The sequence below is a fragment of the Mycobacterium sp. E2327 genome (genome assembly GCF_001672675.1).
In the GTDB taxonomy this organism is placed as follows: Bacteria; Actinomycetota; Actinomycetes; order Mycobacteriales; family Mycobacteriaceae; genus Mycobacterium.
Genome location: NZ_LZKE01000155.1, coordinates 1 through 43,267, shown reverse-complemented (window position 1 = coordinate 43,267; position 43,267 = coordinate 1). Strand labels below are relative to the sequence as shown.

Below are 43,267 nucleotides of genomic sequence, written 5' to 3'. Positions count from 1 at the left end.
CTGGACGAGCTTTCCAACGATCTTTCCGGCGACGAACTGGTGGGAATCGTCGACGAGCTGTTCCGGCAGTTCGATTCGGCCGCGGAAACCCTTGGCGTCGAACGGATCCGCACCTTCCACAACGGCTACCTCGCCACCTGCGGGGTGATCACGCCACGATTGGACAGCATTCACCGAACCGTTGACTTCGCCGTCGAGATGCGCCGCATCATCGAGCGGTTCAACAGCCAGACCGGCCACGACCTGGGCCTTCGGGTCGGCATCAACACCGGAAACGTCATCAGCGGGCTGGTGGGCCGATCGAGCCTCGTCTACGACATGTGGGGCGCCGCGGTGAGCCTCGCCTCCCAAATGCACAGGGGCGCACCGCAGCCCGGCATCTACGTCAGCACCCCGGTGTACGAGGCGATGCGCGACGTGCGGCAGTTCACGCCCGCGGGCACGATTTCGGTGGGCGGCACCGAGCAGGCGATGTACCGGTTGGCGGAGCGATGATGAACGCCTGGAACTCCTCATGGTTCTACTGGGCGATCGGCATCTCGATCGGGTTCCCGATCGGTCTGATCTTCCTTACTGAGGTGCACCACGCGCTGGTCCGCCGGAACAGCCGCGTCGCCAGGCAGGTTGGCCTGCTGCGCAACTACCTGCTGCCGCTCGTCGCCCTCTTGCTGCTGCTCGTCAAGGCGTCGCAGATTCCCGCCGGCGAGGTCCCGGTGCGGCTCCTCACCACGGTATTCGGCTTCCTGGTGCTGGTGCTGATGCTGTCCGGGCTCAACGCCACCGTGTTCGAAGGCGCGCCGGAGGAGAGCTGGCGGGCGCGGATGCCCGCCATCTTTCTCGACGTCGCGCGTTTCGCGCTGATCGGCGTCGGGCTGGTTCTGATCCTGTCGTACATCTGGGGCGTCCGGGTCGGCGGCCTCTTTACCGCGCTGGGTGTCACATCGGTCGTCATCGGCCTGATGCTGCAGAACTCCGTCGGCCAGATCGTTTCGGGCCTGTTCATGCTCTTCGAGCAGCCGTTCCGGATCAACGATTGGCTGGACACCGGCACGGCGAAGGGACGCGTCGTCGAGGTGAACTGGCGGGCCGTCCACATCGACACCGGCAGCGGAATGCGCGTCACGCCCAACTCGGTGCTGGCCACCACGGCGTTCACCAACCTGAGCCGGCCGGCGGGCACCCACAAACTGGCCATGACGACCACGTTTTCGTCCGCCGACCCGCCCGACCGGGTCTGCGCCATGCTGACGCGCGTGGCCCTCGGGCTGCCGCAGCTGAAGGCCGACACGGTGCCCCGCTCGGTACCCGTCGGCGGCGGCGAATACCGCACCTCCATCGGGCTGACCTCGCCCGCGGACGACGGCGCCGCGAAAGCGACCTTTCTGCGCTGGGTCTGGTACGCCGCACGGCGTGAAGACCTGCACCTGGACAACAGCGACGACGACTACTCGACCCCCGAACGCGTGGAGAAGGCGCTGCGCACGGTGGTGGCGCCGGCGTTGCGGCTGAACGCCGACGAACAACGCTCGCTGCATTCGTGCGCGAAACTCGTCCGCTACGGTGCGGACGAAACCGTCGAATACGCCGGTCAGATTCCGGGCGGGATGACGTTTTTGGTCGAGGGCCGCGTGCAGCTGACCGCGATGGCCGACGACGGGTCGATCGTCCCGATCAGCACGCTGCTCGAGGGCTCGTTTTTGGGTCTGACCGCGCTGACCCGGCAGCCGAACATGGCGAGCGCGTATGCGCTCGACGAAGTGACCGCGCTGGAGATCGACCGCGAACACATCGAGCACCTGGTGATGCGTGAACCGTTGCTGCTACAGAACTTCGGCCACATCCTCGAAGAGCGGCAAAGCAAAGTGCGCCAGGCGCGGCGCGGCGAGCGGGTCGCGTGAGCCGCCCGCTCTGACCTGGCCCGCTAAGGACCGTTACCCTGGATAAATGAGTCTGCAAGCTCCGACGCGCCCCGACTTGCGCCGGGAGGTCCACGACGCCGCGCGCCGCGCCCGGGTCGCCGCCCGCGCGCTGGCGTTGTTGCCGACCGTCGCCAAGGACGCGGCGCTGCAGTCGGCCGCCGACGCGATAGGCGCCCACACCGAGCGGATCCTGGCGGCCAACGCCGAAGACCTCGACGCCGCCCGGGCCGCCGGGACGCCGGCCGCGATGCTCGACCGGTTGGCCCTGGACCGCAAGCGCGTCGACGGAATCGCCGCCGGCCTGCGCCAGGTCGCCGGGTTGCCCGACCCCGTCGGCGAGGTGCTGCGGGGCTACACCCTGCCCAACGGGCTGCACCTGCGCCAGCAGCGGGTCCCGCTCGGGGTGGTCGGCATGATCTACGAGGGCCGGCCGAACGTCACGGTCGACGCGTTCGGGTTGGCGCTCAAGTCGGGCAACGCGGTGCTGCTGCGCGGCAGCTCGTCGGCGGCGAAGTCCAACCAGGCCCTCGTCGACGTGCTGCGCGGATCGCTGGTCAGCGAGGACCTGCCCGCCGACGCGGTCCAGCTGCTCTCGGCCGCCGATCGATCCACGGTGACCCACCTGATCCAGGCGCGCGGACTGGTCGACGTGGTCATCCCGCGCGGCGGGGCGAGCCTGATCGACGCGGTGGTGCGCGACGCCCGGGTGCCCACCATCGAGACCGGTGTCGGCAACTGCCACGTGTACGTGCACGAGTCCGCCGACCTCGACGTGGCCGAACGGATCCTGCTGAACTCCAAGACCCGTCGGCCCAGCGTCTGCAACGCCGCCGAGACGCTGCTGGTCGACGCCGCGATCGCGGGGACGGCCATGCCCAGGCTGGTCGGCGCCCTGCAGGACGCGGGGGTGACGGTTCACCTGGACGCGGGTGAGGACGACCTGCGCCGCGAGTACCTGTCGATGGACATCGCGGTGGCCGTCGTCGACGGCGTCGACGCCGCGATCGCCCACATCAACGAATACGGCACCGGGCACACCGAGGCCATCGTGACGACGAATATGGCTGCGGCTCAACGGTTCAGCGACGGAGTCGACGCGGCCGCGGTGATGGTCAACGCTTCGACGGCCTTCACCGACGGCGAGCAGTTCGGGTTTGGCGCGGAGATCGGCATCTCCACGCAGAAGCTGCATGCGCGCGGCCCGATGGGGTTGCCGGAACTGACCTCGACCAAGTGGATCGCGTGGGGAGACGGGCAGACCCGCCCGGCCTGACGTCCAAAGCCTTAGGAGACCTGACATCGTGAGTGTGCCCGCCCGGCCGGCGCCGCTGTTCGCCGATATCGACGACGTCTCGCGGCGGTTGGCCGAGACCGGCTACCTACCCGACACCGCCACCGCGACGGCCGTATTCCTGGCCGACCGGCTCGGTAAGCCCCTGCTGGTGGAGGGTCCCGCCGGAGTCGGCAAGACCGAGCTGGCCCGCGCGGTCGCCCAGGCCACCGGCTCGGGCCTGGTGCGCCTGCAGTGCTACGAGGGCGTCGACGAGGCCCGCGCGCTCTACGAGTGGAACCACGCCAAGCAAATCCTGCGCATCCAGGCCGGCTCCGGGGACTGGGACCAGACCAAGGACGACGTGTTCAGCGAGGAGTTCTTGCTGTCGCGGCCGCTGCTGACCGCCATCCGGCGCAGCGAGCCGACGGTGCTGCTGATCGACGAGACGGACAAGGCCGACATCGAGATCGAGGGCCTGCTGCTCGAGGTGCTCTCCGACTTCGCCGTGACGGTGCCCGAACTGGGCACGATCGTCGCGGAGCGGGCGCCGTTCGTGGTGCTGACCTCCAACGCCACCCGCGAACTGTCCGAGGCGCTCAAGCGGCGCTGCCTGTTCCTGCACATCGACTTCCCGAGCCCGGACCTGGAGCGGCGCATCCTGTTGTCCCGGGTTCCCGACCTGCCGGCGCACCTGGCCGAGGAATTGGTGCGCATCATCGGGGTGCTGCGCGGAATGCAGCTGAAGAAGGTGCCGTCCATCGCCGAGACCATCGACTGGGGCCGCACGCTGCTTGCGTTGGGCCTGGACACCATCGACGACGCGGTGGTCGCCGCCACGCTCGGCGTGGTGCTCAAGCATCAATCCGACCAGCAACGCGCCGCGGGAGAACTGAGGCTCAACTGATGGCCGCCCGCCGCATCCGCCCCAGCCGCCCGCTCGCCCCGCACGGACTGCCGGGCCACCTGGTCGGTTTCGTGGAAGCGCTTCGCGCGCAAGGCATTTCGGTGGGTCCGTCGGAGACGGTGGACGCCGGGCGAGTGATGGCCACCCTCGGCCTGGCCGATCGTGAGGTGTTGCGGGAGGGGATCGCCTGCGCCGTGCTGCGCCGTCCCGACCACCGCGAAACCTACGACGCCATGTTCGACCTGTGGTTCCCCGCCGCGCTGGGCGCCCGCGCGGTGGTCACCGAGGAGGAGGCCGGCGAGGCCAAGGACGGCGCCCTGCCGCCCGACGACGTCGAGGCGATGCGCCAGATGCTGCTGGACCTGCTCACCGAAAACCCCGAACTGGCCGACATGGACGAGCGTCTCGTCGCGATGATCGCCCGGATCGTGGAGGCCTACGGCAAATACAGTTCCAGCCGCGGCCCGTCGTTCTCGTCGTATCAGGCGCTCAAGGCGATGGCGCTGGACGAATTGGAGGGCAAGCTGCTGGCGGGGCTGCTCGCGCCGTACGGCGACGAGCCCACGCCCACCCAGGAGCAGATCGCCAAAGCGCTGGCGGCCCAGCGGATCACGCAGCTGCGCAAGATGGTCGACGCCGAGACCAAGCGGCGCACCGCCGAGCAGTTGGGTCGCGACCACGTCCAGATGTACGGCATCCCACAGCTTTCGGAGAACGTCGAGTTCCTGCGCGCCTCCGGCGAGCAGCTGCGCCAGATGCAACGGGTGGTGGCGCCGCTGGCCCGCACCCTGGCGACCCGGTTGGCCGCGCGCCGGCGGCGCTCCCGCGCCGGGACCATCGACCTGCGTAAGACGCTGCGCAAGTCCATGTCCACCGGCGGGGTGCCCATCGACGTGGTGCTGGCCAAGCCCCGCCCGGCCCGGCCGGAACTGGTTGTGCTGTGCGATGTCTCGGGCTCGGTCGCCGGGTTCAGCCACTTCACGCTGCTGCTGGTGCATGCCCTGCGGCAGCAGTTTTCCCGGGTTCGGGTCTTTGCGTTCATCGACACGACCGACGAGGTGACCCACATGTTCGGCCCGGAAGCCGACCTGGCCGTGGCGATTCAGCGGATCACCCGTGAGGCCGGCGTGTACAGCCGCGACGGGCACTCCGACTACGGCAACGCGTTCGTCTCGTTCCTGCAGGCGCACCCGAACGCGCTGTCGCCGCGCAGCTCGCTGCTGGTGCTCGGCGACGGGCGCACCAACTACCGCGACCCGGCCATCGACGTGCTCGTCGACATGGTGACCGCCAGCCGCCATGCGCACTGGCTCAACCCCGAACCCAAGCACCTGTGGGGCAGCGGCGACTCGGCGGTGCCGCGCTACCAAGAGGTCATCACGATGCACGAATGCCGGTCCGCCAAGCAGTTGGCGGCGGTGATCGACCAGCTGCTGCCGGTGTGACGTCGCGGATCCACTGGCCTCCCCGAAGGCCTGCTCAGTGCCTTCGGCGTTAACAATTTGTGGCGAGCGCGTTAGGCAGGTTTCAGCACAGCGGATATTGGTCACCACTTAACCGCGTTGCTCGATGATTAGTTGGTGATCTCGGCGGGGGATGATCGATGTCGTTCGTAAGCGTGGTCCCGGCCAGTGCCTCTGAGGCTGCCAGGACTCTGGCGGGTATTGGCTCGGAGCTTGACGCGGCCAGAAATTCGGCGGCGCTGCCCACGACTGGCGTCGTGGCTGCGGCTCAGGACGAGGTATCCATCGCGGTCGCGCGGGTGTTCGGCGACTTCGGTCAGGAATTTCAGGCTCTCAGCGCCGAGGCGCAGGCGTTTCATGAGCAGTTCGTCGGCAAGTTAGCCGGCGGTTTGGGTCAGTATCTGAGCGCCGAGGCCGCCAACGTCCAGCAGACCTTGCTCGGTGCTGGGAAGGTCCCGGCCCAGGCGTTGCTGGGGAATCCGTTGAGCGGGATCGGAACCATGCCGTTCAGCGCTACCGTCTTCGATTACCCGACTCCGTTCGGTCCCATATTGCTGACGGTGGACGGAGAGGCGTCGTTACTGGGAACGGTCACCGTGACCGGGGGAACGCTGCAGGTGCCCACCCCGCTTGCGCTCGGCCTTGACGCGTTGGGTCCCGAGGCCAACGTGCTACTCACGCTCGGAAATGGCGGTGCGGCGTTCGCCAACGCAGTGCAAACCGGGAATCCAGTCGCCGCCGCCCAAGTGCTCCTCGAAACTCCCACTAATGCCGCGAGCAGTTTCTTCTTTGGCCAACAGACCATCTCGGCGTCGTATCCGGTGCCTCCGGGCACGCAATACACGTCGGCGGAAATCAGCGTTCCCGTCGGAGGGCTTCTCGCCCCTCTTCAGCCGGTTACGCTCACGCTGTCCTCCTCCGACGGCACGGTGACGTCAATTCCGCTGGGTGGTACGGAATTCGGTGGCCTTATTTCCGCTGTCGAGGGTTCTCTCACCGGCGCCTAGTCGTCTTGTGGTGGTCGGACGACACCGCGCCCGCGTCGCCGCGGAGATTTGCGTGGCGCCCGGCGCCCAGAGCGATGTGGCGTCGGTTACCACTGAAGGGCCGGGCCAGGCCGCCTAGCTGGGGAATCGGTGCCGCCCCTGAGCTCAAGTAAGCTGGCAAATCGTGCAAAAGCAGCTTCGCCGGCTCGGGGTGATGGGTGGGACGTTCGACCCCATCCATTACGGCCACCTGGTGGCCGCCAGCGAGGTCGCCGACCTGTTCGACCTGGACCAGGTGGTCTTCGTGCCCAGCGGCCAGCCCTGGCAGAAGAGCCGGCACGTCTCGGCCGCCGAGGACCGTTATCTGATGACGGTGATCGCCACGGCGTCCAACCCGCGGTTTTCGGTGAGCCGGGTCGACATCGACCGCGCCGGGCCCACCTACACCCGGGACACGCTCGCTGACCTGCACGCGCTCAACCCCGAATCGCAGCTGTACTTCATCACCGGCGCGGACGCGCTCGAGTCGATCCTGTCGTGGCAGGGCTGGGAGGAGCTGTTCGGGTTGGCGCGCTTCATCGGCGTCAGCCGTCCCGGATATGAGCTGCGCCGCGAACACGTCACCGGCGTCCTCGGCGAGCTGACCGAGGACGCGCTGACCCTCGTGGAGATTCCGGCGCTGGCGATCTCGTCGACCGACTGCCGCCGGCGCGCCGAGGAGGGCCGCCCGCTGTGGTACCTGATGCCCGACGGTGTCGTGCAATACGTGTCGAAGCGTCGCCTGTACCGAACGGCCGAACCCAATACGCGCCCAACGACATTCGCGGCGGGAAACAACACGTGACCGCCACCCAGGAAGCCATCGACATGGCCACCGTGGCGGCCGGCGCGGCCGCCTCGAAACTGGCCAACGACGTGCTCGTCATCGACGTCTCGAGCCAGCTGGTGATCACGGACTGCTTCGTCATCGCCTCGGCGTCCAACGAGCGGCAGGTCAACGCCATCGTCGACGAGGTCGAGGAGAAGATGCGCAAGGCGGGCTACCGCCCGGCGCGGCGCGAGGGCGCCCGGGAGGGCCGCTGGACGCTGCTGGACTACCGCGACATCGTCGTGCACATCCAGCACCAGGACGACCGCAACTTCTACGCGCTGGACCGGCTGTGGGGCGACTGCCCGGTGATCTCGGTCGACCTCGACGACCCGGAAGGTCCTGCAGACTCGGCGAGCGCGCGATGAGGATCCGGCGCCTGGTGATGCTCCGGCACGGCCAAACCGACTTCAACGCCGGCAGCCGGATGCAGGGGCAGCTGGACTCCGCGCTCACCGAACTCGGTCGCGCCCAGGCGGTCGCCGCCGCCGAAGTGCTGGGCAAGCTGCCGCCGTTGCTGATCGTTTCGTCGGACCTGCATCGCGCCTACGACACCGCGGTCACGCTCGGGGAGCGGACCGGGTTGACGGTCCGGGTGGACCCCCGGTTGCGCGAGACCCATTTGGGCGACTGGCAGGGGCTGACGCACACCGAGGTCGACGCGCACGCCCCCGGCGCGCGGCTGGCCTGGCGCGACGACGCCAGGTGGGCGCCGCACGGCGGGGAAAGCAGGGTCGACGTGGCCGCGCGAAGCGTGCCGGTGGTCGCCGAGCTGGTGGCCGGCGAGCCGGAATGGGGTGACCCCGACGGGCCGGACCGACCGGTGGTGCTGGTGGCGCACGGGGGTCTGATCGCAGCCCTGTCCGCCGCGTTGCTCAAGCTGCCGGTCGACAACTGGCCGATGCTGGGCGGCATGGGCAACGCCAGTTGGGCTCAACTGAGTGGGCATGCCGGTGACTCGGATGTCGATTTCGGCAGCATCCGGTGGCGCCTGGATGTGTGGAACGCTTCTGCTCAGGTCGCCAACGATGTCCTCTGACGCGCGCGCGAGGCCCACCCTGTTGGTGTTCGCCGATTCCTTGTCCTATTACGGGCCCACCGGGGGACTGCCCGCGGACGACCCGCGCATCTGGCCGAATATCGTTGCCACCCAACTGGGTTGGGATGTGGAGCTGATCGGGCGCATCGGCTGGACTTGCCGCGATGTCTGGTGGGCGGCGACGCAGGACCCGCGGGCCTGGGCGGCGCTGCCCCGGGCGGGTGCGGTGATCTTCGCGACCGGCGGGATGGATTCGCTGCCCTCGGTGCTGCCGACCGCGGTGCGCGAGCTGATCCGCTACGTGCGGCCGCCGTGGCTGCGGCGCTGGGTCCGCGACGGCTACGCGTGGCTGCAGCCCCGGCTCTCGCCGGTGGCCCGACCGGCGTTGCCGCCGCACCTGAGCGCCGAATACCTCGAACAGACCCGCGGCGCAATCGATTTCAACCGCCCGGGCATTCCGATCGTGGCGTCGCTGCCGTCGGTGCACATCGCCGAGACGTACGGCAAGGCCCACCACGGCCGCGCGGGGACGGTGGCCGCGATCACGGAATGGGCGCAACAACACGACATTCCCCTGGTGGATCTCAAAGCCGCTGTGGCCGAACAGGTTATGAGTGGGCGCGGCAATCCCGACGGCATCCACTGGAATTTCGAAGCCCACCAGGCGGTCGCGGAGCTGATGCTCAAGGCACTGGCGGAAGCCGGCGTTGCCAACGAGAAGCCGCGCGGGTAGCGGCCATGGCCCGCGCCGGCGACGATGCAGAGCGAAGCGATGAGGAGGAGCGGCGCCCATGGCTGTCGTGGTGGTGACCGATGCGTCGTCGCGCCTGCCCGCCGATCTGCTCGAAAAGTGGGCCATCCGCGTGGTTCCGTTGCACATCCTGCTCGATGGCCGCGACCTACGCGACGGCGTGGACGACATCCCCGACGACATCTACCAGCAGCACGCGACCACCGCGGCGGCCACCCCGGCCGAACTGGCCAACGCCTATCAGCAGGCGCTGGCCGACAGCGACGGCGACGGCGTGGTCGCCGTGCATCTTTCCTCGGCGCTGTCCGGAACCTACGGCGCCGCCCAACGGACCGCGGCCGACCTCGACGCGAACGTGCGCGTCGTCGACTCGCGCTCGGCCGCAATGGGAACCGGGTTCGTGGCGCTGGCCGCCGCCCGCGCCGCGGCCGACGGCGGCGACCTGGGCGCCGTCGCGGGCGCAGCCACTTCGGCGGTGTCGCGCGGCCACGCGTTCGTGGTGGTGCACCGGCTGGACAACCTGCGTCGCAGCGGACGCATCGGCGGGGCCACGGCGTGGCTGGGGACCGCGCTGGCGCTCAAGCCGCTGCTGCGCATCGATGACGGCAAACTCGTTCTCGCCCAACGGGTGCGGACCGTGACCGCCGCGACCGCGGCGATGATCGACCGGGTTTGCGAGGTCGTCGGCGAGAACTCCGCGGCCCTGGCGGTGCAACATGTAACCAACCCGGAGGGCGCGAGCGAGGTGGCGGCCGAGCTGGCGCGGCGGCTGCCCGCCTGCGAGCCGGCGATCGTCAGCCCGTTGGGGCCGGTGCTCGGGCTGCACGTCGGCCCGGGGGCCGTCGCGGTGTGCCTTGACTTAGCTCCTGGCGCCTGACGCCACCGGTGCCGCCACGGCCGGGGGACGGCCGTAGTCGCCGCGCGGGTGCACGACGAGCGGCCACCAGAACCAGCGACCGAGCAGGGTGGCGATCGACGGCATCAGCAGCGTGCGCACGATCAGGGTGTCGAGCAGCAGGCCGATGCATACCGTGGACCCGAACTGCCCCAGCACCCGAAGCTCGCTGCCCAGCATCGCGGCCATGGTGAACGCGAACACCAGGCCCGCCGCGGTCACCACCCCGCCGGTGCCGGCCATCGAGCGGATGATCCCCGTCTTGAGCCCGTGGTGGATCTCCTCTTTGAACCGCGACACCAGTAGCAGGTTGTAGTCGGATCCGACCGCCAGCAGGATGATGACCGACAGCGCCATCACGATCCAGTGGATTCTGATGCCGAACAGGTCCTGCCAAATCAGCACCGACAGCCCGAATGATGCGGCGATCGAACTGGCCGCCGTGCCGACGATCACCAGAGCGGCAACCACGCTGCGGGTGAGCAGCAGCATGATCATGAAGATCAGCGTCAGGGCCGACACCACCGCGATCATCAGGTCGTACTTTTCGCCGTCGGCCATGTCCCGGAACGTCGCGGCGGTTCCGCCGAGATACACCTGGGCATCCGACAGCGAGGACTGTTTCAACGCCTCCTGCGCGGCGGTGCGTTCGGCGTCGACCCGTGCGATGCCCTCGGGACTCATCGGATCACCCTGATGGGTGATGAAGAACCGGGCCGACTTACCGTCGGGCGACAGGAACATGCGTAGGCCCGTCTGGAAATCGGGGTTGTCGAAGGCCTCCGGCGGGAGATAGAAGAAGTCGTCGTTCTTGGACTGATCGAAGCTCTGCCCCATCACGATGGCGGTGTTGCTCATCGCCTCCATCTGATCGATCATCGCCTTGAACGTCTGGTAGAGCGTCAGCGTGATGCCCCTGGTGTTCTTCAGGGTCGAGATCAGCACGGGGAATAGCGCATTCAGGTCGTGGGTGGCCTTGGCGGTGTGCGCGATATCGGCGGTGAGGTAGTGGAACTGCTCGGCGAGCTGGTCGAAGCCGTCGAACGTGTCGAAGAGGGACCGTATGCCGATGCACAACGGGATGTCGTAGCAGTGCCTCTCCCAGTAGAAGTAGCTACGTACCGGCCGGAAGGTGTCGTCGAAATCCGCGATGTGGTCGCGCAACTTGTCGGTGATCTGCGACGTCACCTCGGTGGTCTTCGCGCTGTCGTCGGCGGCATTGGCCAAATCCAGCGACACCTCGTACTGGCGTTGCGTGGTGTCGATCTGGGTCTGTAGATCGTCGGCCATCCGCAGGATGTCGGCAATGCGGTCCTTGAGGAAGCTCATGTTCTGCATCGTCGTCTGGCTCTGGATGCTGTTCTGGAACGGAATCGAGCTGTGCTGGATCGGGATTCCCAGCGGCCGGGTGATGTCCTGGACCATGGCGATGCCCTGCGTGCGCATCTCGTTCTTGGCCACCCGGTCCAACACCAGCATGTCGGCCGGGTTTCGCATGTCGTGGTCGGACTCGACCATCAACAGGTCGGGGTTCATTCGCGCCTCGGAGAAATGCCGGTTCGCGGCCTCTTGCCCTTGATTCGAGGGGGCTGACAACGGCAGGTAATGGCGGTCGTTGTAGCTCGTGTGGTAGCTCGGCAGTGCGATCATGCCGACCAGCACGACCGCGCCACTGACGGCCAAAATCGGTGCGGGCCAACGCACTACCGCGGTGCCCACCCGCCGCCACAGCCGACCGCGCTTGGCCTGCCTTTCGAAGAAGTGGAAGCGGCTGCCGACGAAGACCACGGCCGGCCCCAGGCTCAGTCCCGCCGCGACCACGACCAGCATGCCGATCGCCACGGGTGCGCCCATGGTGTTGAACCAGGGCAACCGCGAAAAGCTCAGGCAATAGGTCGCCCCGGCGATCGTCAGGCCCGAACCCAGGACGACGGGAGCGACGCCCTTGAATGTGGTGTAGTACGCGCTTTCTCGATCCTCACCGGCGGCGAGCGCTTCTTGGTAGCGGCCGACGAGGAAGATGCCGTAGTCGGTCCCGGCGGCGATCGCCAGCATGGTGAGGATGTTCGCAGCGAAGGTGGTGAGCCCGAATGCGTTGTGATACGCGAGAACCGCGACGACCCCCCGCGCACACGCCAGGGCGACAAAGGTCATGAACAGCTGGAGCAGCGTGGTGACGATGGACCGGTAGACCAGCAGCAACATGATCGCGATGGCGCCCAGCGTGAACAGGGTGATCTTGGCGAGGCTGGCGTTGCCGATGATGTGCATGTCGTCGGACAGCGCGGCGGGACCGGTGACGTAGGCCTTCACACCGGGTGGCGCCTTGTTCTCCTCGATTACCTTGCGGACCGCGTCCACGGACTCGTTGGCCTGCGTGGTGCCCTGATTACCGGCGAGGTTTATCTGCACATAGGCGGCCTTGGCGTCGGCGCTCTGCGCCCCGGCCGCGGTCAGCCGGTCTCCCCAGAAGTCCTGGATGTGCTGGATGTGCTTGGAATCCTGGCGCAGTTGGCGAATGACGTTGTCGTAGTAGTGGTGCGCGTCGGGGCCGAGGGGTTGTTGGCCTTCCAGCACGATCATGACGGTGCTATTGGAGTCGAATTCGCGGAAGTTGTGGCCCATCCGCATCATGGCCTTCATCGACGGCGCGTCCAGCGGGGCCATCGGCGCCGAATGCGCCTCGCCGACTTTTTCCAGCGTGGGGACGATGACGTTCACCAACACGGTGATGGCCACCCAGCCCAAAATGATTGGTATCGCGAAGATTCGGATCGCGTGGGGCAGATACGGACGATGGCCGCGGTCCGCCATGCTGGGCCGCTGGGTGGTGATCGGACCGGTGTCCGCCGTGCTGGCGTCGCGCTCCGACCTGTCGATGTCGGTCATGCGGACTTCACCAGGCAGAAGGTCTGGGCGTTATGGCCGTCGGAGTTCTGGCTGTCGCGGACCACGCCGTCCACGCTGATCTTGCAGCTGATTCGGCTGCCGTCGCTTTGCGCCATGATGTTGGCGCTCACCGAGGGAAGCGTGGTGGAGATGGTGGTCGACCAGGGCAGTGGCGCGTTGTTGATCTGGTGGGTGTTGGCGTTCTCGTCCCAGTAGTTGATGTTCGCGGTGGATCCGGGCGGCCCGGAGATGTCGTAGACGACGACCTTCGGATTGAACTGCACGATCTCGATCCCCTTGCCCGCATTCGCGTTGAGGTCCTGGGACCCGAAAATTTTGTGTAGCCGCGAGACCACCAAGGCCGAGACGGCGAGCACGACCACCAACACCAGAGGAATCCACGCTCGCCTGAGCGCCCGGGTTAGGGCCTTCATCTTGACCGCCTTCCGCTCGCCCCTTGCGGATCACCGCCGTCGCCGACAACACCCGTTGCCGATACATTGCTCAGCTAAGCATCGTAGACCTAGTGCACGGAACCGTTCCTCTGGGTCCGCGCTTGCGGGGCGGCCGACGCTGGGTTAGTGCGTCACCCGGCCGGTGACCGGCGGTAGATCGGCAAGCGTGACGATCCCGGGCCTGGCTGCGACGACGGCCGGGACGGCATTGGTGACCGGCATCGCGGTGTAGATCATTCCCAGTCCCATGAAGCCGGGTTCCGTCCAATCCTTCGGCGGCAGGCAGTGCAGCACGGTGCGCATGTTGGGTAGGCCGAACACCTGGATGACGTGGCCGTGCTCGAGCGGTTTGGGCGGGACCACATGGCTGCCCATGGTCCAGTTGAATCCGACGCTGACCACGTTGCGGTCGCCCTCCCAGCCGCGGTGGTAGCCGTAGACGCTGCCTACCGTTCCCTCGGGGATTTTCATGAAGCCCAGATCGGAGTCGGCAGTGGCCGCGGTGAACGTGACGTCGAACGTCATTTTGTCCAGTTTGGCGCCGATCGCGTCGGCCATCATCGCGGCCGATTCCGCGAAGACCTCGCTTTCCCGGCGGACGCTCTCCGCCAGTCCCGGCGTGTCGGGGTCTTGCGAGAACCCCATCGCCGTTTGCGTTTCCGCCGACTCATACGTCGAGCAGTCCACCGACTCGGTGATGCGGATCTCGTCGACGCGCTCGCACGATGCGGACAGCACCATCCCGACCATGTTCGTCATCCCGGGGTGCGCTCCGCTGCCGAAGATCGTCGCACCGCCCCGTTCGCAAGCGTCCTGGATGCGCTTGCGGTCCTGGGGTGTCTGCTTGCCGCCGGTGATCCAGGCGGCGCTGGTGCACACGTTGACGCCCGACTCCAGCAGCCGCACCAGTTCGTCGACGTTCGGCCACAAGGGGTTGTAGCAGCACGCGTCGGGTCGCAGCGCCAGCAGCGCATCGATGTCGTTAGTGGCCTTGATCCCGGTCGGCTCCGGCCACCCGGACAGCTCGGCGGCGTCCACCCCGACTTTTTCGGCTCCGTGGGCGTACACCCCGACCAGTTCCATGTCCGGGCGGCCGATGATGGCGTGCAGCGACCGCCGCCCGATGTTGCCGGTCGTCCACTGGATCACGCGATAGGGACGGTCTGCGCTGGTCGGGCTCATTGAGGGCTCCTTTGCCGGTGCGATTGGACCCATTATGAGTGAACCCGGCCCGCGAGAATGCGGGCCGGTCGTCCCGATCGACGGGAGGCCGGCCGAGTCCCCACGCGGGTTCGGCTTAGCCGTCCAACCGGGTGAATTGGTCGCGGCGGTACTGCTCGACGCACGCGGCGCGGCGGATCTTGCCGCTCGTCGTCGTGGGAATCGACCCCGGCGGCACCAGAACGAGGTCCCCGACATTCACGCCGTGCGCGTTGGATATCGCGGAGGTGACGTCGCGCTTGATGCAGGTGAGCCAGTGCCCGATGTCCTGGGCGTCCTCGTGGGAATGGCCTCGCTTCTTGAGCTCGACGACGGCGACCAGCTCCTCGGTGCTGCTGACCGGAACCGAGATCGCCGCGACTCGGCCGCCCGTGATCTGCTGAACGGTCGCCTCGATGTCCTCGGGGTAGTGATTGCGCCCACGGATGATCAGCAGGTCCTTGATGCGGCCGACGATAAACAGGTCACCCTCGAAGATGAAACCCAGGTCCCCGGTCTTCAGCCAGGGGCCTTCGGGTGTGCCCGGTGACGGGTCGGCGAGGGTCGCGCCGAAGCAGCGCTGCTCCTGAAGCGGTTTGCCCCAGTAGCCGTCGGCGACATTGGGCCCGTGCACCCAGATCTCGCCCACCAGGCCCTGCGCGCACTCGCGGTTGGTGTTCGAGTCGACGATCCGCAGCGTGGGTGATTGCGGCACTTTGTATTTGACCAGCGCGGTGCCGGTCCCTTCCCCGCATCGCACCGCGCGGCCCGCGGACAGCTCGTCGATGTCGAAGGCGACCGCGCTCGACGACTCATGCCAGGTGCCCGCCGTGACGAAGACGGTCGCCTCCGCCAACCCATACGAGGGGCGCATCATGTGGTCGCGAAAGTTGAAGTGGGCGAACCGGTCAACGAAACGGTGCAGCGTGGCCGGCTCGACGCGCTCGGCACCGCTGATGATGCCCAGCACCCCGCCGAGGTCGAGCCCGGCCAGGTCGGCATCGGTCGTCTTGCGGGCGGCCAAATCGAAGGCGAAGTTGGGTGCCGCCGACCAGGCATGAGGATTCTCGGCCAATGCTCGCATCCATCTGGCCGGCCTCTCCAGGAACGCAACCGGACTGGTCAGCTCGCCGCGATAGCCACCCAGGATCGGCGCGCAGATTCCCAGCACCAAGCCCATGTCGTGGTAGAAGGGCAACCACGACACGATCGTGGTATCCGCGGGGGCTTTGACGTGGGAGTCCGCGAAGAAGCTGCGCATCAGCTGCTCGAAATTCACCTGGAGATTGCGGTGCGAGACGATTACTCCCGTCGGCGCCCGCGTCGAACCCGAGCTGTACTGCAGATAGGCGATGCTGGGCATGTCGGCTGCCCGAACGCTCGTTCCGCCCTCCGCGTCGAGATTGAGCGAATCCATCTCGATGATCTTGGGAACGGTGTCCAGGCGCGCCTCGTCGACGTATTTGACGATGTCTTCGGCGACCGACGACGTCGTGAGAACCACCGAGGGCGCCGTATCGGAAAGGACCGCACTCACCCGCTCATGGCTCGAGCCCTTGTGCGGCAACAGCAGCGGAACCGCGATCAGCCCGGCCTGCATGGCTCCGAGAAACGCCTCGACGTAGTCGAGGGATTGGGGGGCCAGGATCACCGCCCTGTCTCCGACCGACCCGTGCTGGCTGAGCTCGCGTGCCGCGTTCAGCGTCCGGCGGGACACCTGTGACCACGTGAGGCTGTGGGGAACTCCGGCCCAATCGTCGGTGTAGTCGGTGAACGTGTACGCCACGTCATCGGGCCGCAGGCTGGCACGTCCGTGCAGCATGGACAGGATTGTTGACTGAGCCATCGGGGTTACATCACGTCCGTAGTAGTTCGTCGACTCCGATGGAGTCAGTGGTCGGTTTGCAGTGCGCTGTGCGACAACACGGACATGGCGCCGGCGAGGATCTGGGAGAACGGGTCCGCGCCGCCGCCGAAGGTCGCCTGGTTGGCCGGCGCGGTGACCTCCGCCGGATCGAAGCCGTGCACCGGGTCCACCTGAACCGGGGCGGTCGACGGGTCGTCGTTTCGCGAGTAGCCCGCGTTCACCCGGGGGATCAAGATGGCGTCCAGTTTGTTCAGCGTGTCCTCCGGCATCCCGATGTATTTCAGCGGCATCACCAGCGGAAGGTGCTTCTCCGGCACCATGATCGTCGTGTCTTTCGCGCCCCGGGAGTTGATCGTGGTTCGGATGTTCTGCGGCGGCACCATGCTCCGGTTCGTGAAGGCCACCGCGGTGTGACCGGTGGCCAGACCCATCAGCGTGTTGGCGAAGGCGAACAAGTTGTCGGGCCGATCGGGGAAGTCCGCGATGGAGTCGTACGCGGCCACGAACCTGTCGGTGTCGTACTGGCTCTCGTAGGTCGGCGGCATGGTGTAGTCGAGCGCGGGAACGGTGCTGCCGACGGGGAACACGGCGGTCAGGAAACTCTGACCGAAGGCGTGATGCCCGATCGGGTCACCGAATGTGGCGAAGTTCAGCGTGTTTGGCGGCGGGGCGGTCGGGTCAGTCGCCAGCCGCGCCTGCGCGCCGTCGACCACGAACCCGCCCTCGGACAGGCCGATCGCCGTACCCGGGCGGCCGTTTTTGATCGCGGCAACAAGGTTGTCCACTCCCGTGTCGACCGACTCGCCGACGCTGGGGCCGTCCAGACCCAGACCCGGGATGATCTCGTCGCCGGCCTTGCCGATTCCGGGGAAGAGCCGCCCCAGCACGTGGCCCTGAACCTGCCCCGCCGGGTAGTCGATGATTTTGCGCTGCTGGCCGGGAAACCATTGGGCGCCCTCTTGGCGGATGTACTCGTCGTAGGGGATGCCGAGAACGTGAGCGCCGCCGAGGGCGTACGCCGTCTGGTCGCCCGGGGCCCCCGGTGTTGGCGGTCCGCCGATGGGCGTGTCGTCGGCCGATGCCGCCCCGACGCCGAAATACACTGTGGCGCCAACAGTTACCAGCGCGGTAGCTCTTGCGAGTGTTTTGTTCATCCCTGCCCCCGACCGCTCTGCTTGTCTAGTTTCACATACATGAGGTGTGCCTGCTAACCGGTTTGCGGCTCGGCGCGTCCGAGTTGCGACCGTCGCGGGAAGCGCCGCGCGTTCGGTAGCGACGGCCACCAGTTTGCCCGCCCCAACAGCGCCGCGATGGCCGGCACCGTGATGGTGCGCACCAGGAAGGTGTCCAGCAAAATCCCGACACCGATCACGAAACCGCCCTGAACCACGGTGCCGATGCTGGAGAACAGCAGGCCGGCCATCGAGGCCGCGAAGATCAGGCCTGCGGCGGTGATCACACCGCCCGTCGAGCTCAGCGTGCGGATGATGCCGTAGCGCACGCTGTTCGGGGACTCGTCACGCATTCGCGAGACGAGCAGCATGTTGTAGTCGGCGCCGACCGCGACCAGGACCACGAATGCCAGCGGGGGCACGCTCCAATGCAAGTGCTGGCCCAGCATGAACTGGAAGAACACCACGCCGATGCCCACCGCCGACAAGTACGAAACGACCACGGACGCAACCAGATAGAGCGGCGCGACAATCGCACGCAGCAGCGCGATCAGGGTCAGGAGCACGACGATGAGGGTCACCGCGATGATGAACCGGATGTCGTGCTGGTAGTAGTCGCGCGTGTCCTTCAGGCCGACGGTGTAGCCCGCCATCGAAATCTTGGCGTCCGCCAGGCTGGTGTTCGGTTGGGCACCCCGAGCGGTCGCGGTGATCGCGTTGACCTGATCCATGGCTTCGGTGCTGAACGGATTCAGCTTGGTCTGAACCAAATACCGCACCGAGTGGCCGTCCGGCGAGATGAAGACCTTGGCGGCCTCCTGGAACTCTTTGAGATGCAACAGCTGCGCCGGGATATTGAACCCGGCCATCGCCGGTTGCGCCGCATCGTGTTTGAGCGACAGCAAAAACGTTGCCGACTCACTCAGCCCGGCACCCAGCTTCTTGACCTGCTCGACGAGTTGGGCCACCGCGTCGGCCACCTGCCGGCTCCCACCCGCGAACCGGTCCGCGCCGTTTTGCAGGCTGTTCAGGTTGGACTGCAGGCCACCGGGCTGATCCATCCCCATGGTGCGCAGCACGTTGGTGAGCTTGCCGACCGCGGTGCGCAGGCGGTCCGTCGACGCCTTCAGGGTCTGTCTGTCCGGATAGGCCTGCAGCTGGTGGGACAGGTCGTTGATGGCGTCGAGGTCCGCTTGGTCGCGGGAGCCGACCAACTGCTCGAACGTCCCGCGGGTTGCGCTGCACGACGCATCGGCGTCGCAGACGGGGTTGCCCTGCAGCGCCGCCAGCACCGGGCCGATCCAGGCGAACATGTTCTTGGCGGCCGAGAAGTTCCAGCCCATGGTGTTGGTGAGCGAGTTGACGTGGTCGACGAGCTGGGCCGCGATGTCGACCTCTTTGACCAGCGTGTCGCCGCTGTACTGGTTCTTCGTCGAGGAAAGGGCGTTTTCCAGTTCCTGCACGCTGGCGGCGAGCTGGCTGACCTGGCCGCGCACGTCGCCGAGGCTGTCGGCCAGCGTGCCGGCGCCCTCGACCAGCCGGTTGAGATCGTTTGTGTGCTCGTTGATCAGGGTGGACCCGCCGGCCAGAAAGGAGCCGATGGCGCCCGCCTGATAGGTCGCTCGGAATTGCTCCGGCACATTTCCGGTGGGACGAGTGATGCCGCTGATCGCGGCGATGTTCGGCAGCTGGCTGACGCGGTCGGCCATCTGTTCCAAGTCCGCGAGGGCCTGCGGCGTGCGCAGGTCATGCGGCGATTGGATGAGGATGTACTCCGGAATCGACTGATTCACGGGGAAGTGGCGATCCAGTGCGGCGTACCCGATGGAGCTCGGGGCCGAAGGCCGCAGGGCTTTGCGGTCGTCGTAGTTGTAGCGCACCAGGCCGGCGCAACTGGCCAGGATGATCAACACCAACACGCTGGCGACCAGGTGCGCCTTCGGCCGGCGCACGATGCGGATGCCCGAACGCCGCCAGAACCGGGCGGTCAGCTCGCGCCGCGGCTTGACCCAGCCGCGGGGGCCGGCGAGCACCAGGATCGCCGGCAGCAAGGTCATCGCGGCCAGGAATGCCACGCCGATCCCGATGGCCGAGGACACCCCGACCGTTTCGAACACTCCCATCCGGGCGAAGCTGATGAGGAGGAAGGTGAGCCCCACGGTGGTGGCGGACGCGGTGATCACTTTCCCGATCGAGATCATCGCTCTCTTGACCGCCTGGTCGTAATCCTCGCCGGACCGCAGGTAGTCGTGATATCGGCTGGTCAGAAACACGGCGTAATCCGTTCCGGCACCGGCCATGATCGCGCTCAGGAACACGATGGACTGGTTCGAGACGCCCGAGCCGGTCAGCTGGGAGTAGCCCGCCACCAGCGCCTGCGCGATCACCAGCGACAACCCGATGGTGATCAGCGGCAGCAGCATGGTGACCGCGCTGCGGTACACCACCAGCAGGACGATCAGCACCAGGACGGAGATGGCCAGCTCGATCGGCAGCCGGTCCCGATTACCCGCGACCGTGAGGTCGGCGACGGTCGCCGCGGGGCCGGTGACGTTCACGGTGAGATGCGTCCCGGTTGGGGCCTGTTCCATGGTGCGTTTGACGACGTCGCTAATGCGGTTGAACGCGGCGTAGGACTGGGGAGTGCCCAACTCGCCCGCCACGCCGACCGGCAGCACCCAAGCCTTGTGGTCCTGGCTGGTCACGACCGAGCGCAGCGGTGGGGTGCTGATGAAATCCTGCAGCATCACGACGTCTCGGGGGTCCGCGCGCAGGGCGTCCACCAGTTTTCGGTAGCCGGCCTCGTCGGCGGGGCCGAGCCCCTTGTCGTCGGTCAGGACCACCAACAGGAGATCTTCCGAGGCCGATTCGTGAAACGCCTCGGTCATCTTTCGCGCGGTGACGTTCGACGGCGCATCGCTGGGCAGGATCGCGAGCGGATGCTTCTGGGCCATCTCGTTCAGGGAGGGGAGGGTCAGTGGCATGGCGACCGCAATCGCGACCCAGAGCCCGATCACCGCCCAGGGCCACCGCACCACAAAATCGGCTAGCCGTCGCATATTGGCCTCACCTCAAACCGCACTATTTCGCATTCCGAGACTATTTCCCATTCCGAGCCATCGAACTACTTCACGCTAGGCAACGCGTCCCCAATGGCCGCTGTCGGCGACCCGCGCGCACACGGACTTCATTGCTTCCATGTAGCGGGTGGCCGATTTCAGGGCGACGGGATTGTCGGGATACATGATCGCCATTGCCGTGCCCTCGCCGTACCGAAACACGTAAATGGTCAATTGATACGAATAACGACCGTCGGAATAAATTCCCAGATTGTTCGCATAACCCAGGTCGGCCGCGGCAAGGACGGCATTGAGCGGCGCGGCGCCGCCATGCAGGAAGTTCGACACCGGAAAATTCGGCTCCGGCCACTTCAACCACGGCGCCAATTCCAAGACGCGGTAATACGGCACCTTCGCCAAGTCCAGACCCGAATCGAAGGAGGCCTGCGCCGCCCACGCGGCCTCGGCGAACGAGGCCGCGGCTATTGGCACCGTGATCGGAACCAAGCCGGTGAACCAACCCTGCGTCATGAAATTGTCCGTGGTCCTGCGGGTGTCCCTGGGAGTGAGGCCGTAATAGGTGAGGGCCCCCGTGAACTCGTGCTCTACCAGGGCGAAGCAGGCGAACAGGCCGCCGATGAAGCGCGCACCGACGGCCGTGCAGGCCGACTCGAACCGCTCCGTCTGTTCCGGGTCCATCAGGAACTCGGATAGCAACTCACTGCCGCTCGGCTCCGACGGATCACCCAGCGGGAGCGGAAATTCGGGAAAGCCGCCGTTGTTGTTCTCCGCGAAGTCGACCCAGGCGCGGACCTGCGGCGACTCCAGCGTCAACGCCGACACGTACTGGCGCTCGCGCGCGCAGAAATCGTTGAAGCTGCCGGCCTCGGGAAGCGCAAGGGGTTCACCGCCGCCGCTCAGCGCCGCATACATGCCGCTGGCCTCCAGCATCGTCGTGCCGACCAACGTCGCGTCCCCGTGAACATGATCCATGGCGACAAAGAAAGTGAAATGACCTTCGTTTCGGACGATTCCGAAGGTGAAACAGCCCCACTCCAACGGATTCGGAATGGCCACCAGATGCGCCCGAATCTCCTCAACCGTCATTGTGCCGTGGTCGATCGGCGTGAATTCAATATCGGCGGGATCGCTGAGGCTGTGCCTGATGAACTCCCCATTTTCGGCAGGTTCGAACCAGCTGCGGAAGGTGTCATGCCGGCGCAGGTACGCGTTTACGGCGTGATTCATGGCGGCGATGTCGCACTGGCCGGGTACGTCGCAAGTGGCGATGATCTGCCGGGAGAAGTCAAGCCCGGCGGCCGTCCGCTCGTGGTAGTTGCGAAGGTGCTGGCCTTGCATGTAGCTGACCGGCACCGAACTCACCGGCGCTTGGCGGGCCTTCTCCAGGGACGCGGCCGTCGGATGCCACGAGATGACCGATCCCACGGTCGGCGTCCAGTCACCGAGTGAACCGATCCTGATTTTCCCGATGCGCAATATGTTCTCCCCGAGTTTCACGGCGGCACTTCGGCCCCGCCGGTAGCGAGACCCAAGATAGCCCCTCCGGCAGCCACCGTCCCCGACATGCACATATCCGCGCCCAACTGCTCATCGGGACGGCAGGCGCCGGTCATCGAAAGCACCGTGCATAGGGCACCGCCGAGCCTTGCCGACAGCCACAGATGATGACATCTGCGCGTCGCGGCGCCCGGAACCCGCCGGCGCTTGTAATACTGGTCGGCGTAGGCGATTCGGCTGCGGCAACCCGGGCCGGATGTGTAGATTCGCGATGACAGTCGCTGTAAGGCAGTACCCGGGGGGGTTCTGCCAGCTCTGGTCCTGGGTGTGTGCAGTGAGCGGCCTAGGACGTGGTTCGAAGTAGCCACGGCTCCGGCGCCGCAAGGGCCCGCGGGCATCAAATTTTCCGGTCGAAACGGGGAGGACAACCGCATGACATCCGTCGAGGACCCGATGGAGCGGGCGTCGGCTTCTGGGGGCTTCGCGATCGTCGGGTACGCGGCGCGTTTTCCGGGCGCGGCGGATGCGGACGAATTCTGGCGGGTGCTGGCCGAAGGCCGGGACGCGATATCGGAGGTGCCCGAGGACCGGTGGGATGTCGACGAGTTCTTCGATCCGGATCCCGACGTGCCCGGCAAGGTCGTCACCCGTCGGGCGGGCTTCGTCGATGACGTAACCGGGTTCGACGCTCCGTTCTTCGGCATGTCGGCGCGCGAGGTCAGGTTGCTGGACCCGCAGCATCGGCTGCTGCTGGAGACGGCGTGGCGGGCGGTGGAGCATTCCGGCACCGCGCCAACGGCTTTGGCGAATACCCAGACCGGGGTGTTCATGGGTCTGTCCACCCACGACTATCTCGGAATGATGTCCCACGACCTGACTTCCACAGAGATTGAGGCATATCTGGCGATCGGGACGTCGTCTGCTGCGGGAGCGGGCCGGATCAGTTATCGGTTGGGGCTGCAGGGTCCGTCGTTCACAGTCGACACGGCGTGCAGTTCGTCGCTGGTGGCCATCCATCAGGCATGCCAAGCGCTCCGCTTACGGGAGTGTGACCTCGCGCTGGCCGGCGGCGTTAACGTCCTACTCAGTCCGGCGACCATGATCACGTTCTCCAGCGCGCACATGCTCGCGCCCGACGGCAGGTGCAAGACCTTCGACGCGGCCGCGGACGGCTACGTGCGTGGCGAGGGTTGCGGCGTCATCGTCGTCAAGCGGCTCGAGGACGCGATCCGAGACGGTGACCGGATCAGGGCCGTGATCCGGGGCAGCGCGATCAACCAGGACGGTGCGTCGGGCGGCTTGACCGTGCCGAACGGCATTGCCCAGCAGAGGGTTATCGCCGAGGCGTGCAAGCGCGCCGGCATCGCACCCGGCGACGTCGGATACCTGGAGGCGCACGGGACCGGGACGTCGCTGGGCGATCCGATCGAGGCGCAGGCCGCGGGCGCGGTGTTCGGCGAGGGCCGCGACGCCGGCCGGCCGCTGTTGATCGGTTCGGTCAAGACGAACATCGGCCATCTGGAGGCCGCCGCGGGCATTGCGGGCGTGATCAAGGTCATCCTGTCGCTAGAGCACGAGTTGCTGCCGCAGCACCTGCATTTCCGCAACCCGTCGCCGCACATTCCGTGGGAGCGGCTGCCCGTTCAGGTCGTGCAGGAGGCCACCGCCTGGGAGCGCGACGGCCGGCCACGCATCGCGGGGGTCAGCTCGTTCGGCTTCGCCGGGACCAACGCGCACGTGATCATCGAGGAGGCGCCCGAAGAGGCGGGCCAGGTCGCGGCCGCGCCCCGTCCGGGCGACCAACGGTTCAGCGTGCTTCCCCTCTCGGCGCGCACGCCGGCCGCGCTGGTGCGGATCGCCGATCAATACCGCAGCTGGTTGAGCGCGCACCCGGAAGCATCGTTGACCGACGTCTGCTTCACCGCCGGGGTGGGGCGAGCGCACTTCGAGCACCGCGCCGCGTTGGTGGTCAACTCGAAGGAGTCCGCCGCCGAGCTGCTCGGTGCGCTCGCGGACGACCGCCCGGCGCCCGGCCTGCTGCGCGGGCTGTCGGACGACACGCCGAAGACCGCGTGGCTGTTCACCGGTCAGGGCAGCCAGTACCCGGGCATGGCCCGAGAGCTCTTCGACGCCGAGCCGGTGTTCGCCGAGACGGTGACCCGCTGCGCGGCCGTGGTTGCGGACGTTCTCGAAAAACCGCTGCTGGATGTGATTTTCGACATGGACGGCCCCGACAGCGAAGAGACGCTGCGGCAGACCTCCTACGCCCAGCCGGCCCTGTTCGCGGTGGAGATGGGCCTGGCCCGGCTGTGGCAGTCGTGGGGTTTCGAACCCGACGTGGTGCTGGGCCACAGCGTGGGTCAATACGCGGCGGCCTGCGTGGCGGGCGTGTTCAGCCTGGAGGACGGCGCGCTGCTGATGGCCGAGCGCGGCCGGCTGTTCGGCAGTCTGCCCGAGGGCGGTCGCATGGTCGCGGTGTTCGCCGCCGCCGAGCGGGTCGAGGCCCTCACCGACGAATTCCCGAGCCTGTCGGTTGCCGCCTACAACGGTGCCAACACCGTGCTTTCGGGGCCCGCGCAGGATCTGGACCAGGCGGTGGCCCGGCTGGCGGCCGATGGTGTGCGATGCGACTGGTTGGACACCAGCCACGCCTTCCACTCGTCGCTGCTGGATCCGATCCTCGATGACTTCGAGTCGTATGCGAATCGGTTCGATTTCAGTCCGCCGCAACGGATTTTGGTGTGCAACCGCACCGGCGCCGCGCTCGGCAGGAGCGTGAGACTCGACGGCTCCTACTGGCGTCGCCACGCGCGCCAACCGGTGGAATTCGCCAAGAGCGTGCGCACCCTCGCCGAGCTGAATTGCAAGGTGTTGCTCGAGATCGGCCCGCAACCGGTGCTCACCGCCGCGGCCCTGCGGGCCTGGCCCGACCCCGGCTCCGTGCCGCGGGCGATCGCCTCATTGCGTCGCGGCGCCGCCGACCACCGGCAGATCGGCGAAGCCCTCGCGGGCGCGTATGTCATGGGCCACCTGCCTGACTTCGCCGCCGTCACAGGACCGGCGCGCAAGCTCGACCTACCGACCTACCCGTTCCAGCATCGCGAGTACTGGTATCGCGACAATCGGCAGCGCCGGCAACAGAACGCCGCCGTCAGCAGCGAAACCGTCCGGCTGCTCGAGGACGGCCGGATCGAGGAACTCGCGGCGCTGCTCGACGGCACGAGCGGCGACCAGCAGACGGTCCATGTGCTGAGAAAGCTTGCCGCACAACACAACCAACAGCGCGACACCCGTTCCATCGCGGATGACCGCTACGAGGTTCGCTGGGAGATCTCCTCCGCCGAGCTCCCAAAGGTTCCGGATCCCGACGCCGGGCGATCGGTGTGGCTGCTCATCGGCAACGATTCCGAAGCGGTTCGGCCATTGGTCGACCTGCTGACCTCGCGTGGGCACCAACACCGGATCCTCGGGTTGCCGGTGTCCGACGCCGACGAGGAGCACCTCGCGGCCGCCTTGCGCGCCGCGGAGGCCGACGAATCGACGGTGCGTGTCCTGCACGTCGCGGCCCTCGATTCCGACACCGCACCGTCGGCGCGGTCGCTGCTGCGGATGCAACACCGAATCCTGGGCGGAACACGGCGGCTCTTCCGCGCCGCGGTGTCCGCCGAACTGCGCGCGCCCATCTGGGTGGTAACCCGTGGCGCGCAACGGGTCACCGACGCGGACACCGTGTCGCCGGATCAAAGCTGCCTCTGGGGATTCGGCCGCGCCGCCGCGCTGGAGCATCCGCAGGTGTGGGGCGGACTGGCCGACTTGCCGCCCGGCAGCGAAAACGACACGGACGAATGGTCGCGGCTGATCGACCGGCTGACGGCCGCACCGCGCGAGTCGGGTGTCAGGGAAGACCAAGTCGCGCTGCGTGATCAGGCCGTCTACGTCCCCCGCCTGGTTCGACGGGCCGGCTCGCCGTCCGCCGCACCGCTGGCGCTGCGCGGCGACGCAACCTATCTGGTGACCGGAGGGTTGGGTTCGATCGGACTGGAAATCGCCGGCTATTTGGCGGCGCACGGCGCCCGGCACCTGGTGTTGACCGGCCGGCGCGCGCCCAATGACGCCGCGCAACAGCGCATCGACGCCATCTACGAACAGCACGGTTGCGAAGTCCGGGTCATCGCGGCCGATGTCGCCGATGCGCACGACGTGGCGCGCCTGTTGGCCACCGTGCAGGCCGAACTGCCGCCGGTGGCGGGCATCGTCCACGCCGCCGGCGAGATCGGCACCACCCCGCTGCGCGCCCTGGACGACGACGAAGTCGACCGGGTGTTCGCCGGGAAGGTTTGGGGCGCTTGGAATTTGAGCGAAGCCGCCCTGGACACGTTCGGCCTGCAACTGGACTTCTTCGTGAGCACCTCGTCGATCGCCTCGGTGTGGGGCGGGTTCGGTCAGACCGCCTATGGCGCCGCCAACGCCTTCCTGGACGGGCAGGCCTGGCGGCTGCGCGAGCACGGCGTTCCCGCGATCAGCGTCAATTTCGGCCCCTGGTCGGCGGGCATGGCCGACGCGGATGCCCGTGCCCGACTGGATCGGCGTGGGGTCCGGACATTGGCCCCCACCGACGCGCTGGCGGGGATGGCCGAACTCATGGCGGCTGCTGCCGCGCACGGGGTGGCCAACGGCGTTGTGGCCCGGATCGACTGGGCCCGCTTCCTGCCGCTCTACCAGCAAGCGGGACGGCGGTCATTGCTTGCCGAGCTGGAGCGCGAGGTGCCGGATTCCGTTGCCGCGCTGCCCTTGTCGCGGCCGTCCGGGCCGACTCGACTGGTCGAGCAGCTCACCAACGCACCCGTGCAGCAGCGCAAGAAGCTTCTCGTCGATTACCTGCGCGAGGCGGTGGCGGAGGTGACGCGCGTCGACGCGTCGGAGATCCGCGAGGACGCCGGGTTCTTCGATCTCGGCATGGATTCGCTGATGGCGATCGAATTAAGGCAGCGCCTCGAGCAAGGAGTGGGCAAGGAGATACCGGCGACGCTGGCGATGGACCACCCACGCCTGGTGGACGTGGCGGACTATCTGCTCGCCGACGTTCTCGGGATCGGCGAGCAGACTCAGAGCAAGCCCCGACCGGCGGCGGCGGCGCCGACGCGCACGGACGAGCCCATCGCGATCGTCGCGGTGGCGTGCCGTTTTCCCGGCGCGCCGAATCCCGAAGCGTTCTGGGAGTTGTTGGCGGGCGGTGTCGATGCGATCCGGGAAATTCCGGAGGACCGTTTCGACATCGACGAGTTCTACGACCCGGACCCCGAGACTCCGGGCAAGATCTACAGCCGCTTCGGCGGATTCATCGACGAAATCGACGGGTTCGACCCGGAATTCTTCGGAATTTCCCCGCGCGAGGCCGTGTGGATCGATCCGCAGCAGCGGCTGATGCTGGAAACCGCGTGGGAGGGCCTGGAGCGGGCCGGCTACTCCCCGGGGGCCTTGCGCGGCAGCCGAAGCGGCATCTTCGTCGGGGTGGGCGCCAACGAGTACTCGCATCTGCTCTCGGCCGGCTCGGTCGAGAAGCTCGAGCCCCACTTCATCACCGGCAATGCGCTCAACGCCATTTCGGGCCGGGTCGCGTTCGCACTCGGACTCGAGGGACCGGCCGTCGCGGTCGACACCGCGTGCAGCTCGTCGCTGGTGGCCGTCCATCAGGCCTGCCAGGCATTGCACTCCGGTGACTGCGATTTGGCGTTGGCCGGTGGGGTGAACGTGTTGCTGAGTCCGGTGACCATCATCGCCGCGTCACGCGCCAGGATGTTGTCGCCCGTCGGGCGGTGCAAGACCTTCGACGCCTCCGCCGACGGCTATGTGCGCAGCGAAGGCTGCGGGATCCTGGTGCTCAAGAGGCTGAGCGACGCAGTGCGCGACGGTGACCGGGTCTGCGCGGTCATTCCCAGCAGCGCGGTCAATCAGGATGGCGCGTCGAGTGGTTTGACGGTGCCCAATGGTGGTGCGCAGCAACGGCTTATCAGCTCGGCGCTGGCCCGCGCCGGTCTCACCGGCGGGGATGTCGACTACCTGGAGGCGCATGGGACGGGAACCGCGCTGGGTGACCCGATCGAGGTGCAGGCGGCGGGGGCCGTCTTCGGTGCCGCCCGGGACGCAGACCGGCCCCTGCTGATCGGGTCGGTGAAGACCAACATCGGCCACCTCGAATCGGCATCGGGGGTCGCCGGTCTGATCAAGGTCGTGCTGTCGCTACAGCACGAAATGCTGCCGCAGAGCCTGCACTTCGAGACGCCGTCGCCGCACATCCCGTGGGATTCGCTGCCGGTGCGCGTCGTCGACACGGCGATTCCGTGGCAGGCCAACGGAAACCCGCGACGGGCGGGCGTCAGCTCCTTCGGCTTCACCGGCACCAACGCGCACGTGCTGATCGAGGAGGCGCCACCGCTCTCGGCGACCGCCGACGAATACTCGACCAGCGACGTCTTTCGCGACGACACCGCGGCGGCGGAGTCGGACGCTCAGGACGAACCGGTCGAGGTGCTGCCGCTGTCCGCGCGCTCACCGGAGGCGCTGGTGGCGTTGGTGCAGCGATACGGGGAATGGCTGAATGCCCACCCGAAGGTCGACATCGCCGACGTGTGCTTCACGGCCGGGGCCGGGCGTTCGCATTTCGAGCACCGGGCCGCGCTGGTCGTGGATTCGGTTCAGGGCGCCCGGGAGGCGCTGGCCGAGTTGGCCGAGAACCGGATGCGGCCGGGAGTCGTGCGCGGCGAGTGCACGGACCCGCCGACGACGGCGTGGTTGTTCACCGGGCAGGGCAGCCAGTACCCGGGGATGGCGCGCGAGTTGTTCGACGCGGAGCCGGTTTTCGCGGACACGGTGACCCGCTGCGCCGAAGCGGTCGACGGAATGCTGCCGCGCCCGTTGCTGGAGGTGCTGTTCGCGACGGACCGGGAAACGGCCGGTGAGGCCGGGAAGATGCTGCGGCACACCTCTTTTGCGCAGCCCGCGCTTTTCGCCGTCGAGATGGGTCTGGCCCGGCTGTGGCAGTCCTGGGGCATCGAGCCCGACGTGGTGCTGGGGCACAGCGTGGGCCAGTACGCGGCGGCGTGTGTGGCCGGGGTGTTCAGCCTCGAGGACGGGGCCCGGCTGATGGCCGAGCGCGGCCGGCTGTTCGGCAGCCTGCCCGACGGCGGGCGAATGGTGGCGGTCTTCGCCGACGCCAAGTACGTCGAGGAGATCGCCAACGACTTCCCCCTGGTGTCGGTTGCCGCCTACAACGGCCCGAACACGGTGCTCTCGGGACCCGGCGACGACCTGGAACAGGTCTTCGCCAGGTGCGGTGGCGACGGGATCCGGTGCAGCTGGCTGGAAACCAGCCACGCGTTCCACTCGGAGCTGCTGGAACCGGTCCTCGGTGAATTCGAGTCGTACGCGGCGCAGTTGGAGTTCGCCGTGCCGACGTTGCCGCTGGTGTGCAACCGCACCGGCGCCGTGCTGACGGCGGAAACCCCGCTGGACGCGCAGTATTGGCGGCGGCATTCGCGCCAGCCCGTGCAGTTCGCCGAAAGCGTGCGCACCGTGGCCGCGCTGGGCTGCTCGGTGTTGATGGAGATCGGTCCGCAACCGGTTTTGACCGGCGCCGCGGTGCAGGTCTGGCCGGAACACCTCGCCGCGCCGCGCGCGATCGTCTCGTTGCGCAAGGGCATCGGCGACCGGCGCCAGATCGCCGAGGCCGTGGCCGCGGCCTACGTCAGCGGCCACCGGCCCACGTTCGCCGCGCTACACCGTCAACCCCGCCGCAGGCTCGAACTGCCCACCTATCCGTTCCAGCGCCGGCACTTCTGGCCCAAGACCGCCGGGATCGCCGGCATCGACGGGCCGGGCGCCGGAGTTTCCGGAATCCTCGGCAGCGCAAAGGAGCTCGCCTCCGGCGACTCCGTCTACACGAGCCGGCTCTCCGTCAAGTCGCAGCCGTGGCTTTCCGATCACGTCATCTACGGCACTGTCGTCGTTCCGGGCGCGACGTATGCGGCCATGGCGCTGGCCGCCGTCGGGCCGCCGGCGCGGGTACAGGACGTGTTTTTCTACGAGCCGATCATTTTGCCCGAGAGGGCTTCTCGCGAGGTGCAGCTGACCCTGCACCCGCTGGAGGACGGAGGCGGCTGGAGCTTCCGCGTGCACAGCCGCCCCTACGGGGTCAGCGATGCCGAATGGTCGCTGAACGCCGACGGGACCCTGAACGCGGGACTCAGCCCTGTCGCTGATGCCGCTGATGCCGGCGCGGGAACCCTCGAATCCGAGGATTCGATCGACGCGGCGATCGAGCGGATGAACCGCATGCGCCCGCAGCAGCTGTTCGAGACTTTCGCCGACATGGAACTGGCCTGGGGGCCCAACTGGTCCGGTTCGCTGAAGTCGCTGTGGCTCGGTGAGGGCGAGGCGATCGGTGACATCACCGTCGGCGAGGAACTGGCCGAACATCTCGGAACCGAGCCGATGCATCCGGTGCTGATGGACCTGTGCACCGGCGTCGCGTTCCCGGCGTTCCCGGCGCTGCTGGCGGCCGAACAGGGAGTCTCCGACCTGTTCTTGCCGTTGCGATACGGGCAGGTCGAGCTGCGGGAGAAGATGCCGCGGCGGTTTTACTGCCGCGCGAAGTGGCACACCAGCGGCCTGGACAGCGAAACCCAGGTGTTCGATCTCGACTTCGTCGATCGCGACGGCCGCCGCCTCGGCGGGATTCGCGAGTTCACCGTCAAGCGCGCGCCCCGGGAGGCGTTGTTGCGCGGGCTGGGCGGCGACGCCACCCGGCTGCTGTACACCCTCGGCTGGCACGAGGTGCCGGCCCCGCCGTCGAGCGGTGACGCCGAGGGGCCCGGGCAGCTGAACGGCACCTGGCTGGTCGCCGGCTTCGATCAACTCGCGGCCGAGCTGCCGGGCTGCATCGCGTTTGATCCGGCCACCGATCCGGAACCCGTGGGGCAGCTGTTGGCGCAGGCCAAGGAGCGCGGCATGCCGTTCTCCGGGATCGTCTGGCGCAGCGCCGGACCGAGCGTGGGGGAGTCGGACGCGCGAGCCGCCGCGCGCCTCGAGGCCGGGATCGCCCAGTTGCTCAGTGTCGTGCACGCGGTACAGGCCGACGGGAAGCTCAAACTACCCAACGGGCTGTGGATCATCACCGAGCGCGCCGTCGCGACCGAGTCCGGCGAGCCGGTCGACCCGGTGCAGGCGTCGCTGTGGGGGCTCGGGCGCACCATCGTCAACGAGGAACCGGCCCTGCGCTGCAGGCTGGTCGATTGCGACGGGTCGGAGCAGGCCGTGCGCTCGCTGGCGGGTCTGCTCGGCGCATCGATCGAGGAGCCCGAACTCGCTGTGCGGCAAGGCAAGTTCCTGGCGTCCCGGTTGCTGCAGTGGTCGCGCAGCGGTCACCTCGCGTTGCCGCGGTCAACCGATTATGTCCTGGCGCCCACCGAGCGCGGCGCGATCGACAACCTGCGCCTGACTGAGGCGGAAGTGCCGCCGCCGGGCGACGGCTACGTCCAGGTCCGCGTGGAGGCCGCGGGGTTGAATTTCCGGGACGTGCTCAACGTGCTGGGCCTCTACCCGGGCGATCCGGGTCCGATCGGCGGCGACTTCGCCGGCGTGGTCACCCAATTGGGCGGCGGCGTCACCGGACTCGAGGTCGGCCAACGCGTTTTCGGCTTCATGCAGGGGGCGTTCGCCAGCCGGTTCAACGTGCCGGCCCAGCTGCTGGCGCCGACTCCGGACGGGCTGAGCGCGGTGGACGCGGCGACGATCCCCGCTGCGGCGCTGACGGCCCGGCTCGCGTTCGACTGGGCGCAGCTTCAGCCCGGTGACCGCGTGCTCATCCACGCCGCCAGCGGCGGTGTCGGTCTGGCCGCCATCCAGATGGCGCAGCAGCACGGCGCGATCGTGTTCGCCACCGCCAGCACGTACAAGCGCGCGACGCTGCGCAAGCTGGGTGTGGAACACGTCTACGACTCGCGCAGCACGGATTTCGCGGACCAGATCCTGGCCGACACCGGCGGCGCCGGCGTCGACGTGGTGCTCAACAGCCTGACCAACGAGGGTTTTGTCGAAGCGACCGTGCGGGCCACCGCGCAGAATGGCCGCTTCGCCGAGATCGCCAAGCGCGACATCTGGACCCCCGAGCAGATGGCGGCCGCCCGTCCCGACATCGCCTACGAGATCGTCGCGCTGGACACGGTCACGTTCCAGGAGCCCGAACGCATCCGTGGCCTGCTGGCGGAGGTGTCGGAGGGGCTGGCCGGCGGCGAGTGGGCGCCATTGCCCGCCGAGATCTACCCGCTGACCGAGGCGCGGACGGCGTTCCGCCGCATGCAGCAGGCCCGGCACATCGGCAAGATCGTGCTGCAAATGCCGAAACCGCTGCAGCCGCGCGGCGATCGGAGCTACCTGATCACCGGTGGACTCGGGGCGATCGGCCTGCACCTGGCGGCCTATCTGGCCCAGCTGGGCGCCGATGACATCGTGTTGACCAGCCGGCGCGCACCCGATGCGGACGCGCAACGGGCGATCGAGGAGATCATCGAGCGCTACCACTGCCGCGTGCACACCTTCGCGGCCGACGTCGGCGACGAGGCGCAAGTCGAAAAGCTGCTGGAGCGGATCCGGGCTGAGTTGCCGCCGCTGGCGGGGGTGGCCCATCTGGCGGGCGTGCTCGACGACGCGTTGCTATCCCAGCAGAGCCTCGAGCGTTTCCGGACAACGTTGGCGCCCAAGGCTTTCGGCGCCAGCTACTTGGACAGGTTGACGCGAGAAGACGATCTCGACTTCTTCATCGTGTCCTCCTCGGTGGCCAGCCTGCTCGGCTCACCCGGCCAGGCCAACTACTCGACCGCCAACGCGCTGCTCGACGGGCTGATGGCGCAGCGAAGGGCGCACGGCTTGCCGGCGACCGGCGTCAACCTTGGTCCCTGGGGCAAGGGCGGCATGGCGTCTTCGGAGGCCGCGCGCGCCAATCTCGGTGCGCAAGGCCTGATTCCGCTGGAACCCGCGGCCGCCCTCAACGCGCTCGCCGAGGCCGTCGCCAGCGGGACCGCGCAGGCGACGGTGATCAAGGCCAACTGGCAGCGCGCCGCCAAGCTGCTGGGCAGTACCCGCCCGCCGATTCTCGACCTGGTGTTGCCGAGTGCCGTCACGGAGCCGACCGGCGACAGCGAGTTGCTCCGGCAACTGCAGGAGATACCGGTGGCCCAGCGCGCCGGCTTCATCACCGAATTCCTGCAGCGCGAAGTGCAGGGCTTCCTGAGGCTCGCGCAACCGCCGGCCGCGACCAGCCGGTTCCTGGACCTGGGTACGGATTCGTTGATGGCGGTGGAATTGCGCAACCGGCTCTACAGCCAGTTCGGCGGGGCATTCACGATCAACGCCACCGCGGTATTCGACTATCCGACGATCGGCGGGCTCGCCGAGTACCTGGCAAGCCAGCTACCGGATGCGGAATCGGAGCCGGCCCCGGCCCCGCAGGAGGCGGAAGCGCCCGCGGAGGAGGCCGGATCGGCTGCGGCGGAGCCGAGCCCGGAACCCGTTGCGACGAGCCAGGAATCCGCTGCGGGTCCAGAGCCGAGTTGATACCCCGGCGCGTCAGTCGGCGATATCGAACCCGGTGATGACCTTGGTGGGGCGCACCCGCACCACCAGTTCGCCGGGGACGGCGTTGCGGCGGCCGAACTCGTCGGCGCGGTCGGCGCCCATGTAGCGCGCGCCGGTGCGCGTCGCGACGTCGAGCAGGTCCGGCTGATCCTCGCTCACCGACGCCAGGCCCTGCACCTGGACGAACGAATACGGCGGATACGGATCGTCGACACAGATCACGACCCGCGAATCCCTGGCCAGCGCACGGCCTTTCGAGGTGTCCCGGCCGGTGGTGAACGCCAGTTGGCCGTCATCGACTACAAACCAAACCGGCGCGACCAGCGGCCGCCCGTCGGCGGCGACGTAGCCGAACATTCCGGTGCGGGTGCCGGCCGACAGGAACTCAACGACCCGGTCGGAGAGTTCCGCGGATTCGGCCATGCGCTACAGCCGGGCGAGGTCGTAGTCGCCGAGATGGTCGATCAGGTTGTGCAGGTGGTCGCTCGAGGTGCCCAGCGTGTGTTCGATCGCGGTGAGCCGGGCCGCGTAGTGGCTGACGGGATATTCGGCGGTGACGCCGATTCCGCCGTGCATCTGGATCGATTCCTGTGCGATGTGGCGCCCCGACCGGCCGATCTGCACCTTGGCGCGCGACGCGATCAGCGGATCGAGGTTGCCGTCGGCGATCGACATCGCGGCGTAGAAGCTCATGCTGCGAGCCACTTCCAGCGACACATACATGTCGGCGGCCCGCTGGGTGAGTGCCTGGAACTTGTTGAGCGTGACGCCGAACTGCTTGCGGGTCTTGAGGTAGTCGGTGGTCAGGCGAAGCGCTTCCTCCATGGCCCCGACGGCTTCGGAGCACAACGCCGACTGGATCCGGATGATGGCGTTGCGGATGGCGAGCGAGGCATCCCCGCCTTCGCCAAGCGGTTCGGCGGCGGCGCCGTCGAGATCGACCTGGGCGCCGCGCTGTCCGTCGAAGGTCCGGTAAGGCTGCCGGGTGACCGAATCCGCGTCGACGAGGAACAGGCCGGTGCCGCCGTCGGGCAACGCGGCGCTGACCACCAACGCGTCTGCGCAGTCGCCGGCCAGCACGGGGTTCTTGCGTCCGCTCAACGTCCACGAATCACCTTGCCGCGCAGCGGCAGTGGTGACCGTGGCCGACGGCGCGCGGTGCCCCGGTTCCAGGTGGGCGAAGGCCAGCAGGTGTTGGCCGGCCGCGACCTCGTCGAGCTGTTGCTTCTGGGCGTCGCTGCCCAGCTCGGCGATTAGCGCACCCGGCGCGAGCGCGGCGTGCAGGACGGGTTCGGGGGCCAACCGGCGCCCGACCTCGGTGAGCACCACCATGATCTCGATCTGGCCGGCCTCGTCCGGCTCGAACCCGAGGCCGAGGATCCCGGTGTCGGCGAGCTGACTCCACACGTCGCGGCTCCAGCCGAGGTCGGACCCGATGACCTTGTTGCGGCTTTCCGGGTCGTACGTGCGCGAAAGCAGGTCGCGGGTGGTGTCGCGCAGCAGGGACTGCTCGTCGGTCAATTGAAAGTCCATGGCTGCCTCACAATCCGAGAATGGTGGACGCGATGATATTGCGCTGTACCTCGCTGCTGCCGCCGTAGATCGTCGTCTTGCGGTAGTTGAGGTAGTGCGGCGCGCTGTGTTGCGCCCACGAGGGTGATGAAATGTCTTCCCCGTCGGCCGGCAGCGCGTCCGGGCCGGCGACCTCGACCAGCAGCTCGGTCGCGACCTGCTGCAGTTGACTGCCGCGCAGCTTGAGCACCGACGACGCCGGGTTGGGCTGGCCGTCCGCGGAGTCCGACACCACCCGCGATTGCGTGAGTTCCAGTGCCAGGACCTCGTTTTCGGCCTCGGCGAGTCGGGCCGCGAACAGGGGATCGTTGAGCATCCCGGTTTCGGCGGCGTGTTTTTTCACCTCGGCGAGGCGCACTTTGGTGCGTCCCACGCCGGCGATGCCGGTGCGTTCGTTGCCGAGTAGGAACTTCGCGTACGTCCAGCCCTGATTCTCTTGTCCGACAAGCTGATCGGCGGGGACCCGGACGTCGGAGAAGAACAATTCGTTGATCTCCTGGCCGCCGTCGATCGTCTTGATCGGCCGCAGGGTGATGCCCGGCGTCTTCATGTCGAAGAGCAGAAACGAGATTCCGGCCTGCCGCTTGGGCGCCTGCGGGTCGGTGCGCACCAGGCAGAAGATCCAGTCCGCGTACTGGCCGAGCGTTGTCCAGGTCTTCTGGCCGTTGACGATGTAGTGGTCGCCGTCCCGGACCGCGGTGGTGCGCAGCGACGCCAGGTCGGAGCCGGCCTCGGGCTCGGAGAAGCCCTGGCACCACCAGATGTCGAGGCTGGCCGTCGGCGGCAGGAAGCGTTGTTTGATCTCCTCGGAACCGAATTCGGCGATCACCGGGCCGACCATCTTGGTGTTGAAGTTCAGCGGCTCGGGCACGCACGCCAGTTGCATTTCGTCGGCCCAGATCTGGTGCTGGGTGGGCGTCCAGTCCTTGCCGCCCCATTCGACGGGCCAACTCGGGACCGCCAGACCGTGCTCGTGCAGGATCTTGTGGCTGGTGACGATGTCTTCGCGGCGCACCGACGCCGCGCCCTCGCGTACCCGGTCCCGCAGCTCTTGGGGTATCTGGGTGGTGTAGAAGGTGCGAAGCTCGTCGCGGAACGCGGCTTCCTCCGGTGTGAGCGCCAGTTGCATGGCAGCCTCCTTTGTCGAGCGACCACCGGATGGTGAATCCTCAGCGTCTGACCGGCAGTCTCGTCCTGCAGGTTAGGCGCACAACGCCGTTGCACGTTAATCGGGGGGCGCGGGCGCCACTCAGTCACCGCTGGGCGTTCATCGCCGGCGGCGCCACCAGGCCAAGCCGATGATCGTGGCAGCGCCGAGGACGGCCGCTATCGCCAGGCGTGGCGCAGCGGACCGGATCCTATCGGCCTTGCCGGCGATCGCTTCGACGGTAGCGCCGAGTTGCTCGCGGGTCTGCTCGATGTCGGCCTGCAGTTCGTGGATGCTGGCGTCGGGCCCAACCGGTGGGGTTCCGGGACCCCGCGGCCGTTCAGCTCCGGTCATGGCGGGCGTCCTTCACTTTCTGGACGTCTTTTTTGATGTTGGCGACGGTGAAGGGTGCCGCCGGGGCGACGTCTTCGGCTTGGTGCTTACTGAGCAGCGCCGCCGCCCCGGCCGCGGCGAACAGCGCCGCGCCGACGATCAGGGCGGCTGCCCACACCGGCACTGCCAGCGACACCGCGGCAATACTCGCCGCGATCAGGCTGGCCAGGCCCGCTAACCCAAGTATTCCGGCCACGCCGAACAGTCCCGCGCCAATGCCCGCGCGTTTCGCCGATCGCTCGATTTCCTTCTGCGCCAACTGCATTTCGTCGCGAACTAGCCGTGACAGCTGCGACGAAAGCTGACTCATCAGCTCGCCGATCGACGCGTCCGGCGTCGGCTTTGCCTCCGGGTTCATAGGCGGCTGGCTACCCCCGCATGCGCACGCCAAACCCGGCATCGTCTTTTGCACAGCCTCAGATTCGTCCACATCCCGGTTCCGCGGCGAAGTCGCGCGCGGCCGTGGTGACGGTCGGCGCGCCTACGGTCGGCGCATGCGAACAGAACTGCCCGCCGAGCGGCTACAGCGACGCCTCGGCGCCGACCCCGACACCGATCCCGCCGACGCGCCGGACGAACAGTCCCCGGACTCGGGCGAATCAGAGGACCCGAACTCGCTGTTGCCGCGCTGGCTTCCCGACGCCGCCGATCGCCGAAGTTGGGTGGCGAAGATGCGCGCCGACCCGGGCCGCGCCGGGGCCATCGCGTTGGCGGTGGTGGCCGCCCTCGCGGTGCTGGTGACGGTGTTCACCCTGGTGCGCGACCGGCCGGCGCCCGTGATGTCGGCCAAGCTGCCGCCGGTGGAGAAGGCCGCGACCGCGAGCCCCAGGTCGTCGGCGAACCCGGGTGCCGAGCCGCCCGCTTCCGACCGGCCGGTGGTGGTCAGCGTGGTCGGGCTGGTGCACACCCCCGGGCTGGTCACCCTGGCGCCCGGCGCCCGTATCGCCGACGCCCTGCAGGCCGCCGGGGGACCGGTGAACGGCGCCGACACCATCGGGTTGAACATGGCCCGGCCGGTCGGCGACGGCGAGCAGATCGTGGTCGGGCTCGCTCCCGTCGCGGGGCAGCGGACGGCGCTTGGCAGCTCGGTGTCCGCCGGGACGTCGGCGGCCTCCGGGACGCCGGGGCCGGTCTCGGGGACGGTGAAGCCGAAGGCCGGTGAGGCGCTCGACCTCAATACCGCGACCCAGGAGCAGTTGGACGCGCTGCCCGGGGTCGGGCCGGTCACGGCCGCGGCGATCGTCGCGTGGCGGCAGGCGAACGGGAAATTCACCAGCGTCGACCAGCTCGCCGACGTCGACGGCATCGGCCCGGCGCGGCTGGAGAAACTGCGCCCACTGGTCCGTGTCTGACCGCGGTGCGCGACCCGGCGTCCGCACCCGTCGATGTGCGGCTGGTCCCGGCCGCGCTGACCGGCTGGCTGGTCACCGCCGCCGGTATCTGCTGGCCGGTCGGACGGGTGGTCGCGGCGTGTTGTGTCGTGCTGCTCGGCGTGGGGGCGGCCCTGGCCTGCCAGGCGTCGCTCGGGCCGGCCCGGGCCCCCCGGTTGCGGACGGTCGGCGCCGGCCTGGTGGCGGTCGGCGTGGTGGGTGCGGGGTTTGGGCTGGCGATCGCGCTGCGCAGCGACGCGGTCGCTCGCCACCCGATCACCGCGGCGTTCGGCACGGCCGCCCCGGTGACGGTCAGTCCCACCGAGAGCCCGTTGCCCCTCGGGCCGGGCCGACTGATGTTTCGCGCCACCCTGCAGCGCCTGCGCGACGACAGGATGTCCGGTCGAGTGGTGGTCTTCGCCCGGGCGTCGGACTTCGGTGACCTCACCGTGGGGCGGCCGGTGCGGTTCACCGCGCGGATCAGCCGTCCGCGCCGCCATGACCTGACCGTCGCGGTGCTCAACGCGTCGGGCCGCCCGACCATGGGCACCGCCGGGGCGGTGCAGCGCGCCGCCGAGGCCGTGCGCGGCCGGTTTGCCGCCACCGCCCGCGAGACCCTGATGGCGGACCAGGCCGCGATGCTGCCCGCCCTGGTTCTCGGCGATACCTCGGCGGTCACCGGCCAGACCAGCCGCGACTTTCGCACGGCCGGCATGACGCACCTGACCGCGGTGTCGGGGGCCAACGTCACGATCGTGTGCGGGGCGGTGCTGTTCTCGGCCCGGTTGATCGGGCCGCGCGCCGCCGTCGCCCTCGCCGCGGTGGCGCTGGTGGCGTTCGTCATCGTGGTGCAGCCGACGGCAAGCGTGCTGCGGGCCGCCGTGATGGCCGCCATCGCGCTGACGGGGGTGCTGTCGTCGCGTCGGCGACAGGCGATTCCGGCCCTGTCCGCCGCGGTGCTGATCCTGCTGGCGGTCGCCCCGCACCTCGCCGTCGACGTGGGCTTTGCGCTGTCGGTGCTGGCGACGGCCGCGCTGATCCTGATCGCGCCGGTGTGGTCGCGGCGCCTGGTCGGCAGCGGCTGGCCCAAGCCGCTGGCGGATGCGCTCGCCGTCGCCTGCGCCGCGCACGTGGTGACCGCCCCGCTGGTCGCCGGCATCTCGGGCCGCGTCAGCCTGGTCGCCGTGGCCGCCAACCTCGCGGTCGCGCCGGTGATCGCGCCGATCACCGTGCTGGGCAGCGCGGCGGCCCTGCTGTGTGTCGCGTGGCCTGCCGGCGCACAGCTGTTGATCCGTTTCACCGGCCCGGAACTGTGGTGGGTCGTGAACGTGGCGAGGTGGTCGGCCGGCGTGCCCGCGGCGACGCTACCGGTTCCGGCCGGTGCGCCCGGTGTGGTGCTGGTCGCCTCGGCCACCGTAGCGATGGTTGTGGTGGGCAGGCTGGTGTGGCGCTGGCGCTGGTGTCGCCGGGCGCTCGGATGGGCCGGGGGAGCGGCGGCCGTGTGCGCGCTGGCCTGGTCGGTGTCGGGAGCGCTCGCCGGTTAGTCGGTGGCCCGTGACACCATCGGGGGGTGAGCGAGGTTACGCACCTGCACCTGGTGCTGGGGGACGAGGAGCTGCTGGTCGAGCGGGCCGTGGCCGACGTGCTGCGGTCGGCGCGCGAGCGCGCCGGCACCGACGACGTCCCGGTGAGCCGGATGCGGGCCGGCGACGTCGGCACCTACGAGCTCGCCGAGCTGCTCAGCCCGTCGCTGTTCGCCGACGAGCGCATCGTGGTGCTGGAGGCAGCCGCCGAGGCCGGCAAGGACGCGGCCGCGGTCATCGCCGCGGCGGCCGCCGACGTGCCGGCCGGCACGGTGCTGGTGGTGGTGCACTCGGGCGGCGGGCGCGCCAAGGCGCTCGCCACCGAGCTGCAGTCGCTGGGCGCCGAGGTGCATCCCTGCGCGCGGATCGCCAAGCTCAGCGAACGCGTCGACTTCATCCGCAAGGAGTTCCGCGCGCTGCGGGTCAAGGTCGACGAGGAGACGGTGACGGCGCTGCTCGACGCCGTCGGGTCCGACGTGCGCGAGCTGGCCGCCGCGTGCTCACAGCTGGTCGCCGACACCGCCGGTCATGTCGATGCCGCCGCGGTGCGCCGCTATCACAGCGGGAAGGCGGAGGTGAAGGGCTTCGACATCGCCGACAAGGCGGTGGCGGGCGACGTCGCGGGGGCCACCGAGGCGCTGCGGTGGGCGATGATGCGCGGCGAGCCGCTGGTGGTGCTGGCGGACGCGCTGGCTGAGGCCGTGCACACCATCGGCCGGGTGGGACCGCTATCCGGCGACCCGTACCGCCTGGCGTCGCAGCTGGGCATGCCGCCCTGGCGTGTGCAGAAGGCCCAGAAGCAGGCCCGGCGCTGGACGCGCGAAACGGTTGCGGCCGCGATGAAAGTCGTGGCGGAGCTAAACGCCAACGTGAAGGGGGCCGTCGCCGACGCGGACTACGCGCTGGAATCGGCGGTCCGGCAGGTTGCCGAATTGGTGGCCGACCGGGGCCGCTGACGGGCCCCGAGAAGCTCGGGTGCTCAGATCTTGTTGAGCGCCCGCGCCAGCGCCGACTTCTTGTTCGCGGCCTGGTTCTTGTGGATCACGCCCTTGCTGGCCGCCTTGTCCAGCTTGCGGTTGGTCGAGACCAGCAACTCCGCGGCCTTCTCTTTGTCGCCGCCCTCGGCGGCCTCCCGGAACGCGCGGACGGCGGTACGCAGCGAGGACTTCACCGACTTGTTGCGCAGCCGGGCGCGCTCGTTGGTCTTGATGCGCTTCTGCTGCGACTTGATGTTGGCCACGCGTGAGTTCCTTCTTCGAATCGGTGATTGCGGTGCTTCTCGGGGGGCGCCCCACACCCAATAGCGACTGCCCAGGTTAGCAGTCGGTTACGTTTTTTCCCAAAAGGGGAACCCGTGGCCAGCTACAACGCCGATGTGAGGCACCATCTCTAAAGTGAGTCTTCCGAGCCAGCTTGAGGACACCAGGCGGGGATCGCGCGGCGCCGTGGCGCGGCCGGATGCGCGCTCCGAACGCATCTTCCGCGGCTACACCGCGTCGGACTCGTACGCCGACGTCTACTCCAAGGCCTTCGACGAGATGTTCGACGCCCAGGGCACGGTCCGCGGCCCGTACAAGGGCATCTACGCCGAGCTGGCGCCGTCCGACGCGTCCGAGCTGAAGGCCCGCGCCGAGGCGCTGGGCCGCGCGTTCATCGACCAAGGCATCACGTTCTCGTTGTCGGGTCAGGAGCGGCCGTTCCCGCTCGACCTGGTGCCGCGCGTCATCTCGGCGGCCGAGTGGAGCCGGTTGGAGCGCGGCATCACCCAGCGGGTCAAGGCGCTCGAGATGTACCTCGACGACATCTACGGCGATCAGGAAATCCTGAACGACGACATCATTCCGCGCCGCCTGATCACCTCCTGCGAGCACTTTCACCGGGAGGCCTTCGGCATCGTCCCGCCCAACGGGGTGCGGATCCACGTCGCCGGCATCGACCTGATCCGCGACGAGAAGGGCAATTTCCGCGTCCTGGAGGACAACCTGCGCTCGCCTTCGGGGGTGTCGTACGTGATGGAGAACCGGCGCACCATGGCGCGGGTCTTCCCCAACCTGTTCGCCACCCACCGGGTGCGCGCGGTCGACGACTACTCCTCGCACCTGCTCCGCGCGCTGCGCAATTCCGCGGCCACCAACGAGGCCGATCCCACCGTCGTCGTCCTGACCCCGGGCGTGGCGAACTCGGCCTACTTCGAGCATTCGCTGCTGGCCCGCCAGATGGGCGTCGAGCTCGTCGAGGGCCGCGACCTGTTCTGCCGAGACAACCAGGTGTACATGCGCACCACCGAGGGCGAGCGCCAGGTCGACGTCATCTACCGGCGCATCGACGACACGTTCCTGGACCCGCTGCAGTTCCGCGCCGACTCGGTGCTCGGGGTGGCCGGCCTGGTCAACGCCGCCCGCGCCGGCAACGTCGTCATCTCCAGCGCGATCGGCAACGGCGTGGGCGACGACAAGCTCGTCTACACCTACGTGCCGACCATGATCGAGTACTACCTGGGCGAGAAGCCCCTGCTGGCCAACGTCGAGACGTACCGATGCTGGCTGGACGACGAGCGCGAAGAGGTCCTCGACCGCATCGACGAATTGGTGCTCAAGCCGGTCGAAGGGTCCGGCGGCTACGGCATCGTGTTCGGCCCGGAGGCGTCCGACAAAGAGTTGGCCGCCGTCGCCAAGAAGATCCGCGACGATCCGCGGAGCTGGATCGCGCAGCCGATGATGGAGCTGTCAACCGTGCCGACGCAGATCGGCAGCTCGCTGGCGCCCCGCTACGTCGACCTGCGGCCGTTCGCGGTCAACGACGGCGACGACGTGTGGGTGCTGCCGGGCGGATTGACGCGGGTGGCCCTGGTCGAGGGCTCGCGGGTGGTCAACTCCAGCCAGGGCGGCGGGTCCAAGGACACCTGGGTGTTGGCGCCGCGCGCCGCGGCCGGCGCCCGAGAGCTGGGCGCCGCGGAGGTGGTGCGGTCGTTGCCGAAGTCCATCCCGGATCCGGTGCTCGACGGTTCGCCACGGCTGTCGCAGCAGCAGGCGCAGCCCAACGGGGCGGCCGACGAGCAGCCCCAGCAGCAGCAACAGCAACAGCAGAGGATGCTCTGATGCTGGCCCGCAACGCCGAGGCGCTCTACTGGATCGGTCGCTACGTCGAGCGCGCCGACGACACCGCACGAATCCTGGACGTCGCGCTGCACCAGCTGCTCGAGGATTCCAGCGTCGACCCGGACCAGGCATCCCGGCTGCTGCTGCGGGTCCTCGGCATCGACCCACCGGATCACGACCTCGACGTGTGGTCGTTGACCGACCTGGTGGCCTTC

At 68.3% G+C, this 43,267-nt stretch carries 30 protein-coding genes; 17 read left to right on the top strand and 13 right to left on the bottom strand.

Annotated features, from left to right (window positions below):
* The 11 genes from A5712_RS18600 to A5712_RS18550 all read left to right on the top strand — a co-directional run.
* A partial coding sequence (locus A5712_RS18600; protein ID WP_197519435.1) for an adenylate/guanylate cyclase domain-containing protein occupies positions 1 to 495 on the top strand: 495 nt, incomplete at its 5' end.
* Positions 495 to 1,898: a mechanosensitive ion channel domain-containing protein gene (locus A5712_RS18595; RefSeq protein WP_068107925.1), complete on the top strand. Its 1,404-nt coding sequence runs from the start codon at positions 495 to 497 to the stop codon at positions 1,896 to 1,898. The genes A5712_RS18600 and A5712_RS18595, both read left to right, overlap by 1 nt.
* A gap of 46 nt (positions 1,899 to 1,944) precedes the next feature.
* A complete protein-coding gene (locus A5712_RS18590) occupies positions 1,945 to 3,192 on the top strand; it encodes a glutamate-5-semialdehyde dehydrogenase (protein ID WP_068107923.1) in 1,248 nt (415 codons plus the stop codon).
* A gap of 28 nt (positions 3,193 to 3,220) precedes the next feature.
* Complete coding sequence (locus A5712_RS18585) at positions 3,221 to 4,096, top strand: MoxR family ATPase (protein WP_068107921.1); 876 nt, start codon at positions 3,221 to 3,223, stop codon at positions 4,094 to 4,096.
* Positions 4,096 to 5,541, top strand: a complete 1,446-nt coding sequence (locus A5712_RS18580) for a VWA domain-containing protein (RefSeq protein WP_068107919.1) — start codon at positions 4,096 to 4,098, stop codon at positions 5,539 to 5,541. The genes A5712_RS18585 and A5712_RS18580 overlap by 1 nt, the downstream gene beginning before the upstream one ends.
* Positions 5,542 to 5,699: 158 nt before the next feature.
* Positions 5,700 to 6,566 (top strand): PE family protein, encoded by an 867-nt coding sequence (locus A5712_RS18575; RefSeq protein WP_068107917.1) that lies wholly within the window; start codon positions 5,700 to 5,702, stop codon positions 6,564 to 6,566.
* A gap of 163 nt (positions 6,567 to 6,729) precedes the next feature.
* A complete protein-coding gene (nadD, locus tag A5712_RS18570) occupies positions 6,730 to 7,389 on the top strand; it encodes a nicotinate-nucleotide adenylyltransferase (protein WP_082973513.1) in 660 nt (219 codons plus the stop codon).
* The gene (rsfS, locus tag A5712_RS18565) at positions 7,386 to 7,781 is read left to right on the top strand and encodes a ribosome silencing factor (RefSeq protein WP_068107916.1); all 396 of its coding nucleotides are present in this window, start codon (positions 7,386 to 7,388) and stop codon (positions 7,779 to 7,781) included. The genes nadD and rsfS overlap by 4 nt, the downstream gene beginning before the upstream one ends.
* Complete coding sequence (gpgP, locus tag A5712_RS18560) at positions 7,778 to 8,452, top strand: glucosyl-3-phosphoglycerate phosphatase (protein WP_068107914.1); 675 nt, start codon at positions 7,778 to 7,780, stop codon at positions 8,450 to 8,452. Before rsfS ends, gpgP begins: the two co-directional genes overlap by 4 nt.
* Positions 8,442 to 9,185, top strand: coding sequence for a diglucosylglycerate octanoyltransferase (gene octT / locus A5712_RS18555; protein WP_068107912.1), 744 nt, complete (start codon positions 8,442 to 8,444; stop codon positions 9,183 to 9,185). Before gpgP ends, octT begins: the two co-directional genes overlap by 11 nt.
* 58 nt (positions 9,186 to 9,243) lie before the next feature.
* Complete coding sequence (locus tag A5712_RS18550) at positions 9,244 to 10,080, top strand: DegV family protein (protein ID WP_068107909.1); 837 nt, start codon at positions 9,244 to 9,246, stop codon at positions 10,078 to 10,080.
* Here the strand turns inward: A5712_RS18550 and A5712_RS18545 are convergent.
* From A5712_RS18545 to A5712_RS18515, 7 genes are all read right to left on the bottom strand, one after another.
* On the bottom strand, positions 10,063 to 12,987 hold the full coding sequence (locus A5712_RS18545) for an RND family transporter (RefSeq protein WP_068107907.1): 2,925 nt from the start codon (positions 12,985 to 12,987) through the stop codon (positions 10,063 to 10,065). The two genes, A5712_RS18550 and A5712_RS18545, sit on opposite strands and share 18 nt — an antisense overlap.
* Positions 12,984 to 13,421 carry an MmpS family transport accessory protein gene (locus A5712_RS18540; protein ID WP_068107905.1) on the bottom strand — a complete coding sequence of 146 codons (438 nt, stop codon included), beginning with the start codon at positions 13,419 to 13,421 and terminating at the stop codon, positions 12,984 to 12,986. The genes A5712_RS18545 and A5712_RS18540 overlap by 4 nt, the downstream gene beginning before the upstream one ends.
* A 144-nt stretch (positions 13,422 to 13,565) precedes the next feature.
* The gene (locus tag A5712_RS18535; protein ID WP_068107903.1) at positions 13,566 to 14,624 is read right to left on the bottom strand and encodes a dihydrodipicolinate reductase; all 1,059 of its coding nucleotides are present in this window, start codon (positions 14,622 to 14,624) and stop codon (positions 13,566 to 13,568) included.
* A 115-nt stretch (positions 14,625 to 14,739) separates the two neighbouring features.
* Positions 14,740 to 16,488 carry an AMP-binding protein gene (locus A5712_RS18530; RefSeq protein ID WP_068107901.1) on the bottom strand — a complete coding sequence of 583 codons (1,749 nt, stop codon included), beginning with the start codon at positions 16,486 to 16,488 and terminating at the stop codon, positions 14,740 to 14,742.
* 44 nt (positions 16,489 to 16,532) lie between these two features.
* A complete protein-coding gene (gene pe / locus A5712_RS18525) occupies positions 16,533 to 17,663 on the bottom strand; it encodes an acyltransferase PE (protein ID WP_068107899.1) in 1,131 nt (376 codons plus the stop codon).
* A gap of 53 nt (positions 17,664 to 17,716) precedes the next feature.
* Positions 17,717 to 20,740: an RND family transporter gene (locus tag A5712_RS18520; RefSeq protein ID WP_068107897.1), complete on the bottom strand. Its 3,024-nt coding sequence runs from the start codon at positions 20,738 to 20,740 to the stop codon at positions 17,717 to 17,719.
* A gap of 75 nt (positions 20,741 to 20,815) precedes the next feature.
* Complete coding sequence (locus A5712_RS18515) at positions 20,816 to 22,237, bottom strand: condensation domain-containing protein (protein ID WP_068107929.1); 1,422 nt, start codon at positions 22,235 to 22,237, stop codon at positions 20,816 to 20,818.
* A gap of 453 nt (positions 22,238 to 22,690) precedes the next feature.
* Between A5712_RS18515 and A5712_RS18510 the strand changes: the two genes are divergently transcribed.
* Positions 22,691 to 33,868, top strand: a complete 11,178-nt coding sequence (locus A5712_RS18510; protein WP_082973512.1) for a type I polyketide synthase — start codon at positions 22,691 to 22,693, stop codon at positions 33,866 to 33,868.
* A gap of 12 nt (positions 33,869 to 33,880) precedes the next feature.
* On the opposite strand, the gene A5712_RS18505 is transcribed toward A5712_RS18510, so the two are convergent.
* The 5 genes from A5712_RS18505 to A5712_RS18485 form a co-directional block, all read right to left on the bottom strand.
* The gene (locus A5712_RS18505) at positions 33,881 to 34,312 is read right to left on the bottom strand and encodes a PPOX class F420-dependent oxidoreductase (protein WP_068107895.1); all 432 of its coding nucleotides are present in this window, start codon (positions 34,310 to 34,312) and stop codon (positions 33,881 to 33,883) included.
* 3 nt (positions 34,313 to 34,315) lie between these two features.
* Entirely contained in the window at positions 34,316 to 35,422 is a 1,107-nt protein-coding gene (locus A5712_RS18500) for an acyl-CoA dehydrogenase family protein (RefSeq protein ID WP_068107893.1), read from the bottom strand.
* Positions 35,423 to 35,429: 7 nt separating this feature from the next.
* Positions 35,430 to 36,590: an acyl-CoA dehydrogenase family protein gene (locus tag A5712_RS18495; RefSeq protein WP_068107891.1), complete on the bottom strand. Its 1,161-nt coding sequence runs from the start codon at positions 36,588 to 36,590 to the stop codon at positions 35,430 to 35,432.
* Between the two features lie 138 nt (positions 36,591 to 36,728).
* Positions 36,729 to 36,962: a DUF3618 domain-containing protein gene (locus tag A5712_RS18490; RefSeq protein ID WP_068107889.1), complete on the bottom strand. Its 234-nt coding sequence runs from the start codon at positions 36,960 to 36,962 to the stop codon at positions 36,729 to 36,731.
* Positions 36,949 to 37,359, bottom strand: a complete 411-nt coding sequence (locus A5712_RS18485; protein WP_068107887.1) for a phage holin family protein — start codon at positions 37,357 to 37,359, stop codon at positions 36,949 to 36,951. The genes A5712_RS18490 and A5712_RS18485 overlap by 14 nt, the downstream gene beginning before the upstream one ends.
* A 136-nt stretch (positions 37,360 to 37,495) precedes the next feature.
* Here A5712_RS18485 and A5712_RS18480 point away from each other — a divergent pair, with 136 nt between their 5' ends.
* Genes A5712_RS18480 through holA form a run of 3 tightly spaced genes read left to right on the top strand, consistent with a single transcriptional unit; the run spans position 37,496 to position 40,910 of the window.
* Complete coding sequence (locus A5712_RS18480) at positions 37,496 to 38,353, top strand: ComEA family DNA-binding protein (protein WP_068107884.1); 858 nt, start codon at positions 37,496 to 37,498, stop codon at positions 38,351 to 38,353.
* 35 nt (positions 38,354 to 38,388) lie between these two features.
* The gene (locus tag A5712_RS18475) at positions 38,389 to 39,915 is read left to right on the top strand and encodes a ComEC/Rec2 family competence protein (RefSeq protein WP_068107927.1); all 1,527 of its coding nucleotides are present in this window, start codon (positions 38,389 to 38,391) and stop codon (positions 39,913 to 39,915) included.
* A 44-nt stretch (positions 39,916 to 39,959) separates the two neighbouring features.
* Complete coding sequence (gene holA / locus A5712_RS18470) at positions 39,960 to 40,910, top strand: DNA polymerase III subunit delta (RefSeq protein ID WP_156766627.1); 951 nt, start codon at positions 39,960 to 39,962, stop codon at positions 40,908 to 40,910.
* A gap of 23 nt (positions 40,911 to 40,933) precedes the next feature.
* Here holA and rpsT read toward each other — a convergent pair whose 3' ends face one another.
* The gene (gene rpsT / locus A5712_RS18465) at positions 40,934 to 41,194 is read right to left on the bottom strand and encodes a 30S ribosomal protein S20 (protein WP_068107880.1); all 261 of its coding nucleotides are present in this window, start codon (positions 41,192 to 41,194) and stop codon (positions 40,934 to 40,936) included.
* 145 nt (positions 41,195 to 41,339) lie between these two features.
* Here rpsT and A5712_RS18460 point away from each other — a divergent pair, with 145 nt between their 5' ends.
* Complete coding sequence (locus A5712_RS18460; RefSeq protein ID WP_068107878.1) at positions 41,340 to 43,052, top strand: circularly permuted type 2 ATP-grasp protein; 1,713 nt, start codon at positions 41,340 to 41,342, stop codon at positions 43,050 to 43,052.
* On the top strand, positions 43,052 to 43,267 hold a 216-nt coding region (locus A5712_RS18455), incomplete at its 3' end, for an alpha-E domain-containing protein (RefSeq protein WP_197519434.1). The genes A5712_RS18460 and A5712_RS18455, both read left to right, overlap by 1 nt.

Bases quoted from the DNA above. Each gene is read 5' to 3' on its own strand.
- A5712_RS18595 (WP_068107925.1), top strand. From the start codon at position 495: ATGAACGCCTGGAACTCCTCATGGTTCTACTGGGCGATCGGCATCTCG.
- A5712_RS18590 (WP_068107923.1), top strand. From the start codon at position 1,945: ATGAGTCTGCAAGCTCCGACGCGCCCCGACTTGCGCCGGGAGGTCCAC.
- A5712_RS18580 (WP_068107919.1), top strand. From the start codon at position 4,096: ATGGCCGCCCGCCGCATCCGCCCCAGCCGCCCGCTCGCCCCGCACGGA.
- A5712_RS18575 (WP_068107917.1), top strand. From the start codon at position 5,700: ATGTCGTTCGTAAGCGTGGTCCCGGCCAGTGCCTCTGAGGCTGCCAGG.
- gpgP (WP_068107914.1), top strand. From the start codon at position 7,778: ATGAGGATCCGGCGCCTGGTGATGCTCCGGCACGGCCAAACCGACTTC.
- octT (WP_068107912.1), top strand. From the start codon at position 8,442: ATGTCCTCTGACGCGCGCGCGAGGCCCACCCTGTTGGTGTTCGCCGAT.
- A5712_RS18550 (WP_068107909.1), top strand. From the start codon at position 9,244: ATGGCTGTCGTGGTGGTGACCGATGCGTCGTCGCGCCTGCCCGCCGAT.
- A5712_RS18545 (WP_068107907.1), bottom strand. From the start codon at position 12,987: ATGACCGACATCGACAGGTCGGAGCGCGACGCCAGCACGGCGGACACC.
- A5712_RS18540 (WP_068107905.1), bottom strand. From the start codon at position 13,421: ATGAAGGCCCTAACCCGGGCGCTCAGGCGAGCGTGGATTCCTCTGGTG.
- A5712_RS18535 (WP_068107903.1), bottom strand. From the start codon at position 14,624: ATGAGCCCGACCAGCGCAGACCGTCCCTATCGCGTGATCCAGTGGACG.
- A5712_RS18530 (WP_068107901.1), bottom strand. From the start codon at position 16,488: ATGGCTCAGTCAACAATCCTGTCCATGCTGCACGGACGTGCCAGCCTG.
- pe (WP_068107899.1), bottom strand. From the start codon at position 17,663: ATGAACAAAACACTCGCAAGAGCTACCGCGCTGGTAACTGTTGGCGCC.
- A5712_RS18520 (WP_068107897.1), bottom strand. From the start codon at position 20,740: ATGCGACGGCTAGCCGATTTTGTGGTGCGGTGGCCCTGGGCGGTGATC.
- A5712_RS18510 (WP_082973512.1), top strand. From the start codon at position 22,691: ATGACATCCGTCGAGGACCCGATGGAGCGGGCGTCGGCTTCTGGGGGC.
- A5712_RS18505 (WP_068107895.1), bottom strand. From the start codon at position 34,312: ATGGCCGAATCCGCGGAACTCTCCGACCGGGTCGTTGAGTTCCTGTCG.
- A5712_RS18500 (WP_068107893.1), bottom strand. From the start codon at position 35,422: ATGGACTTTCAATTGACCGACGAGCAGTCCCTGCTGCGCGACACCACC.
- A5712_RS18495 (WP_068107891.1), bottom strand. From the start codon at position 36,590: ATGCAACTGGCGCTCACACCGGAGGAAGCCGCGTTCCGCGACGAGCTT.
- A5712_RS18490 (WP_068107889.1), bottom strand. From the start codon at position 36,962: ATGACCGGAGCTGAACGGCCGCGGGGTCCCGGAACCCCACCGGTTGGG.
- A5712_RS18485 (WP_068107887.1), bottom strand. From the start codon at position 37,359: ATGAACCCGGAGGCAAAGCCGACGCCGGACGCGTCGATCGGCGAGCTG.
- A5712_RS18480 (WP_068107884.1), top strand. From the start codon at position 37,496: ATGCGAACAGAACTGCCCGCCGAGCGGCTACAGCGACGCCTCGGCGCC.